Below are 57,671 nucleotides of genomic sequence, written 5' to 3' on the forward strand. Positions count from 1 at the left end.
CTCATCTGTGATCCTTGTGATGCTTTTGGGTCAATCACGCGTTTTTTATGCAATGGGTAAAGACGGACTTTTGCCGAATTTCTTCAGTCACTTACACACGAAATATCAAACGCCTTATAAAGCGAATCTTGTGATCCTCGTGATCGTCGGACTTTTTGCGGCCTTTATTCCTGGTGATGTGGTTGGTGACATGACAAGTATCGGAACTTTATTCGCATTTATCCTGGTGTGTATCGCGGTAATCGTACTTCGCAAACGCGAGCCCAATATGGTGAGGGAATTCCGCACACCGTGGGTTCCTTTCGTCCCTATTTTGGGCGTCGCTGTCTGTTTGGCGATGATTTACGGATTGGGTTGGCTAAACTGGTTGCGACTCGTTGCATGGATGGTTGTCGGCGTCGTTTTCTACTTCTCTTACGGAAGAAAGCACAGCAAGCTTAACAAACCATCGAAGTAAATCCGAAAAGACAAATACCAAAACTCCGGCCAATCGACCGGAGTTTTGTTTTTATAAATTATCCGTAAAAAAACACCTCGAAATTTTAATTTTTCCGATATTTGGAGCTATGACACCTTGGAAAGATTTATTGTCGCACCTCAAGTTCATGATCAAGAGAAATCCTGAATGAACAAGCTTTTGCCGACAATTCGCATCGGCCACAGATGCACCTAAAGTGGCAATAATCTAATCTTTCTGTTATGCCTATTTATCACAAACTCGGCGATTTTCCGCAAAAGCGACATACACAGTTCGAGAAACCGAATGGCGGCCTTTATTACGAGCAATTGTTCGGGACCGAAGGCTTTCACGGACATTCCTCGCTGTTGTATCACGTGCACCGTCCGACTCAGGTCAAGGAGATTCTGAGGTCGTATTCGGTCGAGCCGAAAATTGCCATCGACAAGAACATAAAATCCTTGCTTTTCAAAGGATTCGAGCTAAAACCTGCTGACGATTTCCTCGAAAGCCGAACCGATATGTTGGTGAATTCCGACTGTATTATCGGGCTGGCCGCGCCTAGAAAGTCACTTCGTGAGTATTTCTACAAAAACGCCGATTCTGACGAAATGCTGTTCATCCACAAAGGAAGCGGGAAACTGCGCACCATGATGGGCAACATTCAATTCGAGTATGGCGATTATCTGATCATTCCTCGCGGGATGATTTACCAGATCGATTTCGAAACCGAGGACAATCGCTTGTTTTACGTGGAATCTCACGCGCCGTTCTACACTCCGAAGCGCTACAAAAATGCTTCGGGACAACTACTTGAGCATTCGCCGTTTTGCGAGCGCGATTTCAAAATGCCGACCGAACTCGAAACGCACGACGAAAAAGGCGATTTCGTGATCAAGATCAAAAAGGAAGGCATGTTGCACGAAATGGTTTATGCGACGCATCCGTTTGACGTCGTTGGTTGGGATGGCTACAATTTTCCTTACGGATTCTCGATCCACAACTTCGAACCGATTACGGGGCGCGTGCACCAACCGCCTCCGGTGCATCAAACTTTCGAGACTTCGACTTTTGTCGTCTGTTCTTTCTGTCCGCGTTTGTATGATTATCATCCGAAAGCGATTCCGGCGCCTTACAACCATTCGAACATTGATTCCGATGAGGTTTTGTACTATGTAGACGGAGATTTCATGAGCCGGAACAACATCGAACAAGGCCATATCACGTTGCATCCGAAAGGCATTCCGCACGGGCCGGCGCCTGGCGCAATGGAGCGTTCCATCGGGAAAACCGTAACAGAAGAATTGGCCGTAATGGTCGACACGTTCAAGCCGTTGAAAGTCACCGAGGCCGCGATGGGCTTGGACGATGGACAATACTATAAATCCTGGGTAGAATAATGTACAAAGAAAAATTGCCTAACGACCAATTGGCGCTGGTTTTCAGTATCATCGCATTGGCGTTGCTGCTTTTGGGTTGCTGTTGCGGACTTTTTGCGATCGTTTCGCTAGGATTGGCAATTACGGCATTGGTGATCGCAGTTAAAGGACTCAAGTTGTATGACGCGAATCCCGAAGCTTATGTCGAATCGAGCAAAAACAATCTCACGGCGTCCAAAATCATGGGAATCATCGGGATCGTTCTCAGTGCAGTAATCTTGTTCATACAAATTGGATATTTCGCTTTGGTCGGAACAATGGCGACTACCGAAAGTTGGAAGACATTTTTGGAGAATCTGGGAAACAATCGCAAAACTGAACGCACTTACGACGCGACAGACACGATTTACACTGAAATGCCAGTAGACACAGTCGCTACGGACACAATCACATTTGAATAAAAACAAACACATCATGTCAAAAGAAGTAAAATCGGTCGAGTACGGCCTTGAAAAAATATTTGAGGGCGCGCAGGATTTCTTGCCGCTATTGGGAACAGATTACGTGGAGCTTTACGTCGGAAACGCCAAACAAGCCGCGCATTATTACAAAACCGCTTTCGGGTTCCAGTCTTTGGCTTACGCCGGATTGGAAACAGGCGTGAGAGATCGCGCGTCTTACGTTTTGCAACAAGGCAAGATCAGACTCGTGCTGACAACGCCTTTGACGAACGATTCGATCCTGAACGACCACCTGAAAAAACACGGAGACGCGGTAAAAGTCGCGGCTTTGTGGGTTGAAGATGCCAGAAGTGCGTTCGAGGAAACCACAAAACGCGGAGCGAAACCTTTCATGGAACCAACTGTCGAGAAAGACGAATTCGGTGAAGTGGTTCGTTCCGGAATCTACACTTATGGAGAAACCGTGCACATGTTTGTCGAGCGCAAAAACTACAATGGACCGTTTTTGCCGGGTTACGTGAAATGGGAATCCGACTATAATCCAAGTGACACCGGACTGAAATACATCGATCACATGGTGGGGAACGTCGGTTGGAACGAGATGAACACGTGGGTGAAGTGGTACGAGGAAGTCATGGGATTCGTGAATTTCCTTTCGTTCGACGACAAACAGATCAATACCGAATATTCTGCATTGATGTCAAAAGTCATGTCAAACGGAAACGGACGCATCAAATTCCCTATCAACGAACCGGCCGAAGGAAAGAAAAAATCCCAAATCGAGGAATATCTCGATTTCTACGGCGGACCCGGAATCCAGCACATGGCAATCGCGACAGACGATATCCTGACGACAGTGACGCAATTGCGCGAAAGAGGCGTCGAGTTTTTGTCAGCGCCACCCGCTGAATATTATGCCGATGTTCCGAATCGTCTTGGCGAGCACATGAAAATGATGAAGGAAGATCTGAACGTGATCCAAAAGCTCGCGATTTTGGTTGATGCCGACGAAGAAGGTTATTTGCTTCAGATTTTCACCAAACCGCTTCAGGATCGTCCGACGCTTTTCATAGAAATCATCCAACGAATGGGAGCGAAAGGCTTTGGTGCCGGAAACTTCAAAGCATTGTTCGAGTCGATCGAAAGAGAGCAAGCTAAACGCGGAACTCTCTAAAAAAGAATTGTTTACAATAGAAAATGTCTGCTTTTGCGGGCATTTTTTGTTTTCGCACGAATCAAGTCTGCAACGCCAAGTTTAAAATAACATTAGAATTCGCAAAAAAGGCATTTACGAAAACGTTTTCATTGTAAAATTTCTGTTAAATCGGAATTTTTTATTGCAATTATGCAAAACCGACGTAAATTTGCATCGCATTCAAGGGGTGGTTTCCTTGTCTCGCAATAAGTTTTTCATAATTATAGTTTTTTGGTTGGTTAATAGCATTGAGCCCGTTAGGAATTTCCTGACGGGTTTTTTGTTTTATCATTTTTTTTGGAACGGAAATTGCCTAGACGCCCAAAAAAAAAGCTATTTTTAGAACATGAAAAAGGTAATAGTATTCTTATTATTTGTCTTGACCGCCGGATTCACGACTCCAAGAGAAGATGCATTTGGCGTGGGAGAATACTTCAAATTCCGCATTCACTACGGTTTGGTGAACGCCGGTTATGCGACGCTTGAGGTTCAGGAGTCGATGAAAAACGGGAAAAAGATGTTCCACTCGGTGGGAAAAGGCTGGACAGTTGGAATGTCTCGGTTTTTCTTCAAGGTAGACGACACTTACGAGAGTTATTTCGACAAGATGACGTGTGTCCCGGTTCAGCACGTGAGAAAGATCGATGAAGGCGGATACATTCGCAACTCCGAAGCATTTTTCGACCAGGACGCAAATCGCGTTCTCGTAAAGGATTACAAGCGCAATAAGGAGAAAACCTACGTGATTCCAGAAAAGACTCTCGACGCCGTTTCTATGTTCTATTACCTCAGAAACCATCCGAGCATCGACAAAATGACAGTCGGTCAAGCGATCACGGTCGACATTTTTTTCGACGACGAGGTGATCAAGTTTAAGTTAAAATACATTGGTCAGGAAGATATATCGACTAAATTTGGGGTCGTTCCAACGATGATTTTCCGACCGCTAGTCCAGTCGGGCCGCGTTTTCAAAGAGGAAGAGAGCCTTACTGTCTGGATTTCAGACGATGATAACAAAGTACCGATTCGAATCAAGGCAAGTTTGGCTGTCGGTTCCATCAAAGCAGATCTCGAAAGCTTCAAGGGACTCAAACATTCATTCAAAGTAAAAGCTAAACCCTGATGGCCGACTCTAAAATATCGGATGAAATCCTTGATAACCTTGAGGAGAAATTCCGTGCCATTGACCAAAAAACCGAAACGCATCTCGAAGGTTTGCTCTGGTCGAAACCGATCACTTATTGGGATTACATCCAAACCGATGCACTTCTGAACCTTCAAATACAACGCACGACTTTGCCCGATGAAATGGTTTTCATCATGTATCATCAGGTAAACGAGCTGCTTTTCAAAATGATTTTGTGGGAAATCGAACAGGTTTGCCATACAGATAAACTCACGACGAAATTCTTCACGGAGCGATTGACGCGGATTTCGCGCTATTTCGATCTTTTGACCAATTCGTTCGACATCATGGGCGACGGAATGGAAGTCGAGCAATACATGAAATTCCGAAATACGTTGACGCCTGCAAGCGGATTCCAAAGCGCGCAATATCGCCTGATCGAATTTGCCTCGACCGATCTTATAAACCTTATAGATTACCGATTCCGTGCGACGATCGACAGGAATACACCGTTTTCACACGCTTTCGAACATCTGTATTGGCAAGCGGCCGGAAAGGATTATCACACGGGCAGAAAATCGGCGTTGCTCAACAATTTCGAGAAAAAGTACAAAGACGAATTCCTTCGCTTCATGCAGGAATACAACACCATAAACCTGTGGCGCAAATTTTCGGAACTTCCCGAAGAGGATCGCCAAAACCCCGAATTGAGAGAAGCCATGCGCCATTACGACCACACGGTAAACGTAAAATGGGTCATGGGACATTTGAATGCCGCGCGAAAATACATCGACAGCGGACAAGGAGACGGCGAGGCGACCGGAGGCAGCGACTGGAAAAAGTACATGCATCCGAAATACCAACGCCGTATTTTCTTCCCTGAACTTTGGAGCGAGGAAGAACTCAGGAATTGGGGCGAGGAAAAAAGTGTAACTGCGTAAAATCAAAGCATTGAAAAGACTACAACTACTGATTTTACCCGTATTCCTGTTGCTTTTTGCCTGTGGTAAATCTGATGAAGAAAAAACGGTCAAGAAACCTGTTGCCGAAAAGAAAATCGAGATCGTTGAATTTGGGTTCAAGCTCAACGATTTCGATGTTTTGAACGATACGATCGTTTCGGGCGACACTTTCGGAAGCATTCTCGAAGAACAAAATTTCAATCCTACGCAAATCCATGATATTGTCGAGCAGGTTCGCGATACTTTTGATGTCAGAAAAATCAGGGTCGGAAAACCTTACACGATCCTTCGCACGAAAGACGCGTCCAAAAAAGCACAGATTTTCATCTATCAACCCGACAGACTTAGTTATTACGTGGTCGATCTGCGTGATTCGATTGCCAAATCTTACAAGAAAGTCCGTCCGATAAAAATCAGAAGACGAACGATCGCCGCGGCACTCGACGGATCGCTCACCGAAGAACTCGAACGCCAAAAGGTCGATCCGGCGCTGGCCAATCAAATTTCTACGGTTTACGCTTGGTCAATCGACTTCTTCAAACTCCAAAAAGGCGACAAATTCGCGATCACTTTTACCGAAAGATTCATCAACGACACGATTTACGACGGCGTCGAAGAAATGGAAGCCGCTTTTTTCGAATACAAAGGCAAACTCATTTACGCCTTTCCTTTCGTCCAGGACACGACTCGCGGCAAAGTCGCTTATTTTGACGAAGAGGGAAAAGTCCTCAAGAATTTCTTCCTCAAAGCGCCACTCAAATTCAGCCGTATTTCCTCTCGATTTTCGAGAAACCGATTCCATCCGGTGCAACAGGTTTGGAAAGCGCACAAAGGTACAGATTACGCCGCGCCAACGGGAACTCCAATCATGACCACGGCATCGGGAGTCGTCGAACAAACCGGCTATACGACAGGAAACGGAAATTTCGTGAAAGTCAAACACAACGGCACTTATTCAACCCAATACCTGCACATGTCCAAAATTCTCGTAAGACGTGGACAGCGCGTTACGCAAGGCGATGTGATAGGACGCGTAGGAAGTACAGGATTGGCGACCGGTCCGCACGTTTGCTATAGATTCTGGAGAAATGGCGTGCAGGTCGATCCGCTTGGGTTGCGATTGCCGAACGCCGAACCGATGGACAAGCGATACAAAGACCGCTTTATTGCCGAAATGACGCCTCTCAAACGCGAACTTGACAGCGTCGCTGAGAAGAAATTCGGAAGTTTGACGAAAGGTTAACCCAAATCAGGAAAGGTTTAAGTCGAATTAGTCGCGATTTGGTTATTTTTGCGTGTCAAAAAAACGATTATGCCTTTACCTAAAATAAATCCGGAAACGACTGCCGCTTGGCAGGAACTATTGCAACACCACGGACATTTGTGCCATATCCCGATGAAGAAACTCTTCGAGGAAGACGCGCAAAGAGCCCAGAAATTCCACATCAGCTGGAACGATTTTCTGGTCGATTATTCCAAGAACATCATCAATCAGGAAACGATAGATTTGCTTTTGAAGTTGGCTGACGAAGTCCAATTGAAAGAAGCGATGTCCAAATATTTCGCGGGCGATGCGATAAACGCTACCGAAAAACGAGCGGTTTTGCACACGGCTTTGAGAGCGCCAGAAAATGCGTCTATAAAAGTTGACGGCGAAAACGTGATGCCAGAAGTTTATTCGGTCAAGAATAAAATCAAAAACTTCACTTCCGAGGTAATTTCAGGCACCCGAAAAGGTTTCACCGGAAAGACTTTCACTGATGTCGTGAACATCGGGATCGGAGGATCTGATTTGGGTCCGGCGATGGTTGTCGAAGCACTCAAGTTCTACAAAAATCATCTCAATGTTCATTTCGTATCGAACGTAGACGGCGATCACGTGAACGAAGTCATCAAGAATCTCGATCCTGAAACGACTTTGTTTGTCGTGGTTTCGAAGACTTTCACGACTCAGGAAACGTTGAGCAATGCCGAAACGATCCGCAAGTGGTTTTTGAAATCAGCAAAACAGGAAGACGTGGCCAAGCATTTTGTCGCGGTTTCTACCAACGTCAAGAAAGTGACCGAATTCGGAATCGATCCTGACAACGTTTTCCCAATGTGGGATTGGGTTGGCGGACGTTTTTCACTTTGGAGCGCAGTCGGGCTTTCGATTGCTTTGGCTGTCGGATTCGAAAATTTCGACGATTTGCTGAAAGGCGCCAACGAAATGGACGAGCACTTCAAAACGACAGAATTTTCTCAAAATATTCCGGTCGTTCTGGCACTTTTGAGCGTTTGGTATAACAATTTCTTCGGAAGCGAAACTGAAGCTTTGATTCCGTACACACAATATTTGAACAGACTTGCGCCCTACTTGCAACAAGGCACGATGGAAAGCAACGGAAAATACGTCGACAGAAACGGAAATGTCGTGAATTACCAAACCGGAACAATCATCTGGGGCGAACCGGGATCGAATTCTCAGCATGCGTTTTTCCAGTTGATCCACCAAGGCACGAAGCTGATTCCGACAGATTTCATCGGATACGTCAAGCCGTTGCATGGCGATTGGGATCATCACGACAAATTGATGTCGAACTTTTTCGCGCAGACAGAAGCTTTGATGAACGGAAAAACCGCGTCGCAAGTCCAGGCCGAGTTCGATAAAATGGGCGTTTCGGACGAAGACGCGAAAGCACTGAAACCGTTCAAGGTCTTCGAAGGTAACAAACCGACAAACACGCTTTTGATCGAAAAATTGACTCCGAAATCGCTTGGAGCTTTGGTCGCACTTTACGAACACAAGATTTTCGTGCAAGGCGTAATCTGGAACATTTACAGCTTCGATCAATGGGGCGTCGAGCTCGGAAAGCAATTGGCCAGCACGGTTTTGGACGAAATCAATTCCGGAAAAGTGGGCGAGCACGACAGTTCTACGAGCTTTTTGTTGAACGCTTTCCTGTCCAAAAAATAATTTCAATCGATTCCATATAACAAGCCTCGCCCTGAAAGCGGGGCTTTTTTGCGCTTAAATTCCTATATTTGGGTTTCCAAACAACCAAATTTTCGATGGATAAATTCGCTCATATCATTCAACAAGCGCACTCCGGTTGGGCTTATATCACTTTGCTGGTTTTGGTAATCGCGGTCATAAACGGAATCGCAGGATTCACTTCGGCTCGTGAATTCAAAGCTTCAGATCGTCGCCTCGGGCTTTTTGCGTTGATCGCTTCCCATATTCAATTGGTCATCGGGCTCATCACTTATTTTACTTCGCCACTTGGTCTTTCGGCTTTCGGACAGATGAAAAACGCCGCATTGCGTCTGACTTCTTTGGAACATCCGTTGGTGAATATCATCGCGATCGTTTTGATAACTATCGGATGGTCGAAGCACAAACGGAAAGAGCTGAGCAAAGACAAATTCAAGTGTTTCGCGATATTTTACACCTTGGGATTGGTCTTTTTGTTAAGTCGGATTCCATGGAAACTTTGGTTCTAAAACCACTCAGGCGCTCTAAAAGGCGCTTTTTTCGTCTAAAGGAACAGTATTTGTAAAGGCGTTCCCGCGATAAAATCTCGAATATGAAGAATAAAACAATACTTTTTACCGCTTTCGGACTGCTCGCTTTGTTGTCGATTTTCGGATTCCAAACAATACAACAGCCTGTGCAACAGTCAAAAGCGACACAAGACTCGATTGCCAAAAACGCAAAAGTCGCCGACAGTCTCAAACTTGTTTCGAACCTGAAACTCAAGGTTTTCAAAAAAAGCGCCCACGCCTCGTATTACCACGATAAGTTCAACGGAAAAAGAACCGCGAGCGGACGCAAATTCAGCAACAAAGGCTACACGGCGGCGCATCGCAAACTGCCTTTCGGAACAAAAATCAAAGTGACGAACGAAGCCAACGGAAAGTCGGTTATCGTGGAAGTCACTGATCGCGGGCCTTTCACAAGAGGACGCGACATCGATCTCACAAGACGCGCCTTCATGGACATCGCCGGAGCAGGTTGGGGCGGCGCGCTAAAAGTGACGATCGAGGTCATCGAGTAACCCAAACACCTAAATATGAAGCGGATCTTAGCCCTGATCGTCTTCTTCTCACTGTCAATCGCAGTCGTTTCCTGTTCTTCGAGAAAAGGCGGGAGCGCATCGGTTTACAAGCGAAATGTCGAAGCATCTTACTATCACGACAAATTCAACGGACGTCGCACGGCGAGCGGAGACAAATTCCACAACAGCGATTTGACCGCGGCTCACAGAAAACTGCCTTTCGGAACGAAATTGCGTGTTACCAACGTCAAGAACGGCGAATCCGTAATCGTAACTGTCAACGATCGCGGTCCGCACAAAAGCGGTCGCGAAATCGATTTGAGCAAACGCGCTTTCATGTCGATCACAGACAACAAAAACCACGGATTCATTCGAGTTAATATGGAAATCGTGAACTAATGGGAAAAACTCCACTATCGGATTCGGAAAAAGTAGACCAATATATCGCTGCTTTGGACGCGACTTCTCAAGAAATCGTCCGGTTTTTGCGTGAGCTTTTCCTAACTTCTGACAGCGAAATTTCAGAACACATCAAATGGAATTCGCCCGCCTTTTACTTCAATGGCGAAATGGCCGAATTCGATCCGAAAGAGTACAAACGCGACTTGGCCGTGATCAATCTGCATCGCGGAAAGTTACTTGTGGTTTTTCCGACGGGAAATAAAATCGATCCACAAATCGGACTTAATGGGAAAGACTATCCCGACGGCCGAAAAATCGTCGAAATCCTTAACATTGGTCACACGAAAGAATTGTCTGACAAACTTCAGTCAGGCGTAAAAGATTGGTTGTCAAGGGTCGACCGCAATTTGCAAGATTAGAACAACCTTAGAAATCGTTTTCGTAAGATTAACACAAAATTAAGTTCGGTTAGTTCGGTATGAGCCGAACCAAAACTAACTTTGGGGTCAATTTTTTACCGAAAATGGATATCCAAAAAGAGAAAGAAGAGTTGATCGAGATGTTCGGCGTCCACTTTGAGACGTTGTACCACTTGCCACCTCTTGCTTCGCGAATTCTGGGAACTTTGATCGTTGACAGTCAGCAACCTGGATTCACGTTCGAAAATCTCGTCGAGATAACCGGTGCGAGTAAAAGTTCGGTTTCTACTGCTGTCAATCTGTTGCACAAACTCGGCAAAATCACTTATATCACCGTTTCGGGCGACCGAAAAAAATACTACAAGCCTGCACCTTTCAGCGAAAGACTCGACAATTACCAACGCTTGTTGCAATTCGAGAAAAAGCTCATCGCGAGAATGCTCAAATATTGCGAGATGACAAACTGCGACGACGAATCGCACGACATCGAAAACATAAAAGCGTATCAGGGCCACGTCTTGAAAGTCGAGGAATTGCTCAACAAAACGGTGGAAAGATTCCGACAGATAGAAGAAAAAAACAAAAAGAAATAATCTACAAATAAATATGAAAACCAATCACATCTTCAATTTCATCATAGCTTCGGTTTTGTTGGCTTCATGCAGCAAAAAAGAAGAACAGGCGCAACAGCCGCAAGGTCCGATGCCGTTTCCCGTAGAAAAAGTCGCCAAACAGGACGCGACAGTTTTCCAGGAATACACGGCGAATCTGGAAGGGCGCCAAAACGTCGAGATCCGTGCGAAAGTCAACGGATTCATCCAAAAAATCTATGTCGACGAAGGCCAACAGGTTCGCAAAGGACAATTGTTGTTCAAGATCGAAACCAATACTTTGAACCAAGATGCGGCGGCGGCGAAAGCTCAGGTAAACGCGGCCCAGGTCGAAGTTGACCGATTGAAACCGCTTGTCGATCGAAACATCATCAGTCCGGTGCAACTCGAGACCGCGAAAGCCAAATTGGCTCAGGCGAAAAGCGCTTATGGAAGCGTCGCTGCGAACATCAGCTACGGAACGATCGTTTCTCCAGTCGACGGATTCGTCGGAAGTTTGCCTTTTAAAGAAGGCGCGTTGGTTGGAACGACGACGGAAATGCCGCTCACGACAGTATCGGACACAAAAGTGATGCGCGCTTATTTCTCATTGAACGAAAAACAGATGATCGATTTCGCCAAGACTTTCAAAGGCGAATCTTTGGCCGCAAAACTCAAGAATGTCGCTCCTGTTTCGCTGATTTTGGCCGATAATTCGGAATATGACGTGAAAGGCAGAATCGAGACTGTAAACGGTCAAGCCGATCCGGAAACGGGAACGACGCAATTCCGCGCTGAATTCGCGAATCCACAGGCGATTTTGAGAAGTGGCGGAACGGGAATCGTTAGAATTCCGGTAGAAGTGAAAAGTGCGATCCTCGTGCCGCAAAACGCCGTCTTGGACATGCAGGGCAAACAACAACTTTTCGTGGTTGGCCAAGGAAACAAAGTCAAGTCGAGAATCATCAGCACAAGCGGCGTTTCCGGACTGAACTTTATCGTGACTGGCGGACTCGAAGAAGGAGAAACCATCGTGATCGAAGGCGCATCCAAGATGAAAGACGATATGCAAATCGCTCCACAGCCCAAAAACGCGAATCCGCAAACGGCGCAACAACAACCTGCCAAGGATTCGGCAAAAGCAACAGCAAAAAAATAATTCGACCCCATGCTAAAGACATTCATACAACGGCCGGTACTTTCGACCGTAATTTCGATAATCATCACGATTCTCGGGGTTTTGGGATTGCTATCGCTTCCGATAGAACAATATCCCGAAATCGCGCCACCGACGGTTCAGGTAACGGCGACCTACACAGGTGCGAATGCCGAAACGGTCTTGAATTCCGTAGTAATTCCGCTTGAGGAAGAAATAAACGGGGTTGAAGGCATGACTTATATGACCTCGTCGGCTGCGAACGACGGATCGGCAAAAATCACGGTTTTCTTCGAACTCGGAATCAATCCTGATATCGCTGCTGTGAACGTGCAAAACCGCGTTTCTCGTGCCACAAGCAAACTTCCGCAAGCCGTTGTGCAAACCGGTGTGACGACGTTCAAATCACAGACGAGTGCGCTCATGTTCCTTGCGCTTTTCTCGAAAAACCCGGAATACGACGGAACTTTCGTCCAGAACTACGCCAAGATCAACCTAGTTCCGCAGTTGCAACGTGTGAAAGGTGTTGGTCAGGTGAACGTTTTCGGGGCCAAGGATTACTCGATGAGAATCTGGATCAACCCAGAGAAAATGGCGGCCTACAAGATTTCTCCAGCCGATGTGCAAGCGGCGTTGAACGAACAGAACGTCGAGGCGGCTCCGGGTAAATTCGGGGAAAATGCCCAAGGTGTTTACGAATACGTGATCAAATACAAAGGCCGACTTTCGAAGACCGAAGAGTACGAAAACATCGTAATCAAGTCTACCGGAAACGGGAATTTCGTGCGTTTGAAAGACGTTTCCACGATAGAACTCGGCGCTTTCAACTACGGTGCGAAAAACTACGGAATGGGACAAAACGGTGTTGCGCTCGGGATTTTCCAAACCTCCGGATCGAATGCGAACGACATAATCGAAGAAGCGACGGGAATCATGACCGAAGCCAAAAAAACGTTCCCGGAAGGAATCGATTACGTCATTCCGTTCAACACCAAAACATTTCTTGACGCCTCGATCGAGAAAGTAATCTCGACGTTGGTGGAAGCGTTTATCCTTGTATTCATCGTCGTTTTCCTTTTCCTTCAGGATTTCAGGTCGACGTTGATTCCGGCCATTGCGGTTCCGGTGGCGATCGTCGGTACGTTCTTCTTCCTGAACATCTTCGGATTCTCAATAAACCTTTTGACGTTGTTCGCACTTGTACTTGCGATCGGAATTGTCGTCGATGATGCGATTGTCGTCGTCGAGGCCGTGCACGCCAAGATGGACGAAGGCGAACGGGATCCGAAAAAAGCGACGATTTCTGCGATGAGCGAGATTACGGGCGCGATCATCTCGATTACGTTGGTCATGGCCGCGGTGTTTATTCCGGTATCGTTCCTTAAAGGTCCGTCGGGAGTTTTCTATACGCAGTTTGCCATCACGCTTGCCGTTTCGATCTTGATTTCGGCTGTGAACGCCTTGACGCTTTCTCCTGCGCTTTGTGCGTTGCTATTGAAGCCTCACGACGAGCATCATTCCGAAAAGAAAAATTTCAAACAGCGCTTTTTTAACGCTTTCAACCACAATTTTGACCGATTGAACCAACGTTACGTGAAATCACTCGGGTTTTTGTTCAGGAAAAGATGGATTACGGTTTTGGGACTTGTCGTCTTTGCCGGAATCACGATTCTTTTGTTCCGAATCACGCCATCCGGATTTATCCCGAACGAAGACCGCGGAATCATCATGGCCGACGTGACTTTGCCGCCGGGAACGACGTTGGAACAAACCGAAAAAACGATGAAGAAACTCGACTCGGTCTTGCAGTCGATGCCTTTGGTCGAAGCGCGAATGAGCGTTGTAGGTTTCTCGTTGTTGAACGGCGTAAACGGTGGCTCGTATGGATTTACCGTAATCAAGCTCAAAGATTGGAAAGAGCGAAAGGAAGACAACCAGAGTGTGGACGCGATCGTGGGTGAACTTTTCGGACGAACCGCAGGTTTCAACGATGCAAAGTTGTTGTTTTTCACGCCTCCAAGTGTGCAAGGTTTCGGTACGGCCGATGGTTTTGAGCTGAAAGTTCAGGACAAAGGCGACGACGACTGGCAGAAAGTGAGCCAAGTGACGGGAGAATTCCTCGGAGCGTTGAACCAACGTCCGGAAATCCAATATGCGATGACGAACTTCAACCCGAATTTCCCGCAATATCGCATGGACATCAACGTCGAAAAGGCGAAAGATGCGGGCGTTTCGATCTCGAGCATTTTCAATACGATGCAAGGCTATTACGGCGGTTTGTACACGACAGATTTCAACCGATTCGGAAAGCAGTTCCGCGTCATGATCCAATCGAAGCCCGAAGATCGCGCAGACGAGAATTCCATCAACCACATTTACGTCAAGAATGCGGCCGGAGAACAAGTCGCCATCAGCCAATTCATCAACTTGACAAGGATTTACGGACCGGAAGCCGTTGCGCGTTTCAATATGTTGAAAGCTGTGAATATCAACGGTAAAGCGAATCCAGGATTTTCTTCGGGAGACGCGATCAAAGCCGTTCAGGAAGTCGCCGCGCAACATTTGCCAAAGACTTACGGATACGAATTCTCAGGGATGACGCGAGAGGAAATCATCGCCGGAAACCAAGCCGCGGGCGTTTTCCTGCTCAGTTTGATTTTCGTTTACTTCCTTTTGTCAGCCCAATATGAAAGTTATTTGATTCCGCTTGCGGTTATCTTGTCACTTCCCGTGGGAATTGCGGGCGCGATCGGATTCGTGAAATTGGCCGGATTGGAAAACAACATCTATTTCCAGGTCGCACTTATCATGCTGATCGGATTGCTGGCCAAAAACGCAATCCTTATCGTGGAATTCGCGATGCAAAGGCGAAAACACGGCATGGAAATCTGGGATGCGGCGATCGAAGGTGCGAAAGCCCGTTTGCGTCCAATCTTGATGACCTCGTTCGCATTCATCTTCGGACTTATGCCATTGGCGCTTGCCAGCGGAGTCGGAGCTGTCGGTAACCGTTCGATCGGTATGGGTGCGGTTGGCGGAATGCTCGTCGGAACGATTTTCGGTGTATTTGCGATTCCCGTGCTATACGTGATTTTCGAGACACTTCAGGAGCGCATTTCGGGACAACCTCACGACAAAAACCAAGATGCCGAAGACAACCAACAACCAAAAACAACAACAGAATGAAATCGCACTTAACCAAAATAGCACTAGTCGTCTTGTCGGCGCTCGCGATGCAGTCGTGTTTCGTGGCCAAAGACTACAAACGTCCCGAAGTACAGAACGAGAATCTGTACCGAACAGATTTGTCGGCTCAAGACAGTACGTCGTTGGCGAATCTGTCGTGGAATAATCTATTCACCGATCCGATTCTTCAAGGCCACATCAACAAAGGACTTCAGAACAATTTCGACATGAGGATCGCCATTCAGACGATCGCATCCGCGGAAGCGTACCTAAAACAAGGAAAAGCGGGTTATTTCCCGACTCTTTCGGTCGGAGCCGACTGGACGCACCAGGAATTGTCGAAAAACAGCCAATTCGGATCGTTTTTGCCAAATCGCAGCATCAACCAATACCAACTCACGGGAAGCGTGGCTTGGGAAGCTGACATCTGGGGAAAAATAAGGAGTACGAAACGTGCCGCCGGAGCGCAATATCTGCAATCGGTCGCGGCCAAACAAGCGATCCAGACGCAATTGGTTTCTGACATCGCCTCTATGTATTTCCAGCTGATGGCTTTGGATGCGCAACTTCGCGTAGTCGATTCGACTTTGGGCAACAGAACCAAAAGTGTCGACATCATCAAATCGCTCAAAGATGCGGGCGAGACGAATGAAGTCGGTGTCAAACAGACCGAAGCGCAGTTGTACGCCACGCAAATCATCCGCGAAGACTTGAAGACCAACATCGTTTTGCTCGAAAACACGATCAGTATTTTGCTTGGAGAAACACCTCGCAAGATCGAGAGAGCGCGTTTTGAAGACCAAAAAGTGGAAGCCGACATTAAACTTGGCGTTCCGGCGCAATTGCTGGCAAAACGTCCGGACGTGATTGCCGCCGAATACAATCTCGTGAACTATTTCGAGCTCACGAACGTCGCCCGAAGCAATTTTTACCCGAAGTTCACCGTTACAGCTACAGGCGGTTTCCAAAGTCTTGACATTAAGGAATTGCTCAGCGCAAACTCGATTTTTGCCAACGTAGTGACCGGTTTGACCCAACCGATTTTCAACCAACGTCGAAACAGGACGGCTTACGAAGCGGCAAAAGCAAATCAGGAAACGGCATTTTTGCAATTCCAACAAGCGTTGCTGACAGCCGGAAGAGAAGTTTCTGACGCGCTTCAACAATACCAGAACGAGGACAACAAACTCGTGATCCGTCAAAAACAGCTGGAATCTTTGAGAGACGCGGCGAATTTTTCGGATGAATTGTTGCAATACGGAATGGTGAATTACCTCGAGGTTTTGACGGCGAAAGACCAAGCGTTGAACACAGAGTTGAATTACATCGACAACCAATACCAGAAATACAGCGCCCTGATCACGCTTTACAAAGCACTTGGCGGCGGCTGGCAATAAGCCGTAAAGCATTTTTTAATTTGTTTTGCCATCGGTTCTTTTTGAATCGGTGGCTTTTTTTTATGGAAGTGTCGCTCGGATGTTCTTGACCGCTTCGGGAAATTGGTAGTCCTGATACGAACTTCTAAGCGCGTGATTGTCGATCAACGCCTGGAAAAAGGCCGCATCTTCGGGATTCGGAAGTGCTTCGGCATATCTTACGAAAGTTTCTGTCGGATCTTTGCCTTTGTCGAAACGCGTCTGGATTTCCTGCCAGTAAATGCCCGAATCGAATCGGATAAAAACGTTTTTCGGATCTATGGCCAAAGCCGATGCCAATTTCTCGCGAATTAATTTGGGATCGTCATCAGATGGAATTAGGACTTCGACCAAGTGGTCAACGACTGGTTTTTCGCCTTTGGAAACTTCGGATGCATTTCTGATAAAAGCGATATCATGCGACAATTTGTAGGTTTTGAACTGCGGAAACGTTGCGAATTTTGCTTCCATTTCCAATTCGGATGCTTTTTTTATGTCGAACAATTTCGGATTTCTCACAAAATTGAGGTCGAACCCAGTCCAATCGAAAATCGAATTATAGATCGCCGACCGCGCTTCCTTGGTTTTTAAAGTCGCAAACGCGCGAATGTAGGCTTCGTTCCAATTGAGTTCCTTACTGCTTTCCAATTTTCGCGAATCGATCAGGAAACGTTGGTAATCGAAAAGCAGGAATGAAACGGTTTCCTTGTCGTCGAATTTGGCCAGTGTCTCGATGACATAATAACTCGCTTTGTTGCGATCGCAGTTCGAGAGGTAATATTTGAGGCTGGGAAGGCACTCGCGCAAGTTTTGCTTTACAATGACGTCGGCAATTTTCGAAGCCAGTTTGTCGTTCTTCTGGAGTAGATTGGAGTTCAGCGAATTCACGTAATCGCGGCTTCCCATTTCCTGAAGTGCGTTTATCACGATGTCGAATTGGTCAACGTCGTTCGTGTTGAGCAGCAACAGCAAATCTGGAATCGCGGGTTTGTATTTCAGTTTTCCCAAAGCGTGGATAATCTCGGTCTGTCCGCCGTCGATGCGATTCATCACGGGATTCATGAGATTGTCCGGGCCAAAATTTCTGGAGTTGGCTTTTTTCAGATGTTCTACGAACAAAGGCCCAACGATTTCCGCAGGTTCGGTTTTCAATTGGCGCACCGCTTCGCCCTGAACCAAACTGCTGTCGTCCTTGAGCAATTTCGCAAGCACGTTTCTCGAAAGCTCATTTTTCACGTTTCCAAGAACTTGCGCGAGCGCATACTTGATATTTTCCGGAGCGTAATCGGCAAATTCGTCGTAAACTTCTTCGTATTTGTCGTGTCCGAGGAAGTACAATTGCATCAAATGTTGCGTCACCTGATCGGGATTCGCATCGGAAAGCAAACCCGAAAGCGAATTTTGGGTAACCATCGGAACATCTTTCTTTTCGAGATAAGCCTTGAGGAATTCCTCGAACTGCCTGAGCGAATAATAGCGTTGGTTTTTGTGGAAAGTCGTCGAAGTCAGGTCATATTGCACGTTTTTTCCTTTGACTTTCAGATCGCCCGAAGTGGCAGATTGCACTCGATAGGAGTGATTTGCTTCCATTTCGGCTTTTTTCTGCGGATTGTCTTGAAGCGTGGTTTCCCAATAATCGCGGTATTTCTTATTCCGATAAGTGTCGTCGAGAAAAACGACATATCGATCGCCTTTTTGCATTTTGTCGATCGGGCCGTAATGATTGCTGAAACCTTCAATCGATATTTCATCGCCGATTTTGAGATTGCCTTTGTAAAGCCGGACGATTTTTGCGTTGGCCGAAAATTCTCCGTCAGAAACATATTCCACCAAAGCGATAACGTCTGAATCATCGAGCATTTGCCTCCAACTCGGATCGATCCACGAATCGGCTTTCGCCTTGAAACAAGCCAGCACAAACCCAAAAACCAATATCGACCGAAGCAGTTTCATCTAATCACAAAAACCGTATTGAGACGAAAGTTCGTTCTTTTTGCCGGTCTTCACAATCGTATGCGACTGGATTTTTTGTCCAATCAACACATTTTCAAGGAAATCCACGATTTTTTGTTGTTCTTTCTCGAACAACCAACCGCTGTATTCGTGTCCGCCGCCGCAAAAGGTGTAAAGTTGGGTCGATGCGTTTTTGGCAATCGCGTGGTTGTAAATCGAGTACGATCCGAAAAGCATCAGCCAACCTGAAGCGTCCGATTTGCAGTAGTGATGAGCCGCCGTGCCGTATGGAACTGTCGAATCGCCGTTTCCGTGGAAGAAAAACATCGGGATGATATTTTTGTCGGTTATCAGATTCAGATCCATGATTGCGCCCGCGCCCGAAACCAATCCGGCATATTTGAACTCTTTCGGAAGTTTGTGATCGTAGAGTTTCATCGCATTTCTGTCCCAATAAGCCGCGTGCAGAACGGTTTCGGCTCCGGCACTCGAGCCCGATACGAAGATTTTGGAAACGTCGATGTTGAATTTGTCTCTATTCTGCAGAAAATAGGACGTAGCAAGCCACAAATCGTTCACACCGTATTGGAAAGCCTTGACTTTTTCGGACAAAATGCCGTCGCACGAAAACTTCTTGCCTTTTGCATATAAAGTATAAGTGATCGTCGCCGCCGCGAATCCGTGTTCTGACAAATATTGGCAAAACGCCGCGTTGTTCTGTCTTTGGCCGCCTGAAAATCCGCCGCCGTGTACGAAAAGCATCAGCGGAAGTTTGGACGAAGTTTTCTTGCTGGGCAAGTACAAATCGAGGTCAAGTTGCAAAGTGTCGTTCTTGAAATAGGTCAAAGTCTGCATTTTCTGGGCAGACAAGGCGCTTGTGAAAAGCAGCAGAAACAGTATTTTTTTCATCAGTCGGCCAATTGGTTTACGCGAAGTCCGAGCGCGAGCACGTTCGGCAGATATTCGTTGTTGAAATTGTGCATCAGGCGCACTTTGTATTTTCCACGAACGAGCGGTTTGGGCAAGTCGATCTTTTGGTCCAGATCGCAAAAATCGCCCGAGCAATCGCCTTTTTCCTCTCCGGAATCGGTTTTTGTCACAAAGTCAAAAGTCACGCTCGACATTTGTCCGTCAGGATAAGTCACTTCTGCGATCATCGGGATTTTGGCAAACTGCGCGCCGTAAACGTAACTCATGAAAACGTCCATTTCATAAGGTGTCGCGGCTTGCGCAATCTCGAATTCGTAGACTTTTATGTCCGATTTTTGCCAACGGTTTTCGTCGAAACTCTTATCGGTTTCCGAATAAAGGCTTTTTTCAGAACAGGAAATGGCCAAAAAGGTCAAAAGCAATAAAGCGACTCGTTTCATATCAAGCGGTTTTTAAGATGTGATTTACAATGGAATCGGCGTGGATTCGCGAGTTTTCGATAAACCATTTATGGGTTTCGAGTCCGCCGCAAACAACGCCGGCCAGGTACAGTCCCGGCACGTTGGTTTCCATGGTTTCAGGATCGTGTTTTGGAATCAGGCAATCGTCTTCGAGTGCGACTCCGGCTTTTTCGAGAAAGTCGAAATCGGGCCGATATCCCGTCAGCGCAAGCACAAAATCTGTTTCAATCGTCGTTTTTCCGTCGGAATTCTCGATGTCGACTTCGCCTTCGCGGATTTCGGTCACGCAAGAATTGAAAAATGCTTTGATACTTCCTTCTGCAATTCGGTTTTCCACGTCGGGCTTGACCCAATATTTCACTCGCGGATTGATTTCGTTTTTTCGAATGACCATCGTGACTTCGGCGCCTTTTCGCCAACATTCCAAAGCCGCGTCAACCGATGAATTGTTCGCGCCAACGACCAAAACCTTGCGAAATGCGAACTCGTGCGCTTCCTTGAAATAATGGCTTACGTTTGGCAGATTTTCGCCCGGAATTCCCATGTACAATGGAATGTCGTAAAATCCGGTGGCGATTACGACTTTTTTTGCCGTGTATTTCGCTTTCGCGGATGTAACGTCGAAAACGGAATCTTTTTTGGAAATCGACTCGACTTTTTCGAACAACCTGATGTCCAAACCAAAATAGCGTTGCACGTTTCTATAATATTCCAGCGCTTCCTGACGACCGGGTTTCGCGGCGAGACAATTGAACGGAATGCCGCCAATCTCGAGCCTTTCGGCGGTAGAAAAGAACGTCATGTAAAGCGGATAATTGAACAGGCTGTTCGTGAGCGCGCCTTTTTCGAGAATAATCGCGCTCAGGTTTGCCTTTCTGGCCGCGATCGCGCAAGCCATTCCAATCGGGCCGCCGCCGACAATCACCAAGTCGTAGGTCATTTCGGCCATTTCGAAAAAGGATTTTTGCTTAGGTAAGAATTGTAGTAGCGGTCGTCGTTCGTGACTTCTTGCCCGAGCCAGTCTGGTTTTTCGTACGGTTCGTTTTCGTCGGAAAGCTCCAATTCGGCTAAAATCAAACCGGAATTATCACCAAAAAATTCATCGACTTCAAAAGTGAGCCTTCCGACGGGAACTTCATAGCGTATTTTCTCGATGCTTCCAGATTCACAAAGTTTCAACAACGGTTTGGCTTCCATCAGCGAAATCTCGGTTTCCCATTCAAAACGCGTCGTTCCCGTTTCGTTTCCCTTGCCTTTTACGGTGATGAACCCGCTTTCGCCTTTGATTCTCACGCGAACGGTCCGCTCCGGATTCGAATTCAGATACCCTTGGGCAATGTGGAATTTATGGGAAGCCGAATTTTTGAAATCTTGCGATTTGACGAGGAATTTTCTTTCAATCTCGAGCATTTTTTCGGGGTGTATTTTGGCAACAAGTTAAGGAAATTCGGCGGTTTTATTGGTAATTTTACTCAAAGCACAACTATGAAATTTCGAAGCCGAAGGAAAAAAACTACTCCAGAAAATTACCTCAAACAACTTTGCAACCAAAATTCGCCTTGGCAGAAATTCGAAGGCGATCTCGACGTTTTGGTGCATTTGGTGCAATTGTTCCGACCGAAACATCCAACGAAAGTCAAATCGATCGAGATAACCGATTTTCTCAATTTCCTCAAAGCCAATCCCGAATGCTCACAAAAATTCGGAGATTATGTCAAATCGATTTTGGACGGTAAGAAATTCAGTCGGTTTTTGTCCGATGCGGGCGTTTTGAGCGATGCCGACTTTTTCAGCGAAATCAAGAAACGCATCGTGGCCAAATTTTTACCGCGACAACCCGAGAAAGACAAACTCGAGTATGTTTTGATCCAGGTTTTTTACAAAGCGACAGATCGCGCGTGGATCGAGAAAATTCCAAGAAATCAACTAGAAGAATTGTTCGATATCCTTGGTTTTACGCCGATTTTCGATTCGGTTGCGCCACAATCGCCATTGTCTGAAATGTTGCTTTCGATGCACTTGATCGCCCAAAGAATCTCGGGTCGCGCCATGGAAACCGACGTAATCAAAATGGTTCCAGAATTCGACGATCTCGAAAGTCCGTTCATCGCTTTCGAGAAGGAATTGCTCGTGATCGAGGACAGAATCCGAAATACCGATATCCACTACATAAGAACACAGGATTTGGTTTTCCGTCAGTTGAAAATCCTTCACAAACAATGTCTGGAATTCGTTGAAAGAGCGTTCGCCAACAGTTCCAAATATGGCATTTCCATCAAAGTGAACCAAAATTTGCTCAAGATCAGGCAGCAATTGCAGCGCTTGGAAGTTTTGATGCCTTTGCTCGCAATCGATTCGAAAGAAGATCGCCGAAAACACACGATCGATCTGGCGCTGAATCTCATCCGTTACAACGGCTACAAAAATAACGTGCAAAAATTCGTGAGTGAAAGTACGCAACTCATTTCGTACGAGATCACGCAACACGCGGCCAAAACCGGCGAACATTACATTACCGAGACGCCAAAAGGTTATTTCAAGATGCTTCGGTCAGCGCTTGGCGGCGGTTTAATCGTCGGATTGCTTTGTATTTTCAAGGTTTTGCTTTCGAAAGTCGAGACGAGCATTTTCGGGCACGCGTTTCTTTACAGCATGAATTACGCCTTCGGATTCATCCTGATTTATTTGACTGGCGCGACCCTGGCGACCAAACAGCCCGCGATGACAGCTTCGGCTTTGGCTCGCGCGCTTGAGGAAGGCGCGAAGGCGAGAGGCAAACGGGCAGACAAATATCAGGCGTTCGCGGTTTTGTTTGCGCGCGTTTTCCGGTCGCAGTTCATCGCTTTCGTGGGAAATGTCGTGATGGCTTTTCCGGTTTCGCTTTTCGGGATTTGGTTGATTGACTATTGCTTCGACTACAACATTGCGCGTTTCAAATGGCCTACTTTGCTTTTCGACATCAGCCCGGTGCATTCTCCGGCGATTTTCCATGCGGCGATTGCGGGCGTTTTCCTGTTTTTGTCGGGAATCATTTCCGGAAGCGTGGCCAATCGCGACAAGCACAATAAAATTTACTATCGGATTCAGGAACATCCGATGTTGAAAAATTTCTTCGGACGCGAAAAAACCCAAAAAATCGCCGATTGGTACGAGAAACGCTGGGCTGGCATCATCTCTAATTTCTGGTTCGGGGTTTTTATGGGAACGACGGCTTCGATCGGGATTTTTCTCGGGTTGAATCTTGACATCAGACACATTACCTTTGCAAGCGGAAATCTCGCTCTTGGTTTGTATGGCGCGCGTTTCACGATTGGCAGCTCGCTTTTGGTTTGGTGCCTTTTGGGAATCGTCGTTATCGGATTGGTGAACTTTTTAGTGAGTTTTACACTTTCGGTGACTTTGGCGTTGCGGTCGCGGAATATCTCGCTTCTCGATTTGAGATTCGTGGCTTTCGCGATTTTCAGACATTTCCTGACCAAACCTTTGAGCTTCTTTTTTCCGACAGAGAAACGCCAAACGACCGTCGGCATTCCGGCGCATGAGTAAAAAATGGAACCGAATCCCGTTGCCAACCGAAAGATCATTCACGTCGACATGGACGCGTTTTATGCGTCGGTAGAGCAATTGGACAATCCGGAATTGAGAGGAAAACCGATTGCGGTCGGCGGAAGCGAAAGGCGAGGCGTTGTTTCGGCGGCGAGTTACGAAGCCCGTAAATTTGGCGTCAGAAGTGCTTTGAGCGGCGTTTTGGCCAAGCGATATTGTCCGGAAATCATCTTTGTGCGGCCTAGATTCGATCGGTACAAGGAAATCTCTCAGCGCATCCGCAAAATCTTTCACGAATATACTGATCTGGTCGAACCTTTGTCGCTTGACGAGGCTTATCTCGACGTTACGGTCAACAAAAAAGGAAATCCGAGCGCGACGCTTTTGGCCCAGGAAATCCGTCAGCGCATCTTGGAGGAAACCGGACTTACGGCTTCGGCTGGAATTTCGATTAACAAGTTCGTGGCAAAAGTCGCATCTGATTACAACAAACCAAACGGACAAAAAACGGTGAATCCGGATGAGGTTTTGGATTTTCTGGAGAATCTTGCGATCAAGAAATTCCACGGCATCGGGAAAGTCACTGCCGAGAAGATGTACCAGTTGGGCATTTTCACCGGAAGAGATCTCAAGTCAAAAGATCTTGATTTTTTGGTGAATCACTTCGGAAAATCGGGCGGCTATTATTACCATATCGTGCGCGGCATCCACAACAGTGAGGTCAAGAGCGAGCGTGTGGCCAAATCTGTTGCGACCGAACACACTTTCAGCGAAAATCTCACTAGTGAAATCTTTATGGTCGAAAAGCTCGAGATGATTGCGGGCGAACTCGAACGTCGGCTAAAACGCTACGAAATCGCGGGAAAAACCATCACGCTCAAAATCAAATACAGCGATTTTACGCAGCAAACCAGGAGCAAAACGTTGCCTTATTTCATATCGGATAAGTCGCTTTTATACGATGCGGCCAAAGAACTGCTGTATCAGGAAAAGCCCAAAGATTCAGTGCGTTTGCTAGGGATTTCGTTGAACAATCTCAACACCGAGGAAAAGAAGACGGTCGCGGTCCAACTCAAGTTCGAGTTTTAAAGTGTTGTTGTCGTGGATGCGGTCTGTTGGCAATTTTTTTTACTCGGATGCTTATTTGAAATACTGAAAAAGCCGTCGGTTTAGGACGGCTTTCTTGTTTTTTATGAAGGTTCGGAATTAACTTCTTCTGCTCATCAAAATGCGCAAAATATACCAGAACAACAGCATTACAGACGAGAATAGTTGCAAAGCCGCGCCCACGTATTGTTGCGTTCCGTAGTTGTTCTTGATTTGATCTGTTTGATACAGGATGCTTGCGCAGGCCAAGACGACCATTCCGACAGAAAACCAAAGTCCTAGGTTAAATCCGAAAATCGCTCCGACCACAATCGTTCCCAAAGCGACGAATCCGCCCACGACGATAATTGTTCTAAGGAACGAGAAGTCTGTTCTCGTTGCGAAAACAACCGCCGTTAATCCTGAAAACATGAAAAGCGTAATGGTTGCCGCTTGTGTGATGATTTGGCTTCCGCCGTCCATTAGTGAGGCGATAGTCAGCATCGGCAGGAAAATGATGGCTTCCAGGATGACGTAGAATCCGAGTCCCAAATATTGTTTTTCCCTCGAAAGATCGAACGCCAGTTTCTCTGAAACCACAGAACCGAGCCAAAACAATCCGATAAGGAACAACCAAATGAATTTTCCGCTCAACATCCAGGCAATCACGTCGACTGGAACTGTTGCAAGCAGAATACCTTCGACTGCCATGAATGCCAAAATCGCCAAAGCGACATGCAGGTAAGTTTTTTTGTAGAACGTCGCTCTTTCAAGATCTGACGATTGAGAAACGATAATGTTGTTTTCCATGATGTCTGTTTTTTGTGTGGATAAAAATAGTGGAATTTCCATAAACTGAAAAAGCCACCCAAAACAAAGGTGGCTTTTTTATGAACAGGTTCGGGTTTATTCGATTTCAGATACACGCAAGGTGTTTACCATTCCTTTGTCAGTTAGCGGCATGGCAGCCAAATTGATCAGGAAGTCGCCTTTTTCGACAAAACCTTTGTCTCCTGCGATTTGGTTCACGTCAGTCACGGTTTCGTCTGTGCTGACAGATTTGTCGTAGTAGAAACATTTCACGCCCCAAAGCAGGTTCAATTGCGTCAGGATCTTTTTGTTCGAGGTGAAAACCAAAATGTGCGAAGACGGTCTCCAAGCCGAAATCTGGAAAGCCGTGTAACCGCTGTTTGTCAAAGTACAGATCGCTTTTGCGCGGATCACGTTTGCCATAGAAGCCGCGTGATAACAAATTGTTTTTGTGATAAAACGCTTTGTACGGACTTGTGGCGTGTTCTGCGGAACCTGGATCAGCGGTGAATCTTCGACTGCTTCAATGATTTGAGTCATTTTTTCGATAACCTGTACAGGATAATTTCCTACGGAAGTTTCTCCTGACAACATTACCGCATCGGCACCGTCCATTACCGAGTTCGCCACGTCGTTGACCTCGGCACGTGTTGGTGTAAGGCTTGTGATCATCGTTTCCATCATTTGTGTGGCGATGATTACCGGAATTCTCGCAGTTTTTGCGCGGTTGACGAGTTTCTTTTGGATAAGCGGAACTTCGTGAGCCGGAACTTCGACACCCAAATCACCACGCGCAACCATCAAGCCGTCGCAGAACGCCACGATCTTGTCGATGTTTTCTACAGCTTCGGGTTTCTCGATTTTGGCTATGATAGGAATTTTTTGATCTGTGTGTTGTGCGATCAAATCCTGAAGTTCTTCAAGATCTTTTGGCGTACGCACGAAAGAAAGTGCGATCCAGTCGACTTGGCATTCTATCGCGAAAATCGCGTCCTTGATATCTTTTTGTGTCAAAGCCGGAAGCGAAACCTTGGTATTCGGAAGGTTCACGCCTTTTTTCGACTTCAACGGTCCGCCTTGGACTACGCGACACAAAACTTCGGTTGATCCGTTTGTGGAAACGGCTTCGAACATCAGTTTTCCGTCGTCAAGCAAGATTTTCTCGCCTGGATTTACGTCGGCTGGAAAGGCTTTGTAGTTCATGTAAACGCGTTCGGCAGTTCCCGGAATGTCTTCGGATGTCTGGAACGTGATCAAATCGCCGGGATTTACCACGACATCGTCTTTCATCACGCCCACGCGCAATTTCGGGCCTTGAAGGTCGGCAAGGATCGCGGTCGTGTATCCGAATTCGTCGTTTAGCGAGCGAATGGTGTCAATCTTGTGTTTTACGTCGTCATAGTCAGCGTGCGAAAAATTGACACGAAATACGTTGACACCAGCGTCAATCATATCTTTCAGCACTTCGCGCGTGCTACAGGCTGGCCCAAGGGTGGCAACAATTTTCGTTTTCTTGTTCGTTGGCATTTTATTAGAAGATTAAATTGTTAATCGATTTTATACGAGTCGTATCCAAAGTATAGGATGTCGTGACTTGTTGTATTTTCTGCATTTTCTCGCAGATGGATTCGGCCGGTTCATCGAAATTTTGAAGTTTCAAGATGTAGTCGACCTTTTTGAATTCTGGAAGCAAATAAGCTTTTGACGAGATTTTCACGTTGGAATTCGCGAACAAATCTGCGGAAGTGTCACTTTCCTGACTCGAGAATTCGCTTTTGTTCTGGATCAGATCCCACGTTGCGCAAGAGAATTCATCCTCAAATGAAAAACGCGAGAGCGCGGCGCTTCCGGTTTTGGATGTAATCGGGATGTTATTTTCGCTCTTGGCCAAAAGCACAGGGAAATTTTGGTTGATGAAAAAGGCCAGTCGGTAATCCTCTAAAGAAGTGTGGATCGCGATGAGTTGATAATCGATTTCGTCAAACTCATCGATGTTCAATTTGTAGACGGCCATTTTGCTTCAAATAAGCCGTAAAGATAACATTTATAAACCACTACCGAAAAAATGAAATTCAACTTTACGTTAATTTGTCAACGAAAACGATATAGTTTTAGAGAATGTGATTTATTTTTTGTTAATTTTTTCCTGAAATGCAAAATAGGCGCGTTGAGATGCTTTCTCTTCGGCTTTCTTTTTGGATGTGGCGCGCGCTTTTGATACGACTTTTCCTCCAATACTCAATCTGACGCCGTACAAACGCTGTCCGTCGATGCCGTTGTCCTCGAAAACATCGTAGTGGAAAGTGAGTTTTTCCTTTTGACACCATTCGATGAGCAAGCTTTTATAGCTGATGACTTTTCCTTCCAGTCGCGGAATGTCTACGTAAGGTTCGATGACGCGTTTCTGGATGAACATCTCACAATACGGATAACCTCTGTCGAGATAGATCGCACCGACCAAAGCCTCGAAAATGTTTCCGTGCACGTTTTCGCCAAAATGCACCGGGGCGATTTTGCTGTCGATGAATCCGATGAGGTTCAAGTCGCGTCCGAGTTCGTTCAAATGCTCCCGACTCACGATCTTGGAGCGCATTTTCGTGAGATAACCTTCATCGCCGGACGGAACTTCGTTGAACAAATGTGCCGCGATTACCGAACTCAGCATCGCATCGCCCAGAAATTCAAGTCTTTCGTAATTGACGGGATTTCCATTTGCGTCGTGTTTGTTTGAAGACCGATGCGTGAAAGATTTTCGGTAAGGGTCGAGCGTAAGTGGCTCAAAGCCCAGAATGGCCTTGAGTGTGTCAAAAAAAATCCCGTCTTCTGGAGAACGGGAATCTTTTTTAATGAAAATATTTTTAAAAATCTTTTTCAAAAATTATTCCTCGAGTTTTTTCACAAGCACGCAGGCATTGTGTCCGCCGAAGCCGAAAGTGTTGCTCATGACGACTTTCATTTCGCGCTTTTGGGCTTTGTTGAAAGTGAAATTCAGTTTCGGATTGATGTTTTCGTCGTCAGTAAAATGATTGATCGTAGGCGGAACGATTCCGTGCACGATCGATAAAATGGATGCAATGGTTTCGATGGCTCCGGCGGCTCCAAGTAAGTGGCCGGTCATCGATTTTGTCGAGTTGAGGTTCATTGTGTAAGCGTGTTCCCCGAAAACAGCTTCGATTGCCTTAGATTCGGCGATATCGCCAAGCGGAGTCGACGTTCCGTGCATGTTTACGCCGTCTACGTCTTCGGGCTTCAAACCAGCGTCTCTCAAACAGTACAACATTACGTTTCTGGCTCCAAATCCTTCCGGATGTGGCGCTGTGATGTGATGCGCATCAGCAGACATTCCGCCTCCGCCAACTTCACAGTATATTTTTGCTCCACGCGCTTTTGCGTGTTCGTATTCTTCCAAGATAAGTGAGCCGGCACCTTCACCGAGTACGAATCCGTCGCGGCCTTTGTCCATTGGACGCGAAGCTGTTTCAGGGCTGTCATTGCGGGTTGAAAGCGCGTGCATGGCGTTGAATCCGCCCATTCCTGCGATCGTTACGGCTGCTTCCGATCCGCCTGTCACCATTACATCGGCATGACCCAGACGAATGTAGTTGAAAGCGTCGATAAGTGCGTTCGTAGACGAGGCGCAGGCTGAAACCGTGGTAAAGTTCGGTCCACGGAAACCGTATTTTATTGAAATATGTCCGCCAGCGATGTCGGCGATCATTTTCGGGATGAAGAACGGGTTGAATTTCGGGACACCGTTTCCGGCAGAAAATTCCATTACCTCTTGCTGGAACGTTTCAAGACCTCCGATTCCGGAACCCCAAATTACTCCGACTCTGTCTTTGTCCAATGTTTCAAAATCAAAATTGGCATCTTTCACGGCTTCTTCCGAAGACACGATTGCGTACTGTGCGTAACGGTCCATTTTACGAGCTTCTTTGCGCTCGACGAAATCCTCGACGTTGAAATTCTTGACCTCGCAAGCGAATTTGGTCTTGAAATGCGTGGTGTCGAAATACGTAATAGGAGCCGCTCCCGACTTACCGGCGATCAGCGCATCCCAATATTCCTGGACTGTATTTCCTATCGGGGTTAATGCTCCTAAACCTGTAACAACTACGCGACGTAATGTCATATTTAATCTTGATTTATTGTTTAAACAAATAATACCTATGCTTTATTCCTTTAGGGTCATTAAAGTCACAGGTATTATCTAGTATTCAGATGATTGAGTGAACAATCAGGATGATCTATTCAAAAAATAATAACACCCGCAAACTTAATGGAATACGGGTGCTGGGAAATATTATTTTTTAGCCTCTTCGATGTAAGAAATCGCCTGACCTACAGTAGCGATGTTCTCCGCTTGGTCGTCTGGAATCTGGATGTCAAATTCTTTTTCAAATTCCATGATAAGCTCAACAGTGTCTAGGGAGTCTGCCCCCAAATCGTTGGTGAAGCTTGCTTCCGCAACGACTTCATTCTCATCAACGCCTAGTTTGTCTACGATAATCGCTTTAACTCTTGATGCAATGTCTGACATAATCTTTCTTTTTAAATTTTAATTTGTTGGCAAAAATAAAAACTTTTATTTTAAAACAACCTTTTGGTTCGGAAATGTGAGAACTAATATAAAAAATTAATTTCATAAAGAACCGCTAATTTTGTCCATTCTGGCTAATATTCCGTTTTTTTGCGGACGAAAAAACAACACATGAAAAAGCTCGTCCTTTTCGCTTCCGGCGCGGGTTCGAACGTCGAAAATATCATTAAGTATTTTAAGGATAGATCCGACGTCACGATCGCGGCAGTCTTCACCAACAAACCCGATGCAGGCGTTGTCGACAAAGCGCAATTGTATAACATTCCGGTGGTGATTTCGGCGAAACCTGATCTTGAAAACGGCAGTGCTTTTGCCGAAGTGAATCGGTTTTCGCCAGATCTGATCGTGTTGGCCGGCTTTTTACTCAAATTTCCGTCAGCTATCATTTCGGCCTATCCGAACAAGGTCGTCAACATCCATCCGGCGTTGCTTCCGAAATATGGCGGAAAAGGCATGTACGGAATGAACGTCCACAAAGCGATTTTGGAAAATAACGAAGCCGAAACCGGAATTTCCATCCATTACGTGAACGAGCATTACGACGAAGGCGCGATCGTCTTCCAGGAAAAAGTTGACGTCTCCGATTGCGATTCGCCTGAACAGATTGCCGCGCGCGTCCGGAAATTGGAGCACGAACATTTTCCGTTGGTCATCGAAAAACTGCTGTTTTCGTGAAATGTTTGCTTTTGATAGCGTCTGTTTTGATCTTCGGATGCGGTCGTAAACCGGATTCGAAAGTTTCTGTCGGAACGCTTGGCGATACTTCGGATATGTCCAAAAGTCAAACTTCAAATGGCGACGACTTCGACACTTTTTTCGTCAGGTTCGCCTCCGACAGCATTTTCCAGAAAAAACACGTGCTCTTCCCGCTCGAGAATTTTTATTCCGATGAAGATTTCCCGCTTGACATGATGGAAAACCCGATTTACGAGGAAGACTATGCGTTTGTGGATTTCTCGGGCGACAAATCGGCGAAAGCGTTACAATCGAATCCTTATAAGATCGAAGTTCAAAAAGAATCCGATAGCGTTTTTTACAGACAATTGGGAATCGGGAATTACCGCAACATCACTTACACGTTCGCCCGCAATCGAAATTCGTGGCAATTAGTAGAAATCAAAGACCTGACCGATTGATGCACACAGTTCATTTATATACCGATGGCGCGGCCAAAGGAAATCCCGGGCCTGGCGGATACGGCGTCGTACTGGAACTCGTCGGCACGCCTTACCGAAAAGAATTCTACGAAGGTTTTAGGCTTACGACCAATAACAGGATGGAACTTTTGGCGGTGATCGTCGGACTCGAGAAGTTGAAACAGCCCATGACGAAGGTTTTGGTGGTTTCCGATTCGAAGTATGTGATCGATTCTGTCGTAAAGAATTGGGTTTTCGGATGGGAGAAAAAAGGTTTCGCGGGAAAGAAGAATCCTGATTTATGGAAGCGTTTCCTCAAGATCTATCGGCAACATCAAGTCGATTTCAAATGGGTGAAAGGACATAACAATCATCCGCAGAATGAACGTTGCGACCAATTGGCGGTTATGGGAAGCCAGCTTGCCAATTTGAATATCGATGCTTTTTATGAGCGGGAAGAAGGTAAGATGCTCTGATTTTTTATCTGAATATTCGGCGCGTTAAACCCTTTTTGAATTTTAACAATTTTTACGGAAAATCTGTAATCGGTTTAGCTGCTGCTTCCTTACTTTTCTAACCCTGTCAGGGTTATAAACCCTGTCACTGTTTTAAACGGTGACAGGGTCAAATTCGGGAAATGCTAAAGTAACAGCTTTAAAATAGGGCGCATAAACATCTAAAATCCAGTTATTTATTTTTGCAAAACTTTACCAATTCGCCACGTTGCAACTTTCTACATTATAAAGTATCTTTGCGCCTTCAATTTACTACTTGAATGAACAAACTACTCATTGTCGGCACCGTTGCTTTCGACGCAATCGAAACGCCTTTCGGGAAAACCGATAAAATTCTCGGTGGAGCCGCGACCTACATTGGTCTGTCCGCATCCCATTTCAACGTAAAATCCGCAATCGTTTCTGTCGTGGGCGAAGATTTCCCACAGGAATATCTCGATTTGCTCACCAAGAGAAACATCGACATTTCGGCGATCGAAGTCGTGAAAGGTGGAAAAACCTTCTTTTGGGCGGGAAAATACCACAACGACCTGAATTCGCGCGACACTTTGGTGACCGAACTCAATGTCTTGGCCGATTTCCAACCGAAAGTTCCGCAGGATTTCAAAAACGCCGAAGTGGTAATGCTAGGAAACCTGCATCCGCTTGTTCAGACAAGTGTTTTGGATCAGATGGAAACCACGCCAAAGTTGGTCGTTCTCGACACGATGAACTTCTGGATGGATTGCGCCCTGCCAGAATTGATGGACGTCATCAAGCGAGTAGACGTAATCACGATCAACGACGAGGAAGCGCGCCAATTGTCAGGCGAGTATTCGCTTGTGAAAGCCGCTGCGAAAATCCACCAAATGGGTCCGAAATATGTCGTGATCAAAAAAGGGGAACACGGCGCGTTGATTTTCCATGGAAAGGAAGTTTTCTTCGCTCCGGCCTTGCCGCTTGAGGAAGTTTTCGATCCGACGGGAGCCGGAGACACATTCGCCGGAGGTTTTTCTGGTTATTTGGCCCAAAGCGAGAACATCTCGTTTGACAACATGAAAAATGCGATCATATACGGTTCGAACCTGGCTTCGTTCTGCGTCGAGAAATTCGGCACCGAGCGAATGGAAGCGCTTGAAAAAGACGAGGTTGTAGCACGCCTCAAACAGTTCAGGGCGCTTACGCAGTTCGACATCGCTTTGCAATAAAGAAGAAGTACGCCTCGGAAACGGGGCGTTTTTGTTTTGTCGGAAATCCGAATGAGAATCAGGAAATCCGAAAAAAATAAGGTTACTTACTGAATCACAATTATATCCGTCAAGCGGAAAAGACACACAACCATGAGCGATAAACTCAACCACGAATGCGGAATTGCTTTCCTTCGACTGAAAAAGCCGCTGGAATTCTACAAAGAGAAGTACGGATCGGCTTTCTACGGCATACAGAAAATGTACCTGCTGATGGAAAAGCAGCACAACCGCGGACAAGACGGCGCCGGGTTCGCCAGTATCAAACTCGACCTGCAACCGGGCGAGCGCTACATAAGCCGCGTGCGTTCGAACGCCCAACAACCTATCGCAGACATTTTCGACCAGATCAACGGACGCATCAATTCGGAACTCGAATTGCATCCGGAATGGAACGACGATACAGAAGCGCTCAAAAAAAACGTGCCTTATATAGGTGAAGTTTTCCTCGGACACGTGCGTTACGGAACTTTCGGGAAGAACAGCATCGAGAGCGTGCATCCGTTTTTGCGTCAGAACAACTGGATGCACAGAAATCTTATAGTCGCCGGAAACTTCAATCTTACCAACGTAACCCAATTGTTCAACAGCCTGATCGAACTCGGACAACATCCCAAAGAAATGGCCGACACGGTTACGGTCATGGAAAAAATAGGGCATTTTCTCGACGATGAGGTTACAGATTTGTACCAGGAATGCAAGGAAGAAGGATTGACCAAACGGGAAGCTTCGCCAGTTATCGCCGAAAGACTCAACGTCGCCAGAATCCTCAAACGCGCCTCGAAGGGTTGGGACGGCGGTTATGCGATGGCCGGACTTTTTGGCCACGGAGACGCTTTCGTTTTGCGCGATCCGGCGGGCATTCGACCGGCTTATTTCTACGAGGATGACGAAATCGTGGTCGTAGCTTCGGAAAGACCTGTCATTCAAACGGTTTTCAACGTCGATGCCGAAGACGTTCAGGAATTGACTCCGGGAAGTGCGCTCATCGTCAAAAAAGACGGGTCGGTTTCCCAGCAGGAAATTTTGCCGCGACTTCCGTACAAAGCTTGTTCTTTCGAGCGAATCTATTTTTCACGTGGTTCCGATGTGGAAATCTACCAGGAAAGAAAAGAACTAGGCCGACTCGTGCTACCGCAAGTGCTCGAAGCCATCGACAAAGACACAGACAACACGGTTTTCAGTTATATCCCAAATACGGCAGAAACCTCGTTTTTCGGCTTGACCGAAGCGGCGCGCGATTTTCTGAACAAGCGCAAGAACCAACACATTCTGGATCATCGCCACACGTTGACCGAAGAAACCTTGGCCGAATTGCTGTCGGTGAAAATCCGGATGGAGAAAATCGCGATCAAAGACGCCAAACTGCGCACTTTCATTACCGAAGACAGCAGTCGTGACGATCTTGTCGCCCACGTTTATGACGTGACTTACGGCGTGGTAAAACCGACTGATAACCTCGTGATCATCGATGATTCGATTGTTCGAGGTACGACGCTGAAAATGAGTATCATAAAGATGATGGATCGCCTCAAACCGAAAAGTATCGTGATCGTGTCGTCGGCGCCTCAAATCCGTTACCCTGATTGTTACGGTATAGATATGGCGAAATTAGAAGGTTTGGTTGCGTTCAAGGCCGCACTCGAATTGATTAAGGAACGCGATTTGTACCACATCATCGAAGACGTTTACAAACGATGCAAAGCTCAGGAAAACCTTCCCGACGACGAGGTCGTGAATCACGTGGTCGATATCTACAAACCGTTCGCAGATCAGGAAATATCAGACAAAATTGCAGAAATGTTGCATTCCGAAGGCATAAAAGCCGAAGTGAAAATCATTTTCCAAACGGTAGAGAATCTACACAAAGCGTGTCCGAAAAATTTGGGCGATTGGTACTTCACCGGAGATTATCCAACGCCTGGCGGAAACCGTGTTGTCAACAAAGCCTTCATGAATTTTTACGAAGGAAAGGATGCAAGAGCGTACTAAATCGATGTAAAACATGCACTTCATCGATTATTATTGTATTTCAACTAATTTTTTTGTCAACACATTATCAGCAATATACATTTGGATCACCATAGCATTAGTAGGTTAAGTTTATGGTAGATTTGGGGCAAAAAGGGTGAAAGAAATTTCACCTTTTTTATTTTACAGAAGTTACAAATAGTATATAAAAAAACGGCCGAAGCAATTACTTCGGCCGTTTTGCATTTGTGTCTGTAAACCTTACGGCTTGTCAGCGTTCTTTTCTGTAGCGTAACGTCTTGAAACCTCTGTCCAGTTTATCACGTTGAAGAAAGCCTCGATGTAATCCGGACGACGGTTTTGGTAATTCAGGTAGTAAGCGTGTTCCCAAACGTCCATTCCCAAGATCGGAGTTCCGCCGCAGCCCACTTCCGGCATCAACGGATTGTCTTGGTTCGGCGTTCCGCAAACTTCAAGCTTTCCGCCAGGCTGAACACAAAGCCACGCCCAACCAGAACCGAATTGCGTCGCTCCGGCCTTTGCGAATTTTGCCTTGAACTCGTCAAACGAACCAAAATCGCGATCGATCGCCGATGCCAGTTCACCTGTCGGTTTTCCACCTCCGTTTGGAGCCATTACCGCCCAAAACAGATTGTGGTTATAGAAACCGCCGCCGTTGTTGCGAACCGCCGCGTTTTTCTTGTCAAGGTTGATCAGGATGTTTTCTATGGTTTTGCCTTCCATGTCAGTTCCCTGAATGGCCGCGTTCAAATTCGTCGTGTAGGCTTGATGGTGTTTCGTATGGTGAATTTCCATGGTGCGCGCGTCAATGTGAGGTTCGAGCGCATCATAGGCATACGGCAATTTTGGTAATTCGAATGCCATAATTTCTATTTGTTAAGTGGTTTATAAAAAGTCAATTCAAATTTATAGATTTAACTTTGTAATTGAAACCCTGCGTCCGTTATAATTTATTTAAAAACCGATAGCTGTTTTTCAGATTAGTATTTTTTTTGGAAGCGAATCCGGCTTCCCGCTGCTAGCTTTCACAAAAAACGCGGTTTTGCCGACCGCGCTCCAGGAGCTTCCTACGGTCGCTCTGTATCGCGGGGCAAAAGGCGCGTTTTTCAGTGAAAGGCTATCCGCTTGTATCCGGGCTAGGCAATCGCTCAACATTCAACATTCGTTTTTCAACATTCAACATTCAAAAAACTTCAGCATTTAAACTTGAAAATAAATCGGATAAAAACTTTACAATTTCCAGTCTGAAGTAAGTTGCTAATAATGAATAACGAACAACGAGTAACGAGTAACGAACAACGAATAACGAACAACGAACAACGAACAACGAATAACGAATAACGAATAACGAAGTTTGTATATGTCCGAACCCATTTCCTTTTCCATTTACGACGCCTCGGCAGGTTCGGGCAAAACGTATACGCTTGTAAAAGAATACCTCAAAATTATCCTGCGCTCGTCAAAACCTGACGCGTATCGCAATATTCTCGCCATCACGTTTACAAACAAAGCCGTGCACGAGATGAAAAGCAGGATCGTTTCGAGTCTGTCAGATTTCGCTTCAGACGAACCATCAGAGAAAGGCGTCAATCTCATGCGCGATCTTTCGGGTGAAGTCAAGATGTCAGTGCCCGAAATCCAGTTGAAGGCCAAAAAGATCATCCGCCACATCATCCACAATTATGCGGCCTTCGACATTTCGACCATCGACAAATTCACGCACAGAGTTATCCGGACTTTCGCACGCGATCTCAATTTGCCAATGACGTTCGAAGTCTCGCTCGATACCGAAAATTTGTTGCAGGAAGCCGTCGACGCTTTGATCGCCCAAGCCGGAGAAGACGAAACGCTCACCAAACTGCTCGTCGATTTCGCGATGGAAAAAACCGACGACGACAAATCCTGGGACATTTCGCGCGAAATCATGGACACGGGAAGATTGGCGCTGAACGAAAACCATCGGTCAGAGATTTCGCATCTGAGCCAAAAATCGATTCCCGAATTCATGATGCTCAAGGAAAAACTCGGGAATCTAGCCGGCGAACTTGAATCTGAAAACAAATTGTTGGCGCAAACCGCTTTAGAATTGCTCGAAACCAACGGCGTTGATTTGGCGTCGTTTTCAAGAGGCACGTTTCCGAATCACCTGAAATCGATCCAAGACGGTGCTTACAAACCCGCGAACAAGCATTTTTACGAACTCGAGGATGTCGCGATCAACAAGACGTCCAAAGATCGTGCGACGATAGAGAATTTGCTGCCGGACGTTTTGGGAAGTCTCGCCAAAGTCTACGCGAACTTCGGAAAACGCAATATGTATCTGGCGTTTCTCAAGAACATCACGCCTTTGTCGCTTCTGAATACGGTGAACAACGAACTCGAGCGCATCCAAAAAGACCAAAATGTGCTTTCGATTTCAGAATTCAACGCGATCATCCACAAGGAAATCCAAAACCAACCCGCGCCGTTCATCTACGAACGATTGGGCGAACGCTACAGAAATTACTTCATAGACGAATTTCAGGACACGAGCGAAATGCAGTGGCAAAACCTCGTGCCGCTTATCGCCAATGCGGTTTCGGGTCAGGATGAATTGGGACAAATCGGGACTTTGATGATCGTGGGCGATCCGAAACAGTCGATTTACCGTTGGCGCGGCGGAAAAGCCGAACAATTCATCGCGCTGGGAAAAGGTGGAACGCCGTTCACCAATGTACCGTGGGAATTGTTCAAACTCGGCACGAACTGGCGCAGTTACTCTGAAGTCATTCATTTCAACAACGATTTTTTCCGTTTGATTTCCGAGAACTTCGACCACGTCGACTTTAAGGACTTGTACGAAACACAAAGCCGACAGGAAATCACGTCAAAAGATGGCGGTTACGTGAACATTTCGTTCGTCGCGCCGTCTGAATCGGACGAAGAAGAAACGCCGGAACACGATATGCTGCATTTGCGAGCGACGTTGTCGACAATCAAAAAAGTGCTTGCGAACGGTTTCCGCTACAGCGATATCACGATTTTGACGCGAAAGCGATCGAAGGGAATTCTGGTCGCGAATTATTTGACCGAAAATGAGATTCCGTTGCTTTCGTCCGAAACGCTGCAAATTGCTACGGCGACCGAAGTCCGGTTCCTGATAAACATTCTCAGATATCTGAAAAACGCGAACGACGCCGAAGCCAAGGCGTTGTTTTTGCATTACATCGGAGACAAACTCCAAAATTCGCTCGCACTTCACGATTTCATTGCGCAAGGCATGTCGTATTTCGAGGAAAAGGCTTTCGCCGATTGGCTTGCGGGCTTCGATTTCAAGCTTTCGTTTTCTGACATCAGAAAGAAATCGCTTTATGAAGCCGTCGAAATCATGGCCTCGAAATTCATTCCGAAATACAACGCTTACGTGCAATATTTCCTTGATATCGTCTTGGAACGCGACGTGAGAAACCAAGCGGGAATCGCCGACTTTTTGACGTTTTGGGATGCAAATTCAGAGAAGTTCAGCATTCCGTCGCCCGAAGGAAAAGACGCGGTGAAAATCATGACGATCCACAAATCGAAAGGTTTGGAATTTCCAGTTGTGATCATGCCTTTTGCCGAAGAAGATTACAATAGGAAACCGCGCGAGAAAATGTGGATTCCGGGTGACGAAATGCTTGGCGATCTGCCCAAAATCCTGGTTGATATGAACAGTTCGGTCGAAGGTTTCGGAGAAGGCGCGGCGACGTTGTTCCAACAGAAAAAACAGGAAGAACTGCTCGACAACATCAATGTTCTGTATGTCGCACTCACTCGTGCCGAAGAACAATTGTACATCATTTCAGGCATGAATCTCGATAAAAACGGCGATCCGAAGCGAAACAACATGTCGACTTTTTTCGTGAATTTCCTTTTGGACAAAGGCGTTTTCGACGAAAATCAGTTTCAGTACGAATTCGGGAGTCAACAGAAAATCTCCAAGGACAAACCGCTTCCGCCAGCGCCCGAAGCGATCAGCCCGGTCGAAAATCCGTTGGAAAATTCGCGGATCAAAATTGCGCAGCGCGAGTCGCTTATGTGGGGATCGAAACAGCTTCAGGCGATCGAATATGGAAATACGATCCACGAGATTTTGTCGTTGGTGAAATCGGAATCCGACCTCGATCTGGCCATTGTAAAGTCTATCGAAAATGGTCTGATCACCGAATTGCAGCGGTCAGAAGTAGAACAAACGTTAAGGTCGATCGTGGGGCATTTCGAGTTGGCAAACTATTTTTCGGACGCTAATCAGGTTTTGAACGAACAGTCTATTATCCGGAAAGAATCGGGATTGATAAAACCTGACCGAATCGTCATTGCGCAGAACAACGAGGTTTACTTGCTTGATTATAAGACCGGAAGCCATAATCCGAAATACATCCAACAAATAGAAATGTACTCACAAGCATTGGAATCCATGGGTTTCAACGTGTCCAAAAAGGCTTTGGTCTACACAGGCGAGGACATAAATGTGATACATTTGTAAGACAAACAACTTGACTATGTACGGCAAAATAAAAGAACATCTACAACAGGAATTGCAGTCTATCGAAGAAAATGGACTGTTCAAGAAAGAGCGCATCATTACGTCGCCACAAGACGCGGAAATCACCATTTCCACGGGTGAAAAAGTGTTGAATTTTTGTGCTAACAATTACCTCGGATTGTCTTCTCATCCAGAAGTGATCCAGGCTGCGAAAGACGCTCTCGATTCTCACGGTTTCGGGATGTCTTCTGTGCGTTTCATCTGCGGGACGCAAGACATCCACAAGAAACTCGAAGCCACGATCGCTGATTTTTACGGAACCGAAGATACGATTTTGTATGCCGCTGCTTTCGATGCGAACGGAGGCGTTTTCGAACCGCTTTTGGGCGAACAGGATGCGATCATTTCAGACAGTCTGAATCATGCTTCGATCATTGACGGTGTGCGACTTTGCAAGGCGATGCGCTTCCGATATGAAAACAGCGATATGAGCGATCTGGAACAACAACTCATCAAGGCGAACGAAGCCGGTGCGCGGTTCAAACTCATCGTCACGGACGGCGTTTTTTCAATGGACGGGCTTGTTGCGCCACTGGACAAAATCTGCGATCTCGCCGACAAATATGACGCAATGGTCATGATCGACGAATGCCACGCGGCGGGTTTCATAGGCGCAACCGGAAAAGGAACGCCCGAAGCGAAAGGTGTTTTGGGAAGAATTGACATCATTACCGGAACTTTGGGCAAAGCTTTGGGCGGCGCCATGGGCGGATATACGACAGGTAAAAAGGAAATAATCGAACTGCTTCGCCAGCGTTCAAGGCCTTATTTGTTCTCGAATTCGCTAGCGCCTGCGATTGTCGGAGCTTCGATCAAGGTTTTTGAATTGCTCAGGAAAGACACGTCACTTCGCGACAAACTCGAGTGGAATACTAACTACTTCAAGGCGGGAATGAAAGCGGCAGGCTTTGATATCATTGACGGCGACTCAGCAATCGTGCCAGTTATGCTGTATGATGCGAAATTGTCTCAAGTCATGGCTGACGAGCTTTTGAAAAAGGGAATTTACGTGATAGGTTTCTTCTTTCCGGTCGTTCCGAAAGGCAAGGCGAGGATACGTGTGCAGCTTTCGGCCGCTCATGAAAAAGAGCATCTAGACCGCGCCATTACTGCCTTTACGGAAGTTGGTAAAACGTTAATTGTCATAGGCTGACGAATCTTAACGTTATGTTATTTTTTTAACATTTGTCTTTGCGGTTAAAAAAAGACGGATTACATTTGTTCTAATAACTTTTGTAACTAAAAATGAAATCTAGTATGAAACATCTTAACAAAGCTTTTGCCGCGGCCGCTTTGTTGTTGGGCTTGGGCGCAAATGCTCAGGACAGCGACAACCCGTGGGCAGTATCGTTCGGAGCTAACGCGGTTGATACGCGTTTTAGTGCTGCGTCCAAATTGGAGGACCAGTTTTCGGAGTATTTTAACGTAAAAGACAACTGGAACATCATTCCATCTGTTTCTTACCTTAACGTAACACGTCACCTTGGTGCAGGTTTCACTTTCGGTGTGACTGGGTCAATCAACAAAATCGATAAATTCGTAAACAGACGCGGAGAAGGACCTTCTTTGACTGACGAGTACGAAGTGACAAATCCTGGTGACCTTAAGTACTACGCTGTTGACGGTCAGTTGTCTTACCGTTTGGGAAGTTTGATCGGATCTAAATGGTTTGATCCATTCGCTCACGTTGGTGGAGGTTACACTTGGTTCGGAGACGAAAACAAAGGAACCGTAAACGGAGGTTTGGGAGTTACTTTCTGGATCGTTGAGCAAGTTGGTTTGACTTTCCAATCTACTTACAAGCACTCTTTCGAAGACGAGAGAGGTGTTTTCCCTTCACACATGCAACACTTCGCAGGTCTTACTTTCAAATTTGGAGGTAAAGATACAGACGGAGACGGAATCTACGACAAGGATGATGCTTGTCCGGATGTTCCAGGTTTGAAAGAATTCCAAGGTTGTCCTGATACTGACGGAGACGGAATTCCAGACAAAGACGATGCTTGTCCAGATCAAGCTGGTCCAAAAGAATTCAACGGATGCCCTGATACAGATGCAGACGGTGTGCCAGATAAAGACGATGCTTGTCCAGATGTTCCAGGTTTGAAACAATTCCAAGGATGTCCTGATACTGACGGAGACGGAGTAATCGACAAAAACGACAAATGTCCAGATGTTAAGGGTCCAAAAGAAAACAACGGTTGTCCTTGGCCAGATACTGACGGAGACGGAGTTCTTGACAAAGATGACAAATGTCCTACAGTAAAAGGAACTGCTGCTAACTTCGGATGTCCAGAAATCTCTGAAGAGCAAATCAAGAAATTGAACGACTACGCTAGAACTATCTTGTTCAACTCTGGTAAGTCAACTTTCAAAGAACAAACTTATGCTGTCCTTGACAACATGGTAACAATCTTGAAAGAGTACCCAGGATCTAAGTTCATGCTAGAAGGACACACTGATAGCGACGGAAGCAACGCTTTGAACCAGACATTGTCTGAGAACCGCGCAGCTGCTGTTAAAACGTACTTGCAAGAGCACGGAATCGAAGCTGGAAGACTTCAGTCAGTTGGTTTCGGTGAAACTAAGCCAATCGCTTCTAACAAGACTGCGAAAGGTAAAGCTCAAAACAGAAGAGTTGAAGTGAAATTGATTAAAGAATAATTTCACCCTTCTAAATATCAAGAACGCCTCGAGAAATCGGGGCGTTTTTTTATTTTTATGACATGACAAGATTCCTCGATCAGCTTGCCGAGAAAATGGTTCAGAAAGGAACCGATTCGTTTTCCAAAATCACGATAGTACTTCCAAACCGACGTGCGCGCATTTTCCTTTTGGAAGCCTTGCGCAAACAAGTGCCGCATACGGTTTTTGCGCCGAGAATCATCAGCATCGAAGACTTCATACAGGAAATCGCGGGCGTTCGCACCATTGACAACATCGAACTGCTTTTCGCCTTTTACGAGATTTATCTTTCGGTAACCGAAAAAGACGAACAACAGGAATTCGAATTGTTCGCCAATTGGGCCAAAACGCTGCTTCAGGATTTCAATGAAATCGATAGGTATTTGCTCGATCCCTACAAGGTTTTGAATTATCTGAAAGCCATCGAAGACATCAAGCATTGGTCTGTCGATTTGGAAAAAAGGACGACTTTGATCGAAAACTACCTCAAGTTTTGGAACAAGTTGCCCGAATATTACACGGCCTTGAACGAATATCTCACGGCGAAAGGCGTCGGCTACCAAGGCCTCATCTATCGCGAGGCGGTAAAGAACCTCGAACATTTTTCGGCCTCATTCGAGGGACAACAATTCATTTTTGCCGGATTCAACGCCCTGAACGCCGCCGAGGAAGTCATCATCCAACATTTGCTATCGTTGGCCATGGCCGAAGTTTATTGGGACATCGATTCGGTTTTCCTCAAAGACGAAGAACACGACGCCGGACTTTTCATCCGAAGGTTCAAAAACAACTGGAAGTATTACAACACCTATCCGTTCCAGACGATTGCGAACGATTTCAGCCAACACAAGAATATCAAAGTAATCGGAACGCCGAAAACCGTTGGGCAGGCCAAAATCGCAGGAAAAATCCTCGAGGAACACATCGCAGCTAATCCGGGCGAAAAGCTGGACAAAACAGCAATCGTATTGGGAGAAGAAAACCTGCTCGTGCCGCTGCTTTACGGATTGCCGTCTACCGTCGGAGCGCTCAATATCACGATGGGTTATTCGGCAAAGAACAATCCGGCGCAAATTCTCGTGGCAAAAATGTTCCGATTACACGTCGCAGCCAAATCCCGAAACGAAACCAACTACGTTTTTTACTACAAGGACGTGCTCGACATCTTGACGCATCCGTTGATCGAACCTTACGCGAACGCGCATGAAACGGTGAATCTGATAAACAGGAACAATTATTCGTTCATCACGCACACCAGACTTTTCGAACGCTCGGGACAAACTTCGGAGTTGTTTCAACTGCTTTTCCAAAAATGGAACGACGGTCCGCTTGCCGCGCTGCAACAGATTTCCGAAGTTTTGCTCTACATAAAATCGCGCCTAGGAAGCGAATCACAAGAGGAAAAAGTCGCCAAAGCTTTTCTATATTCGGTTTTCAAGGTCATCAACAAACTCATTTCATATTACACAAAAGACACGGTAACCGCTTCGCTCGAAACGCTTCAGGCGATTTACAAACAAGTGATCGATCTGGCCGAAGTTTCGTTCGAAGGCGAACCGCTCGAAGGTTTGCAGATCATGGGCGTTCTCGAAAGCCGCGTGCTCGATTTTGACACGGTGATCGTCACCTCGCTGAATGAAGGCAATTTTCCGTCCGGGAAATCCTCGAATTCTTTTATTCCTTACGATGTAAAGCGCGAATTCGGACTTCCGACCTATAAAGAAAAAGATGCGATCTACACGTATCACTTCTATCATTTGCTGCGACGCGCCAAAAACATTTACCTGCTTTATAATACGGAAAGCGAAGGTTTGGACGCGGGCGAAAGAAGCCGATTCGTTACCCAACTCGAAGTCGAAAAACAGCCGAACCACGAGTTGAGTTTTGAAATCCGAAACGCTTTTGTGCCGTTGATCGCTTACGAACCCATAGAAATTCCAAAGTCAGATTTGGTCATGAACCGACTCAGGGAAATCGCCGACAAAGGTTTTTCACCGTCATCGCTCACGAGTTACATCCGAAATCCCGCCGATTTCTATTTCAAACGAATTTTGAGAATCAGCGAAATCGATGAGGTTGAAGAAACGATTGCCTTGAATACGCTCGGAACGATCATTCACGCGACTTTGGAGAATCTTTATCGTCCACTTATCGGCAAATTTTTGTCGGAACAAGATATCGACAATTGTTTCAAGTTGTTGGACGCCGAAGTCATGCGTCAATTCAAGGAAGTTTACAAGGAAGGCGATATCAAGAAAGGCCGGAATTTACTCGCTTTCGAGGTCGCCAAACGCAACGTCGCGAACTTTTTGCGCATGGAACGCGAAGACATAAAAAACGGAGATGCGATTTCGATCGTTGCCCTGGAACAAACTTACGAACGCTCACTCGAGCATCACAAATTGCCGTATCCGGTGTTGATAAAGGGGAATGTCGACAGGGTTGAAGTGCGGAACGGGAAAGTCCGAATCGTCGATTACAAAACGGGAAAAGTCGAGGCACGCGACGTCAAACTCAAGGATTGGAACGGCTTGATCACCGAAATAAAATCGGACAAGATCATTCAGGTCTTGGCCTACGCTTTCATGATTTCGAAAGAGGAATTCATCCAAAATCGAGAAATCGAGGTCGGGATCATATCGTTCAAAAATCTCAAAAACGGCTTTTTGCCATTCGAGTTCCAAGGCGACGACAAAGTCGTGATTTCAGTCGTTACAGATGATATTTTCCGCGATTATACCGAACAATTGGCAAACTTGTTGGCAGAAATCCTGGACGCCGACACGGCATTTGTCGAGCGAATCAACTGATGCGCAAATTCCGCAACATCTGGGCGTTTTACCAAAGTTTGTTTTTGGTCAACTTCGGATTGTCGGTCGCGGCCGGAATTTTTGGTGGCGTCGCAAATTTCGCGGGTTGTTTCCTGACTTTCGGATTCGTCGCTTCTGTCGCATTCAAAGAAGTCCGAGGCAAATCGGAATACATTTTTTATCGCAATAACGGACTCACGCGCGCCCAACTCTGGGCATTCGGATTTCTCTTGAACATCGCGGTTTTCCTGGCTTTAATCTCAATTTTCGTGTTATGCAAACGCATGTTCTAGAAATCGACAGCGTGCGAAAGCTGTTTGGCCACAAGTTGATTTTGTCAGACGTTTGGCTCAAGGTAGAAACGGGCGAAATTGTCGGACTTTTGGGCAGAAACGGATCGGGAAAATCGACGTTGCTCAAGATCATTTCGGGCCATTTGTCGGCAGAACAGAAACATCTCAAATTGGATGGCATCCGCGAAAGCGAAGCCAAAAACCGAATTGCGTATTTGAGTCAGGACAATTTTATCCCAAGATATTTTTCGGTGCAGAAAGCAATTGATCTTTCGTTGGACAAGAATCAGATTCAGGCTTTTTCAGATGACGAAATGATGCGGACGATTTTGGGTAAGAAAGTTGGAAATTTATCTACCGGACAAAGGCGTTATCTCGAGATTCGGTTGTTGCTATTCCATCCCGCAGATTTCGTGCTTTTGGACGAACCTTATAATGGACTTTCTCCGGCTTTGACTGAAAAAGTGAATGCGTTGATTCTGGAAAGGTCCAAGCACAAAGCGATTATTATCACAGATCATAACTACAAAAACGTCATTGCAATCAGCACGCGATTGGTTCTGATGAAAGACGGAAAAACGCATCATCTAAAAGACAAATCAGAACTTGTCGACAAGGGATATCTCAACGACGGAATGCTAGATTTCCTTTAAAAACGCCTGTAATTCCTTGATAAGTTGGTTTTTGTTTTCGATGGTCGACATATGTCCGTCGGGGAACGTGATGAGTTTGACCGATGTGTTTTCGATTTGTTCGATGTTCTCGTCGTAGTTCAAAACCGGATCGGCTTTTCCCAAAACGAGCAAAATCGGATAAGGCGCAAAATGCAGCAAAACCTCTCGATCCTTGCGGATTTTCATGCCTTCGAGAGATGCGACGATTCCTTGTAACGGCGTTTTCAGAGCTTCCTGTTTCACTTTCTCGATTTCTTCCGACAGCCTTTCGCGGTTGTTTTCGCTAAAAAGATTTCCGACCGAAAGTCTGACAAAAGAAGTATAATCTTGCTTCACGGCCTTGATCGCGCGATCGCGGTTCGTCTTGCGTTCGTCGCTGTCGGCGCGTGAAGTCGAGTTTATAAGCGCGATTCCCTTGACCATATCCGGATATAATTCGGCGAAAGCCAGCGCGACATATCCGCCCATGGAATGTCCGGCGAGTACGACTTTACGAATGCCGATTTCCGACAGAACCGTGTGCACCAAATCGGCGTTGTCTTCCATGGTTTGCACGTATCCGACGGGTTCGGTTTTTCCGTGTCCGAGCAAATCGATCGTTATTACGCGGTTCTTTTTCGCCAGTTCGGGCACGAAATGTTCCCACATCGTGCTGTTTTCCAAGAATCCGTGAAGCAAAACGACAGCCGTTCCTTTTCCTGATTCTGAATAGTTTACCGAAGAATTTTTGAAAGTGATCGTTTTTTGGGGCGTCATGGTTTCAGGAAGTTTCCGATTTCGGAAAAATACACATTTTCGGCGTCAAGCCAACCGTAATGACTGCAGTTTTCCATCAGGACGACACGCGAATTCTGGAGCACTTTGTGCGCTCTTTCGGCCAGTTCTGCGGGAATGATATCGCGTTTTCCCTGAAGGATCAAAACCGGTTTTGTAAATGTTTTCAGTTTTTCGGAACAATCAAAATGCATGCGGTTCATGTCGAGCCAAACCAAAGTATTGAGTGCGCGATCGCTTTGTGACAAGCGTTTGGCCAGCATCGCATAAAACTTCGGATTAACCACGTAAGCAGGCGCCAAAGCTCGTGCGCGACCAAGTTTAGTGACATAAGTCGTATCGCCTTTGCGGATTTTTTTGTCCCAATAAGCTAAAGAATCGCGATAAGTCTTGTCGAGATTTTTTTGGACGAGGTCGCGATGGTTCAACAATTCCAGATCGATTCCGCCAGAGGATGACAAGATCAGTTTTTCGACTTTTTCCGGATGCAAAGAAGTGTAATAGGATGCGAGCATTCCGCCAAACGAATGGCCAAGCACGATCCAGGAATCAAAACCGAGTTTTTGTCGCAACTGTTCGATGTCGTCGACCATCAAATCCATCGAAATGTTCTTTTCGGATGGTTTTTCCAGCTTTGATTTTCCGGTAGCGCGCTGATCGTAAATGATAGTGAGGTTGTGCTCTCCGAGTTTTTTGGCAAGTGCCTCGAAACCGTTCGAGTTCATTCCGGGACCGCCGTTTATGATCAATATGGGTTTCCCGCTTCCGAAAGTGCGGTAAAAAATGGGCGTACCGTCGCTGCTTTTGGCAAAGCCTTGCGTCTGTGAATGCGCGATCGTGCCGAATAACAACAACAGTACGACAAGTTTTCTCATCCTATTGGTTCATCAGAGTTTCGATTTCGTCGATTTCGATTGGGATGTTTCGCATCAAATTAAATGGTTCGCCCGAGTTTTGGATCACGACATCGTCTTCGATTCGAATGCCGAAACCTTCCTGCGGAATGTAGATTCCGGGCTCGACCGTGAAAACCATGTTGGCTTCCATCGGTTGGTGCAAAAGCCCGTAATCGTGCGTGTCAAGTCCTAAATGGTGGGACGTTCCGTGCATGAAATATTTCTTGTAGGCTGGCCAAGCTGCGTCTTCGTTCTGCACATCGGCTTTGTCCAAAAGTCCGAGGCCGAGCAATTCCGAAGTCATGATTTTTCCGACTTCCACGTGATATTGTTTCCACAAAGTTCCGGGTTTCAGCATTTTCGTGGCTTCGTTCTTGACTCGCAAAACGGCGTTGTAAACTTCGGCTTGTCTTTTTGTGTAACGTCCGGAAACGGGAATCGTTCGCGTCAAATCGGAGGAATAATTCGCGTATTCGGCCGCAACGTCGAGCAAAAGCAAATCGCCGGCTTTACATTCTTTGTTGTTTTCGACATAATGCAGAACGTTGGCGCTGTTTCCGCTTGCGATAATCGGTCCGTAAGCGAAACCTTTCGATCTGTTTCTGATGAACTCGTGTACCAGTTCGGCTTCGACTTCGTATTCAAAAACGCCCGGTTTCACGAATCCGAGCAAACGACGGAAACCTTTTTCGGTGATATTGCAAGCATTTTGGATCAGGTCGATTTCCTCTTTTTCCTTGATGGAACGCAAGCGCTGCAAAATTGGGTTCGACTTGGCAACCGAATGCGCCGGATATTTCTCTTTCCACCATTTCACAAAACGATCTTCACGCGTTTCGGTCTCGACAGACGCGCGATAATGCTCATTCGTGTTGATGTACATCGTGTCGGCATACGTCATCAGTTCGTAGAAAATCTTGTTGAAATCCTGAAGCCAATACACCGATTTTATGCCCGAAACCTCGAAAGCCTGATTTTTGTCGAGTTTCGCACCGTGCCAGATCGCGATGTGTTCGCTGGTTTCGGTCAGGAACAAAATTTCGCGTTGGTGTTCGTAAGGCGCGTCCGGAAACAGAACCAGAATCGATTCTTCCTGATCGACGCCGCTCAGGTAAAAAATGTCACGGTGTTGCTGAAACGGCATCGTGCTGTCGGCCGAAATCGGGTAAATATCGTTGGAATTGAAGACCGCGATCGAGTTCGGCTTCATTTCGGCCATGAATTTCTTGCGGTTCTTGACAAATAAATTGCTGTCGATTTGTTCGTATTTCATAATCGGGAATTTGGTTTTTGTAAAGTTAGGGATTGTGATTTTGATCGGATGTGGCCAAATGGCGGAAAAAACTAAAAACCGAAAATTCCATCCCGATCACCCAAAAACACTTTTGCGAATCCGGCTCATGTGGCGCGTGGAAATCCCGAGAAACGAAGCCAAATAATGCAACGGAACTTCCTTGATGAGTTCAGGTTCGGTTTCGAGGATTTTGGCGTAGCGTTCTTCGGGCGTCAAAGTCAGCAAGTCGATGCGATAATCATCGATCAGGCAAAGTTGGCGCTCGAGCAATTCGTAGTAAAGTTTGTTGAAAGTGGCATTTTCGGCCAACAGTTTTCCGAAGCTTTCACGATCGATTACAAGCAAATTCGTGTCAGACAAAGCCTTGATGGATTTCCGGGAAGGTTTCCTGAACAAAAAACTGCCAAGCGAGGACGTGATCGAGTTGGCGAGTCCGAGATATGTTGTCTTTTCTTCGGCGTCGACCAAAATCGAATGTTGCAGGATTCCGGTTTTTATCAGACAGAAATATGGGCAAATCTCGCCTTCGGACACCAAAAAAGCGTTCTTTTTCAACGTCATTTCTGAAAAACCCGAGTCCTGGCTTTCGATAAAATCCTGCAAAGATGAACTCGCGCCGGGCGAAAATCCTGAAAAGCTGTCGAAAAATTCCATGCTCAAAAATACGAAGCGTCCGATAATTATCGGTCGTGTAATCTGATAAAGCAATTTGCATAGATTTGCCTCATCCAACTCTGGAATCTGATGCTCAAAAAACTCGAAAATCCCGTTTTTCCTTTCGTGCTGTGTTTGCTCGCACCTTTTCCCGTTTACAGTTTGTACAAACAGTTTCAGGTCGCGTCGACAAGCGATTCTGTTTTCGATTTCATCTATTTTTTCCAGATAAATTTCGTGATTTTCATAATCTGCGCAATTCTCATCAATGGCCAACCTTATAAAAAAGTGCTTTTTGTGCTTTCGGTCGCGTGGGCTGTCGCTTACGTTTTATATGCGGTCGTGATATTGGGATTGGTACTTTTACCACTTTTTTGACATGAGAAACAGGATTTTGCTAGCACTCTTGGTTTTGTTTCACGTCGTCGCGCTTATCGTAGTGACGGTCAAGCCGAAAGTTGACGCCAGAACGGAAAGTTCGCGCTTTGGACAAAAAGTCATTTTCAAATTTCCTGACAGTACGGTCGTTTACGCAAAATACGTCAATCTTGTCGGACGCGGTTATGCCGACAGTTTGGTCGATGTCGGTAGACCGATATTTATTCGCGGACGACGGGAATTCCATATAAAAGACAGCACAAGACAACTTCCCGATCGCGTCGACGCAACTTGGCTTTCGCTCGAGGACAATCACTATTATTGCCTTTACAAAAATTGGGATAATGAAGAATTCGAGGACAAACTGATAGCGGAAAAAGTCCGGAAAGTCGATTCGGTTGTATTTGAAATCGAGCGTGCAGGTTATGCCCAAATCAGTTTTTATGTCGGAAAATGGAAACCGAAAGTCTTGAAATGGAAAGCCGATGCGTGCGATTCGAAAACGAGTCGATTTTACCAGATCGAAGCTTTGCAGCCACTCGTGAAATCGAATCTAAATTTTGGATTGGACTTGTCTTTCAACACCCAGACGCCAAACGCAAGTGCGTTTCTGAGCTTTCAGGAAGGCGATTCGTTACAGGTCGATTTTCCGTCTAACAAAATAGCCAAACCCAAAAAGTTCTTCCCGAAAATTCCGGAAAAGATACGAGTCGAATTTTTAGGAGATGAAAAAGGCGAGCGAGTCGTCAAATCTCAATGTTCGATCAAGTTCGATGAATCGGAACTCACTTTTGTTTTGGGGAATCAAAATGGAACAGCGATGTTCGAAGTGCAATTCGGGGAAAATCACAAAGCGAAAAAAGTGTTCGTGAAACTCAATGGAAAAAAGATCGAACTCAAGCAAGCCGAAGTCGATTATTCGACATATTGATAATATCGCGCACCAATCAAATTTGGTTTTTCTTCTTCGATTCGGTCCAAAACCCATTCGTTTTTTGGAATTTTCACACTGAAATGCTGTTCTTTTTTGTGTAATTTCTCGTAGGTTTCAAAGTCGATCTCGTTAGAGTTTTCAAGTGTTTCGAACAATTTTACTTTGGATATCGCGCTTGTCCAATCTCGTTGGATCTCGCCTTCGAAGACTTTTGATTTGGAGCCGCTTCCGTAGGCCAGAAAACCGAATTTTGTTCCCGAAATCTCGCGTTCGTTTCGATGGGCGTCGCACAAAGCCGACAGCAATCCCATGAAAATCGAGCCTGTGTAAAGATTCCCGATCAATGACGAAGCCAATTCGGCGGGTTGCAATTTTGTCTTTACAAACTCCTGGTAATCGCTCGATTTCGCCAAATCCTTGAGTTGTGTCGCGCAGTTCGGATCGTTTCTGTCAATCAGGATTTTATCCGAATCCAAAGCGAAAATCTCTGTCAACATGCGTCGGCCTTGAAAAGAGTATGGCAAATGCATGATGATGTTCGACCAGGATTCGTAAAGTGTTCCGCCGAAATTCGCCGATTTCTTGTAAGAGAAATAAGCATCTCGCGTTCGATCGGTGTAACATTGGTTGGAATATTGTCCGTCGAAAACCGGTTGGTCTTTGTGGATTTCCACTTCCGATTCCAAATTCCCAAACCACGGCTGATTTTCGTCGTTTCCGGTGATCTGGACTTTCGAAACCTTGCGATACGGCTTGAAAAAGTCGAAAACGCCTTTGTTGCTTACCGCCCAATTTTCCGCGAAAGCGATAATTTTCGGATTCGCACTCAAAAGCATTGCGACCGCGCCCGCGCCTTGGGTATATTCTCCGGTCGATTCCAGGTCGTATTTAGCTATGTCAGTCGCAATAACGATCGCTTTTTTCGTCGGATTCAATCTTAGGTAATCGAAACAGTTCTGCAACGCATCGACAGCGCCAATACACGCGAAAGTAAAATCGACGACGTCACATTCCAGAAGCGAATTTTCGCCGAATTTCTGCTCGATCAAAGCCGAAACGAAAGATGCGACAGGTTTTGAGTTGTCGATTCCGCTTTCTGTGCCAACGTAAATTCTCGAGATTTCCGACAGGTTGATATCGTTGTCCAGAATCAATTTCGTCAAAGCGTTTGCTCCAAAAACAACCGTGTCCTGATGTGCATCCGGCAAAGTCATCTTGAGCAGGCCGAGGCCTTTTTCGAGTTTTTCGGGTTCGATGTGGCGCGCTTCGGCCAGAGTTCTTATTGGAAGATGGATTTTGGCGACGTCAAACGCGATCGCGTCGATTCCTATTTTCATGGGACGGAAATTGAGTTCGTAAAGTTACGATTCGAGCCAAGAAAGCGACTGTTTTTCGGGCTTGCGATTCGATTTTTATCGTTAACGCCGAACATTTCGCGAAAGTGTAAAATTTGCCGAATTTTTGTCGTTCATAATTTCGAAATCGGCAATAAACCAACCCGCGCGGCGTTCTTAATCAAACCAATCGATACAAACATGAAGGCAAACTTTGTTTTTTTCCTGCCGACATTTCTAGTTTTATTAGTGAGTTCCTTGTTCGTTTCTTGCTCGAACGACGAATCGGATAATGACGAACCGATGTTGATCGTGAAGTTCAAATTCGATCGCGACCAACAACGCTTGAACAATTTGGGGCAACCGTCGACAATTCCTTCCGGCCACGCTGCCCAAACTCCCGATTTCCACACGATCTCTGCGCATTATCTCGAACTCGCTCCCGATATGTATACGCAATTGGGCGAAGGTTCGGTTTTGTATCACGCTCCTGAAACCACGCAAGGCGGACCAAAAGCGATCGATTTCAGCAAGGCGAAAATCGTGGGTGAAGACGAGGTTTTTCTCAAGATTCCTTTGAGCGAGGTCGCGTCCGGGAATTACAATTGGGTTCGCGTTTCGCTTTCTTACCAAAATTTTGGCGTGAACTTTTTGCAGTCGGGCGTGGAATATGATGGCACTTTGGCGAGTTTCGTCGGATTCAATACTTATATAAAGTCGCATTCCATCGGAAACAATTTCTTTGAGGTCAACTCGAATCGCGCCCAGGGTTATTGGGCTTTCGCTTTGGACGATTATCCTTACAGTTCAGAAGGTCAGGCGCCGGCCGGAGCGACGACCGTTCCGAATCCGTTGGCAAGTACATCGCCAATTCCCGCCGGATCGTGCGTCGTTACTGGAAAGTTCGGCAACGAACTGCAAATTACGGGCAATGAAAAGAAAGATGTCGTGGTCACGCTTTCACTTTCGATCAACAACAGTTTTGAGTGGCAAGACGTCAATGCCGACGGGAAATTCGAACCGTCTGCGGGAGAAAATGTCGTCGATATGGGTTTGAGAGGATTGCTGCCGTCTTTCACGGTTCAGAATTGACTTGGTAAAAACCACGTCATTAGCGGCTTTCACGCTAATTAATACTGATTATAAATAATCGGAAATCCTTTGTGCTATAACCCTTTTAGCCTTATTTTTGTGTGATTTTTTAATAAATTACTCAAAATCTATGGCAAAATCGGCTTTCCTGAAGTCATCCCTGGCTAAAAAGTATTGGATGGCGGCGACAGGACTATTTTTGTGTCTATTTCTCGTCGGACACTTGTTGGGTAACCTGCAACTTCTGAGTAGGACAGAACACGAGGCGGCGCTTCATTTTAACCAATATGCGCTCTTCATGACCACGAATCCTGCGGTCAAAGCACTTTCTTACTTGACTTATCTCTCAATCCTTTTCCATGCTGTGGATGGATTCTGGCTTACGATCCAGAACCGCAAGGCAAGGCCGATTGGTTATGCCAAGAACAATCCGTCGGCGAATACGACTTGGGCTTCGAGAAATATGGCAATGTTGGGTTCCTTGATCCTGCTTTTCATCGTGACACACATGGCAAGTTTTTGGGGCAGAATGCACTTTGACAAGAAAATGCCGCTTTATGTGGTAGAGCTTACGGCGATGGGCCAAAAAATGAAATTCTACAAAACGACAAACGATCAATTCATTCCTTTCGATCAGGTCGCGGCTAGCAAACAGGAAGCTTTCGAACAGAAAAAGCCGAAATATCTCGCCAACAGATCAGAAATTTTTGACGCTAACGCAAACATCAAAATTGCCGAAGTATACAAAGATCTTTACAAGATCACGGTCGATTTTTTCAAACAGCCGAAATACGGTTTGTTGTACGTGATCCTTTACATGATTTCTATGGCGGTTTTGGCATTTCACCTTAGCCACGGATTGGCGAGTTCGTTCCAGAGTATCGGTTTGAGCCACCCGAAATACAGTCCGTTTATCGACAAGTTCGGACTTGTTTTCTCGATTGTCGTTTGTGCGTTGTTCGCGATTTTGCCTCCGTACATTTACTTTGTCCTTTAATAATCAATATTCATAAATAACTATGAAGTTAGATTCTAAAATACCGGAAGGTTATATTTCCGATAAGTGGACCAACCACAAAAATCACCTTAAACTAGTTGCCCCGAACAACCGTCCGAAAATCGACATCATCGTCGTGGGAACGGGATTGGCCGGAGCTTCTGCGGCCGCTTCTTTTGGAGAAATGGGTTACAACGTGAAGTCGTTCTGTTTTCAGGATTCTCCACGTCGTGCACACTCGATCGCGGCTCAAGGCGGAATCAACGCGGCAAAAAACTACCAGAATGACGGTGACTCGATTTACCGTTTGTTCTACGATACGATCAAAGGTGGCGATTACCGCGCCCGAGAGGCGAATGTGCACCGTTTGGCCGAAGTTTCCGGAAACATCATCGACCAATGTGTGGCGCAAGGTGTACCGTTTGCACGCGATTACGGCGGATTGCTCGACAACCGTTCATTTGGTGGAACACAAGTTCAAAGAACGTTCTACGCGGCGGGCCAAACCGGACAACAATTGTTGCTTGGAGCATATTCGGCACTTTCACGCCAAATCGGACAAGGAAACGTACAGCAATTCAACCGTCACGAGATGCTCGACATCGTAAAAGTTGACGGAAAAGCCCGTGGAATCATTGCTCGCAACTTGGTGACAGGTGAAATCGAAAGACATTCGGCTCACGCTGTAATCATCGCTTCAGGCGGATACGGAAACGTATACTTCCTTTCGACAAACGCTATGGGATCGAACGTTTCCGCAGGTTGGAAAATCCACAAAAAAGGTGCGGCATTCGCGAATCCTTGCTATGTGCAGATTCACCCGACTTGTATTCCGGTTCACGGAACGAACCAATCGAAGTTGACCTTGATGTCAGAATCACTTCGCAACTCGGGAAGAATTTGGGTTCCGAGGAAAAAAGAAGACGCCGAAGCAATTCGTGCCGGGAAATTGAAACCTACGCAAATTGCCGAAGAAGACAGAGATTATTACCTCGAAAGACGCTATCCGGCGTTTGGTAACCTCGTGCCGCGTGACGTTGCTTCGCGTGCGGCAAAAGAGCGTTGCGACGCAGGTTACGGAATCGAAGCCAACGATACGAATGAAGGCGTTTACCTCGACTTTTCATCAGAAATCAAGAGCAAAGGAAAACAAGCGGCTTTGGTCGCGGGCGATCACAATCCGTCCGAGGCGAAAATCGTCGAGCTTGGAAAGAAATGGATCGAGGAAAAATACGGTAACCTTTTCCAGATGTACGAAAAAATTACAGCTGAAAATCCGTACGAAACTCCAATGAAGATTTATCCGGCGGTTCACTACACGATGGGCGGCGTTTGGGTCGATTATAACTTGCAGTCGACAATTCCGGGCTGTTTTGTGGCCGGTGAAGCAAACTTCAGCGATCACGGAGCGAACAGGCTTGGAGCATCGGCGTTGATGCAAGGTTTGGCAGATGGCTATTTCGTTTTGCCCTACACGGTTTCCGATTATCTGGCAGATGAAATCCGAACCGGGAAAATCTCTACGCAATCGGCGGAATTCGACGAGGCCGAGAAATCGGTTCGTGCGCAAATCGACAAATTCCTCAACAACAACGGTTCGAAGTCTGTGGACTATTTCCACAAGCAACTCGGACACATTATGTGGAACAAGGTCGGAATGGGAAGAAACGCCCAAGGTTTGTCTGAAGCCGTAAAAGAAATCGATGCTTTGAGAGCCGAATTCCACCGCGACGTTTACGTTCCGGGAAGCGCCAATGAAATGAATGTGGAATTGGAAAAAGCACTTCGCGTTGCCGATTTCATGGAACTCGGACAATTGATGGCGATGGACGCTTTGCAAAGAAACGAATCGTGCGGTGGACATTTCCGTGAAGAATATCAGGATGCAGAAGGTGAAACTTTGCGCGATGACGAAAATTTCAAGTTCGTCGGAGCTTGGGAATACAACGGATCTGACATCAGCCAGGAAATCCTGAACAAAGAAGACCTGAACTACGAATTCATCAAGATCGCAGCCCGTAACTACAAATAAATCAAGAGACATGGCTACTAAGAATATCAATATAAAACTCAAGATCTGGCGCCAGAAAGATGCCAAATCGAAAGGCACGATGGAAAGCTACAAGCTCGATAACGTATCGACTGACAGCTCTTTCCTGGAAATGCTCGACCAATTGAACGAACAGCTCATAAATGAGCGGAAAGAGCCGGTTGCTTTCGACCACGATTGTCGCGAAGGAATCTGCGGAATGTGTTCGCTTTACATCAACGGACGCGCCCACGGACCAGATCGTTTCATCACGACATGTCAATTGCACATGCGCTCGTTCAAGGACGGAGAAACGATTTTCATCGAACCGTGGCGTTCAAAAGCGTTCCCGGTTATCAAGGATTTGGTCGTTGACAGAAGTTCTTTCGACAGAATCCAGCAAGCGGGCGGTTTCGTTTCGGTAAACACATCCGGAAACACGATTGACGCAAACGCGACTCCGGTTCCAAAGGCTGACGCAGATCGCGCTTTCGAGGCTGCGGCTTGTATCGGTTGCGGCGCTTGTGTGGCGAGTTGTAAAAACGGATCGGCTATGTTATTCGTCGGGGCGAAAGTTTCGCAGTACGCGCTTCTTCCGCAAGGAAAAGTCGAGGCTCACGACCGCGTTTTGAATATGGTTCGTCAAATGGACGAAGAAGGATTCGGAAACTGTACGAATACCGGAGCTTGCGAAATCGAGTGTCCGAAAGGCATTTCACTCGAAAACATCGCGAGAATGAACCGCGAGTACATGAAAGCTTCGATGAGTTAAGACTCTGAAAGTCATAAATACAAAAGCGCACTCTATTTTGGGTGCGCTTTTTTTGTGTCCGATAGTTTTTCGAAGCGATTATCTCTTCACCAATTTGATGGTTTGGATTTGAGATTCCGATGCGATTGAGAGCAGATAAATTCCCGATTGGCAGTGCGACAAATTTATTGTACGATCGTGATTTGCGTCCGATTTTGCAATTGTCCGTCCGTTAAAATCGGTTACCGAGTACGAAATCAGATTACCGTCAAAACCGTCGATGGCAAAGATTCCATCCGAAGGATTCGGGTAAACCTGAAAAGTTTCATTCGAAACAAAACCGGCAACGGCTAGCGATTCGGGACAATTTATTGCCGTGGGACTGCTTTTCCCGATTGTCGTTCCATCGCCAATTCCGCCTGCGTTATTCGCGCCCCAAGCCCAAAGATTTCCGCTGGTTTTCAATGCCGAA

The 57,671-nt window shown here is 46.2% G+C and carries 53 protein-coding genes (2 of these 53 cut by a window edge); 35 read left to right on the top strand and 18 right to left on the bottom strand.

All coding sequences use genetic code 11. The annotated features are described in order from the left end of the window. The 16 genes from EOO49_RS05830 to EOO49_RS05905 form a co-directional block, all read left to right on the top strand. Positions 1 to 457, top strand: partial view of an amino acid permease gene (locus EOO49_RS05830; RefSeq protein WP_290843674.1) — the final stretch only. 1,019 nt of this gene lie to the left of the window's left edge; only the last 457 of its 1,476 coding nucleotides appear in the window; its start codon lies beyond the left edge, outside the window; the stop codon is at positions 455 to 457. Positions 458 to 699: 242 nt separating this feature from the next. Beyond that, positions 700 to 1,857, top strand: coding sequence for a homogentisate 1,2-dioxygenase (locus EOO49_RS05835; RefSeq protein ID WP_290843676.1), 1,158 nt, complete (start codon positions 700 to 702; stop codon positions 1,855 to 1,857). Beyond that, complete coding sequence (locus EOO49_RS05840; RefSeq protein WP_290843678.1) at positions 1,857 to 2,297, top strand: CCC motif membrane protein; 441 nt, start codon at positions 1,857 to 1,859, stop codon at positions 2,295 to 2,297. Before EOO49_RS05835 ends, EOO49_RS05840 begins: the two co-directional genes overlap by 1 nt. Positions 2,298 to 2,310: 13 nt before the next feature. After that, entirely contained in the window at positions 2,311 to 3,471 is a 1,161-nt protein-coding gene (gene hppD, locus EOO49_RS05845; protein WP_290843680.1) for a 4-hydroxyphenylpyruvate dioxygenase, read from the top strand. 367 nt (positions 3,472 to 3,838) lie between these two features. Continuing rightward, positions 3,839 to 4,615 (top strand): DUF3108 domain-containing protein, encoded by a 777-nt coding sequence (locus tag EOO49_RS05850; RefSeq protein WP_290843682.1) that lies wholly within the window; start codon positions 3,839 to 3,841, stop codon positions 4,613 to 4,615. Then, on the top strand, positions 4,615 to 5,559 hold the full coding sequence (locus EOO49_RS05855; RefSeq protein WP_290843684.1) for a tryptophan 2,3-dioxygenase family protein: 945 nt from the start codon (positions 4,615 to 4,617) through the stop codon (positions 5,557 to 5,559). The genes EOO49_RS05850 and EOO49_RS05855 overlap by 1 nt, the downstream gene beginning before the upstream one ends. A gap of 10 nt (positions 5,560 to 5,569) precedes the next feature. Beyond that, positions 5,570 to 6,823 (top strand): peptidoglycan DD-metalloendopeptidase family protein, encoded by a 1,254-nt coding sequence (locus EOO49_RS05860; protein ID WP_290843686.1) that lies wholly within the window; start codon positions 5,570 to 5,572, stop codon positions 6,821 to 6,823. Positions 6,824 to 6,892: 69 nt separating this feature from the next. Beyond that, positions 6,893 to 8,536 carry a glucose-6-phosphate isomerase gene (gene pgi / locus EOO49_RS05865; RefSeq protein ID WP_290843688.1) on the top strand — a complete coding sequence of 548 codons (1,644 nt, stop codon included), beginning with the start codon at positions 6,893 to 6,895 and terminating at the stop codon, positions 8,534 to 8,536. Positions 8,537 to 8,631: 95 nt separating this feature from the next. Beyond that, complete coding sequence (locus tag EOO49_RS05870) at positions 8,632 to 9,063, top strand: hypothetical protein (protein ID WP_290843690.1); 432 nt, start codon at positions 8,632 to 8,634, stop codon at positions 9,061 to 9,063. Between the two features lie 83 nt (positions 9,064 to 9,146). Then, entirely contained in the window at positions 9,147 to 9,617 is a 471-nt protein-coding gene (locus tag EOO49_RS05875) for a septal ring lytic transglycosylase RlpA family protein (RefSeq protein WP_290843692.1), read from the top strand. A 15-nt stretch (positions 9,618 to 9,632) separates the two neighbouring features. Next, positions 9,633 to 10,016, top strand: coding sequence for a septal ring lytic transglycosylase RlpA family protein (locus EOO49_RS05880; RefSeq protein WP_290843694.1), 384 nt, complete (start codon positions 9,633 to 9,635; stop codon positions 10,014 to 10,016). Continuing rightward, on the top strand, positions 10,016 to 10,438 hold the full coding sequence (locus tag EOO49_RS05885) for a DUF1801 domain-containing protein (RefSeq protein ID WP_290843696.1): 423 nt from the start codon (positions 10,016 to 10,018) through the stop codon (positions 10,436 to 10,438). The genes EOO49_RS05880 and EOO49_RS05885 overlap by 1 nt, the downstream gene beginning before the upstream one ends. A gap of 104 nt (positions 10,439 to 10,542) precedes the next feature. After that, positions 10,543 to 11,031, top strand: a complete 489-nt coding sequence (locus EOO49_RS05890) for a hypothetical protein (protein ID WP_290843697.1) — start codon at positions 10,543 to 10,545, stop codon at positions 11,029 to 11,031. A 13-nt stretch (positions 11,032 to 11,044) separates the two neighbouring features. Next, complete coding sequence (locus EOO49_RS05895; protein ID WP_290843698.1) at positions 11,045 to 12,187, top strand: efflux RND transporter periplasmic adaptor subunit; 1,143 nt, start codon at positions 11,045 to 11,047, stop codon at positions 12,185 to 12,187. A 9-nt stretch (positions 12,188 to 12,196) separates the two neighbouring features. Then, positions 12,197 to 15,370 (top strand): efflux RND transporter permease subunit, encoded by a 3,174-nt coding sequence (locus tag EOO49_RS05900; RefSeq protein ID WP_290843699.1) that lies wholly within the window; start codon positions 12,197 to 12,199, stop codon positions 15,368 to 15,370. Further along, on the top strand, positions 15,367 to 16,767 hold the full coding sequence (locus EOO49_RS05905; RefSeq protein WP_290843701.1) for an efflux transporter outer membrane subunit: 1,401 nt from the start codon (positions 15,367 to 15,369) through the stop codon (positions 16,765 to 16,767). Before EOO49_RS05900 ends, EOO49_RS05905 begins: the two co-directional genes overlap by 4 nt. Before the next feature lie 60 nt (positions 16,768 to 16,827). Here the strand turns inward: EOO49_RS05905 and EOO49_RS05910 are convergent, their stop codons facing one another. The 5 genes from EOO49_RS05910 to EOO49_RS05930 are packed head-to-tail and all read right to left on the bottom strand — an operon-like array spanning position 16,828 to position 21,539. Continuing rightward, on the bottom strand, positions 16,828 to 18,738 hold the full coding sequence (locus EOO49_RS05910) for a HEAT repeat domain-containing protein (protein WP_290843703.1): 1,911 nt from the start codon (positions 18,736 to 18,738) through the stop codon (positions 16,828 to 16,830). Further along, entirely contained in the window at positions 18,739 to 19,647 is a 909-nt protein-coding gene (locus EOO49_RS05915; RefSeq protein WP_290843705.1) for an alpha/beta hydrolase, read from the bottom strand. Continuing rightward, complete coding sequence (locus EOO49_RS05920; protein ID WP_290843707.1) at positions 19,647 to 20,108, bottom strand: hypothetical protein; 462 nt, start codon at positions 20,106 to 20,108, stop codon at positions 19,647 to 19,649. Before EOO49_RS05920 ends, EOO49_RS05915 begins: the two co-directional genes overlap by 1 nt. 1 nt (position 20,109) lies before the next feature. Next, entirely contained in the window at positions 20,110 to 21,078 is a 969-nt protein-coding gene (locus EOO49_RS05925; RefSeq protein WP_290843709.1) for a YpdA family putative bacillithiol disulfide reductase, read from the bottom strand. Next, the gene (locus tag EOO49_RS05930; RefSeq protein ID WP_290843710.1) at positions 21,066 to 21,539 is read right to left on the bottom strand and encodes a CYTH domain-containing protein; all 474 of its coding nucleotides are present in this window, start codon (positions 21,537 to 21,539) and stop codon (positions 21,066 to 21,068) included. Before EOO49_RS05930 ends, EOO49_RS05925 begins: the two co-directional genes overlap by 13 nt. Before the next feature lie 75 nt (positions 21,540 to 21,614). Between EOO49_RS05930 and EOO49_RS05935 the strand changes: the two genes are divergently transcribed. Continuing rightward, a complete protein-coding gene (locus EOO49_RS05935; protein WP_290843711.1) occupies positions 21,615 to 23,675 on the top strand; it encodes a recombinase in 2,061 nt (686 codons plus the stop codon). Positions 23,676 to 23,678: 3 nt separating this feature from the next. Next, a complete protein-coding gene (dinB, locus tag EOO49_RS05940; protein WP_290843712.1) occupies positions 23,679 to 24,764 on the top strand; it encodes a DNA polymerase IV in 1,086 nt (361 codons plus the stop codon). A 117-nt stretch (positions 24,765 to 24,881) separates the two neighbouring features. On the opposite strand, the gene EOO49_RS05945 is transcribed toward dinB, so the two are convergent. The 6 genes from EOO49_RS05945 to EOO49_RS05970 all read right to left on the bottom strand — a co-directional run bounded on the left by EOO49_RS05945 (position 24,882) and on the right by EOO49_RS05970 (position 30,111). Next, complete coding sequence (locus tag EOO49_RS05945) at positions 24,882 to 25,571, bottom strand: Bax inhibitor-1 family protein (RefSeq protein WP_290843714.1); 690 nt, start codon at positions 25,569 to 25,571, stop codon at positions 24,882 to 24,884. A 96-nt stretch (positions 25,572 to 25,667) separates the two neighbouring features. Continuing rightward, complete coding sequence (gene pyk / locus EOO49_RS05950; RefSeq protein WP_290843716.1) at positions 25,668 to 27,098, bottom strand: pyruvate kinase; 1,431 nt, start codon at positions 27,096 to 27,098, stop codon at positions 25,668 to 25,670. A 4-nt stretch (positions 27,099 to 27,102) separates the two neighbouring features. Beyond that, complete coding sequence (locus tag EOO49_RS05955; RefSeq protein WP_290843718.1) at positions 27,103 to 27,585, bottom strand: IPExxxVDY family protein; 483 nt, start codon at positions 27,583 to 27,585, stop codon at positions 27,103 to 27,105. Positions 27,586 to 27,696: 111 nt separating this feature from the next. Further along, positions 27,697 to 28,446, bottom strand: a complete 750-nt coding sequence (locus tag EOO49_RS05960) for a ribonuclease III domain-containing protein (protein ID WP_290843720.1) — start codon at positions 28,444 to 28,446, stop codon at positions 27,697 to 27,699. Between the two features lie 3 nt (positions 28,447 to 28,449). Continuing rightward, positions 28,450 to 29,703 carry a beta-ketoacyl-ACP synthase II gene (fabF, locus tag EOO49_RS05965; RefSeq protein WP_290843722.1) on the bottom strand — a complete coding sequence of 418 codons (1,254 nt, stop codon included), beginning with the start codon at positions 29,701 to 29,703 and terminating at the stop codon, positions 28,450 to 28,452. 171 nt (positions 29,704 to 29,874) lie between these two features. Continuing rightward, positions 29,875 to 30,111, bottom strand: a complete 237-nt coding sequence (locus EOO49_RS05970) for an acyl carrier protein (protein ID WP_002988156.1) — start codon at positions 30,109 to 30,111, stop codon at positions 29,875 to 29,877. A 171-nt stretch (positions 30,112 to 30,282) separates the two neighbouring features. Here EOO49_RS05970 and EOO49_RS05975 point away from each other — a divergent pair, with 171 nt between their 5' ends. The 5 genes from EOO49_RS05975 to EOO49_RS05995 all read left to right on the top strand — a co-directional run bounded on the left by EOO49_RS05975 (position 30,283) and on the right by EOO49_RS05995 (position 35,040). Beyond that, entirely contained in the window at positions 30,283 to 30,846 is a 564-nt protein-coding gene (locus EOO49_RS05975; RefSeq protein ID WP_290843725.1) for a phosphoribosylglycinamide formyltransferase, read from the top strand. Then, entirely contained in the window at positions 30,843 to 31,307 is a 465-nt protein-coding gene (locus EOO49_RS05980) for a DUF4348 domain-containing protein (protein WP_290843727.1), read from the top strand. The genes EOO49_RS05975 and EOO49_RS05980 overlap by 4 nt, the downstream gene beginning before the upstream one ends. After that, positions 31,304 to 31,783, top strand: coding sequence for a ribonuclease HI (gene rnhA / locus EOO49_RS05985; protein ID WP_290843729.1), 480 nt, complete (start codon positions 31,304 to 31,306; stop codon positions 31,781 to 31,783). The genes EOO49_RS05980 and rnhA overlap by 4 nt, the downstream gene beginning before the upstream one ends. Before the next feature lie 299 nt (positions 31,784 to 32,082). After that, positions 32,083 to 33,009 (top strand): PfkB family carbohydrate kinase, encoded by a 927-nt coding sequence (locus EOO49_RS05990; protein ID WP_290843731.1) that lies wholly within the window; start codon positions 32,083 to 32,085, stop codon positions 33,007 to 33,009. 132 nt (positions 33,010 to 33,141) lie between these two features. Next, on the top strand, positions 33,142 to 35,040 hold the full coding sequence (locus EOO49_RS05995) for an amidophosphoribosyltransferase (RefSeq protein ID WP_290843733.1): 1,899 nt from the start codon (positions 33,142 to 33,144) through the stop codon (positions 35,038 to 35,040). A gap of 240 nt (positions 35,041 to 35,280) precedes the next feature. On the opposite strand, the gene EOO49_RS06000 is transcribed toward EOO49_RS05995, so the two are convergent. Continuing rightward, entirely contained in the window at positions 35,281 to 35,904 is a 624-nt protein-coding gene (locus EOO49_RS06000) for a superoxide dismutase (protein ID WP_290843735.1), read from the bottom strand. 496 nt (positions 35,905 to 36,400) lie between these two features. Between EOO49_RS06000 and EOO49_RS06005 the strand changes: the two genes are divergently transcribed. The 6 genes from EOO49_RS06005 (at position 36,401) to EOO49_RS06030 (ending at position 46,045) form a co-directional block, all read left to right on the top strand. After that, a complete protein-coding gene (locus tag EOO49_RS06005) occupies positions 36,401 to 39,544 on the top strand; it encodes an exodeoxyribonuclease V subunit beta (RefSeq protein WP_290843737.1) in 3,144 nt (1,047 codons plus the stop codon). A 16-nt stretch (positions 39,545 to 39,560) separates the two neighbouring features. Beyond that, on the top strand, positions 39,561 to 40,757 hold the full coding sequence (gene kbl, locus EOO49_RS06010; protein WP_290843739.1) for a glycine C-acetyltransferase: 1,197 nt from the start codon (positions 39,561 to 39,563) through the stop codon (positions 40,755 to 40,757). 104 nt (positions 40,758 to 40,861) lie between these two features. Then, a complete protein-coding gene (locus EOO49_RS06015; protein WP_290843741.1) occupies positions 40,862 to 42,268 on the top strand; it encodes an OmpA family protein in 1,407 nt (468 codons plus the stop codon). A 62-nt stretch (positions 42,269 to 42,330) separates the two neighbouring features. Beyond that, positions 42,331 to 45,099: a PD-(D/E)XK nuclease family protein gene (locus EOO49_RS06020; RefSeq protein ID WP_290843743.1), complete on the top strand. Its 2,769-nt coding sequence runs from the start codon at positions 42,331 to 42,333 to the stop codon at positions 45,097 to 45,099. Then, a complete protein-coding gene (locus EOO49_RS06025; protein ID WP_290843745.1) occupies positions 45,099 to 45,392 on the top strand; it encodes a hypothetical protein in 294 nt (97 codons plus the stop codon). Before EOO49_RS06020 ends, EOO49_RS06025 begins: the two co-directional genes overlap by 1 nt. Then, positions 45,374 to 46,045: an ATP-binding cassette domain-containing protein gene (locus EOO49_RS06030; protein WP_290843747.1), complete on the top strand. Its 672-nt coding sequence runs from the start codon at positions 45,374 to 45,376 to the stop codon at positions 46,043 to 46,045. Before EOO49_RS06025 ends, EOO49_RS06030 begins: the two co-directional genes overlap by 19 nt. Here EOO49_RS06030 and EOO49_RS06035 read toward each other — a convergent pair. The 4 genes from EOO49_RS06035 to EOO49_RS06050 form a co-directional block, all read right to left on the bottom strand. Then, positions 46,031 to 46,822, bottom strand: coding sequence for an alpha/beta hydrolase (locus tag EOO49_RS06035; RefSeq protein ID WP_290843749.1), 792 nt, complete (start codon positions 46,820 to 46,822; stop codon positions 46,031 to 46,033). The two genes, EOO49_RS06030 and EOO49_RS06035, sit on opposite strands and share 15 nt — an antisense overlap. Beyond that, positions 46,819 to 47,715, bottom strand: coding sequence for an alpha/beta hydrolase (locus EOO49_RS06040; RefSeq protein WP_290843751.1), 897 nt, complete (start codon positions 47,713 to 47,715; stop codon positions 46,819 to 46,821). The genes EOO49_RS06035 and EOO49_RS06040 overlap by 4 nt, the downstream gene beginning before the upstream one ends. A 1-nt stretch (position 47,716) precedes the next feature. Beyond that, complete coding sequence (locus EOO49_RS06045; protein ID WP_290843753.1) at positions 47,717 to 49,009, bottom strand: aminopeptidase P family protein; 1,293 nt, start codon at positions 49,007 to 49,009, stop codon at positions 47,717 to 47,719. A gap of 96 nt (positions 49,010 to 49,105) precedes the next feature. After that, positions 49,106 to 49,738 carry a Crp/Fnr family transcriptional regulator gene (locus tag EOO49_RS06050; RefSeq protein WP_290843755.1) on the bottom strand — a complete coding sequence of 211 codons (633 nt, stop codon included), beginning with the start codon at positions 49,736 to 49,738 and terminating at the stop codon, positions 49,106 to 49,108. Between the two features lie 36 nt (positions 49,739 to 49,774). Between EOO49_RS06050 and EOO49_RS06055 the strand changes: the two genes are divergently transcribed. After that, entirely contained in the window at positions 49,775 to 50,062 is a 288-nt protein-coding gene (locus tag EOO49_RS06055) for a hypothetical protein (RefSeq protein WP_290843757.1), read from the top strand. A gap of 1 nt (position 50,063) precedes the next feature. Beyond that, positions 50,064 to 50,993, top strand: coding sequence for a hypothetical protein (locus EOO49_RS06060; protein ID WP_290843758.1), 930 nt, complete (start codon positions 50,064 to 50,066; stop codon positions 50,991 to 50,993). On the opposite strand, the gene EOO49_RS06065 is transcribed toward EOO49_RS06060, so the two are convergent. After that, a complete protein-coding gene (locus EOO49_RS06065; protein ID WP_290843760.1) occupies positions 50,978 to 52,333 on the bottom strand; it encodes a hydroxymethylglutaryl-CoA synthase in 1,356 nt (451 codons plus the stop codon). The two genes, EOO49_RS06060 and EOO49_RS06065, sit on opposite strands and share 16 nt — an antisense overlap. 198 nt (positions 52,334 to 52,531) lie before the next feature. Between EOO49_RS06065 and EOO49_RS06070 the strand changes: the two genes are divergently transcribed. The 4 genes from EOO49_RS06070 to EOO49_RS06085 all read left to right on the top strand — a co-directional run bounded on the left by EOO49_RS06070 (position 52,532) and on the right by EOO49_RS06085 (position 57,220). Continuing rightward, the gene (locus tag EOO49_RS06070) at positions 52,532 to 53,422 is read left to right on the top strand and encodes a hypothetical protein (RefSeq protein ID WP_290843762.1); all 891 of its coding nucleotides are present in this window, start codon (positions 52,532 to 52,534) and stop codon (positions 53,420 to 53,422) included. Between the two features lie 130 nt (positions 53,423 to 53,552). Continuing rightward, positions 53,553 to 54,419: a succinate dehydrogenase cytochrome b subunit gene (locus EOO49_RS06075; protein ID WP_290843764.1), complete on the top strand. Its 867-nt coding sequence runs from the start codon at positions 53,553 to 53,555 to the stop codon at positions 54,417 to 54,419. A gap of 22 nt (positions 54,420 to 54,441) precedes the next feature. Further along, complete coding sequence (locus EOO49_RS06080) at positions 54,442 to 56,451, top strand: fumarate reductase/succinate dehydrogenase flavoprotein subunit (RefSeq protein WP_290843766.1); 2,010 nt, start codon at positions 54,442 to 54,444, stop codon at positions 56,449 to 56,451. A gap of 10 nt (positions 56,452 to 56,461) precedes the next feature. Continuing rightward, positions 56,462 to 57,220 carry a succinate dehydrogenase/fumarate reductase iron-sulfur subunit gene (locus EOO49_RS06085; RefSeq protein ID WP_290843768.1) on the top strand — a complete coding sequence of 253 codons (759 nt, stop codon included), beginning with the start codon at positions 56,462 to 56,464 and terminating at the stop codon, positions 57,218 to 57,220. Between the two features lie 78 nt (positions 57,221 to 57,298). On the opposite strand, the gene EOO49_RS06090 is transcribed toward EOO49_RS06085, so the two are convergent. Beyond that, positions 57,299 to 57,671, bottom strand: the 3' portion of a protein-coding gene (locus EOO49_RS06090) for a T9SS type A sorting domain-containing protein (protein ID WP_290843770.1). Its footprint extends 1,022 nt past the window's final position; only the last 373 of its 1,395 coding nucleotides appear in the window; its start codon lies beyond the right edge, outside the window — the gene reads right to left on this strand; it ends in the stop codon at positions 57,299 to 57,301.

The organism is Flavobacterium sp. (assembly GCF_004295795.1).
Taxonomy (GTDB): Bacteria; Bacteroidota; Bacteroidia; order Flavobacteriales; family Flavobacteriaceae; genus Flavobacterium.

Bases quoted from the DNA above. Each gene is read 5' to 3' on its own strand.
- EOO49_RS05835 (WP_290843676.1), top strand. From the start codon at position 700: ATGCCTATTTATCACAAACTCGGCGATTTTCCGCAAAAGCGACATACA.
- EOO49_RS05840 (WP_290843678.1), top strand. From the start codon at position 1,857: ATGTACAAAGAAAAATTGCCTAACGACCAATTGGCGCTGGTTTTCAGT.
- hppD (WP_290843680.1), top strand. From the start codon at position 2,311: ATGTCAAAAGAAGTAAAATCGGTCGAGTACGGCCTTGAAAAAATATTT.
- EOO49_RS05850 (WP_290843682.1), top strand. From the start codon at position 3,839: ATGAAAAAGGTAATAGTATTCTTATTATTTGTCTTGACCGCCGGATTC.
- EOO49_RS05855 (WP_290843684.1), top strand. From the start codon at position 4,615: ATGGCCGACTCTAAAATATCGGATGAAATCCTTGATAACCTTGAGGAG.
- pgi (WP_290843688.1), top strand. From the start codon at position 6,893: ATGCCTTTACCTAAAATAAATCCGGAAACGACTGCCGCTTGGCAGGAA.
- EOO49_RS05870 (WP_290843690.1), top strand. From the start codon at position 8,632: ATGGATAAATTCGCTCATATCATTCAACAAGCGCACTCCGGTTGGGCT.
- EOO49_RS05875 (WP_290843692.1), top strand. From the start codon at position 9,147: ATGAAGAATAAAACAATACTTTTTACCGCTTTCGGACTGCTCGCTTTG.
- EOO49_RS05880 (WP_290843694.1), top strand. From the start codon at position 9,633: ATGAAGCGGATCTTAGCCCTGATCGTCTTCTTCTCACTGTCAATCGCA.
- EOO49_RS05885 (WP_290843696.1), top strand. From the start codon at position 10,016: ATGGGAAAAACTCCACTATCGGATTCGGAAAAAGTAGACCAATATATC.
- EOO49_RS05890 (WP_290843697.1), top strand. From the start codon at position 10,543: ATGGATATCCAAAAAGAGAAAGAAGAGTTGATCGAGATGTTCGGCGTC.
- EOO49_RS05895 (WP_290843698.1), top strand. From the start codon at position 11,045: ATGAAAACCAATCACATCTTCAATTTCATCATAGCTTCGGTTTTGTTG.
- EOO49_RS05900 (WP_290843699.1), top strand. From the start codon at position 12,197: ATGCTAAAGACATTCATACAACGGCCGGTACTTTCGACCGTAATTTCG.
- EOO49_RS05905 (WP_290843701.1), top strand. From the start codon at position 15,367: ATGAAATCGCACTTAACCAAAATAGCACTAGTCGTCTTGTCGGCGCTC.
- EOO49_RS05910 (WP_290843703.1), bottom strand. From the start codon at position 18,738: ATGAAACTGCTTCGGTCGATATTGGTTTTTGGGTTTGTGCTGGCTTGT.
- EOO49_RS05915 (WP_290843705.1), bottom strand. From the start codon at position 19,647: ATGAAAAAAATACTGTTTCTGCTGCTTTTCACAAGCGCCTTGTCTGCC.
- EOO49_RS05920 (WP_290843707.1), bottom strand. From the start codon at position 20,108: ATGAAACGAGTCGCTTTATTGCTTTTGACCTTTTTGGCCATTTCCTGT.
- EOO49_RS05925 (WP_290843709.1), bottom strand. From the start codon at position 21,078: ATGGCCGAAATGACCTACGACTTGGTGATTGTCGGCGGCGGCCCGATT.
- EOO49_RS05930 (WP_290843710.1), bottom strand. From the start codon at position 21,539: ATGCTCGAGATTGAAAGAAAATTCCTCGTCAAATCGCAAGATTTCAAA.
- EOO49_RS05935 (WP_290843711.1), top strand. From the start codon at position 21,615: ATGAAATTTCGAAGCCGAAGGAAAAAAACTACTCCAGAAAATTACCTC.
- dinB (WP_290843712.1), top strand. From the start codon at position 23,679: ATGGAACCGAATCCCGTTGCCAACCGAAAGATCATTCACGTCGACATG.
- EOO49_RS05945 (WP_290843714.1), bottom strand. From the start codon at position 25,571: ATGGAAAACAACATTATCGTTTCTCAATCGTCAGATCTTGAAAGAGCG.
- pyk (WP_290843716.1), bottom strand. From the start codon at position 27,098: ATGCCAACGAACAAGAAAACGAAAATTGTTGCCACCCTTGGGCCAGCC.
- EOO49_RS05955 (WP_290843718.1), bottom strand. From the start codon at position 27,585: ATGGCCGTCTACAAATTGAACATCGATGAGTTTGACGAAATCGATTAT.
- fabF (WP_290843722.1), bottom strand. From the start codon at position 29,703: ATGACATTACGTCGCGTAGTTGTTACAGGTTTAGGAGCATTAACCCCG.
- EOO49_RS05970 (WP_002988156.1), bottom strand. From the start codon at position 30,111: ATGTCAGACATTGCATCAAGAGTTAAAGCGATTATCGTAGACAAACTA.
- EOO49_RS05975 (WP_290843725.1), top strand. From the start codon at position 30,283: ATGAAAAAGCTCGTCCTTTTCGCTTCCGGCGCGGGTTCGAACGTCGAA.
- EOO49_RS05990 (WP_290843731.1), top strand. From the start codon at position 32,083: ATGAACAAACTACTCATTGTCGGCACCGTTGCTTTCGACGCAATCGAA.
- EOO49_RS05995 (WP_290843733.1), top strand. From the start codon at position 33,142: ATGAGCGATAAACTCAACCACGAATGCGGAATTGCTTTCCTTCGACTG.
- EOO49_RS06000 (WP_290843735.1), bottom strand. From the start codon at position 35,904: ATGGCATTCGAATTACCAAAATTGCCGTATGCCTATGATGCGCTCGAA.
- EOO49_RS06005 (WP_290843737.1), top strand. From the start codon at position 36,401: ATGTCCGAACCCATTTCCTTTTCCATTTACGACGCCTCGGCAGGTTCG.
- kbl (WP_290843739.1), top strand. From the start codon at position 39,561: ATGTACGGCAAAATAAAAGAACATCTACAACAGGAATTGCAGTCTATC.
- EOO49_RS06015 (WP_290843741.1), top strand. From the start codon at position 40,862: ATGAAACATCTTAACAAAGCTTTTGCCGCGGCCGCTTTGTTGTTGGGC.
- EOO49_RS06020 (WP_290843743.1), top strand. From the start codon at position 42,331: ATGACAAGATTCCTCGATCAGCTTGCCGAGAAAATGGTTCAGAAAGGA.
- EOO49_RS06025 (WP_290843745.1), top strand. From the start codon at position 45,099: ATGCGCAAATTCCGCAACATCTGGGCGTTTTACCAAAGTTTGTTTTTG.
- EOO49_RS06030 (WP_290843747.1), top strand. From the start codon at position 45,374: ATGCAAACGCATGTTCTAGAAATCGACAGCGTGCGAAAGCTGTTTGGC.
- EOO49_RS06035 (WP_290843749.1), bottom strand. From the start codon at position 46,822: ATGACGCCCCAAAAAACGATCACTTTCAAAAATTCTTCGGTAAACTAT.
- EOO49_RS06040 (WP_290843751.1), bottom strand. From the start codon at position 47,715: ATGAGAAAACTTGTCGTACTGTTGTTGTTATTCGGCACGATCGCGCAT.
- EOO49_RS06045 (WP_290843753.1), bottom strand. From the start codon at position 49,009: ATGAAATACGAACAAATCGACAGCAATTTATTTGTCAAGAACCGCAAG.
- EOO49_RS06055 (WP_290843757.1), top strand. From the start codon at position 49,775: ATGCTCAAAAAACTCGAAAATCCCGTTTTTCCTTTCGTGCTGTGTTTG.
- EOO49_RS06060 (WP_290843758.1), top strand. From the start codon at position 50,064: ATGAGAAACAGGATTTTGCTAGCACTCTTGGTTTTGTTTCACGTCGTC.
- EOO49_RS06065 (WP_290843760.1), bottom strand. From the start codon at position 52,333: ATGAAAATAGGAATCGACGCGATCGCGTTTGACGTCGCCAAAATCCAT.
- EOO49_RS06070 (WP_290843762.1), top strand. From the start codon at position 52,532: ATGAAGGCAAACTTTGTTTTTTTCCTGCCGACATTTCTAGTTTTATTA.
- EOO49_RS06075 (WP_290843764.1), top strand. From the start codon at position 53,553: ATGGCAAAATCGGCTTTCCTGAAGTCATCCCTGGCTAAAAAGTATTGG.
- EOO49_RS06080 (WP_290843766.1), top strand. From the start codon at position 54,442: ATGAAGTTAGATTCTAAAATACCGGAAGGTTATATTTCCGATAAGTGG.
- EOO49_RS06085 (WP_290843768.1), top strand. From the start codon at position 56,462: ATGGCTACTAAGAATATCAATATAAAACTCAAGATCTGGCGCCAGAAA.